Source organism: Streptomyces sp. HUAS MG56, assembly GCF_058673395.1.
Genome location: NZ_CM178722.1, coordinates 2319158 through 2376277, shown reverse-complemented (window position 1 = coordinate 2376277; position 57120 = coordinate 2319158). Strand labels below are relative to the sequence as shown.

Below are 57120 nucleotides of genomic sequence, written 5' to 3'. Positions count from 1 at the left end.
CTGAAGCGGGTCAAGCTGCTGATCGGGCGGATGTTCCACGTCGGGTACACGGTCCAGGGCGTGTGGAAGCTGTTGCGGCGGCACGGCTGGTCCGCGCAGGTGCCCCTGAGACGGGCGATCGAACGCGACGACGAGGCGATCGAGGTGTGGAAGGCTGAGGTGTGGCCGCAGGGCCATGCAGCGGGTCATCGCCGGGTTGGAATTTTGTGACCCACCTCAGCGGATGACAGGCAGTCACTCGCTGTGGGTGAGCGCGGGCTCGAGTGGAGATCACCGACGGCATCCGGTGTGTGATCCAGGTCCGTGTCCGTGACGGTGACCCGTTTGGGTTCGGCCGCAGGCGGGCTCGGCTGCTGGTTCCGGAGGTTGACGTCGACGACGTACCGGAAGCCGGGGGCTACAGCCGCCGCCATGGACAGAGGTGTTGGGGGTGCAAAGCGTGTGCGTCGTCTGCTATGACCCTGCGGGTCCGAGGACATCGCGAGGCGGCGCCTTTGTGCAGGGGCTGTGCGGTTCACCTGATGGGTGACGTCTCTGCGCTACGTGTCCGGGGGACGAATAAATGGTCATCGTGGCGCTGTAGCTGGTTTTTTCCGGCCTGGCCGTCCCCGGTGGGACCGGGCAGATCCCCACCGCCGTCGCTGCCGGGGACGGGTGGCTCGCACCGAACCGTGCATTGTTCGATGTCCTGCCTCTGGCGATTGACTTGCCGCTTCCAGGTAGCCCGCTGTTTGGTCCGTGACTGGTCCGGAAGGACGGCTCAGGAAGCCGGCGCCAACGTGATGAATCGGGCAATTACTACAAATGGGCCTCGCGTGATGAGGTGGAGGTAAATGGGCTCTGGTGGGAAATTCCCAGTTCAGCGCCCACTTCAAGCACCCTAGAAGAATCCAAGTTTCTTGGGCGAGTAGCTACAAAAGATGTTCTTGGTCTCCTTGTGGTACACGACTTACCCGCTTCTGACCTGCGGCAATGGGTGGAATCGCCCGATGCGAAGCCGAGTTGGTCCGCCCCTGGTCCGGATCTTGGTATGTGATGCCAGCGGAGGATCTTCCCGCGGTACTACATGGCACAGGTAGGCGAAGTCGTCTTCTGGCGTCCATGTGGTCCAGGTCGGTAGCCTTTGACCGAGTTGGGAACTCGCAGTCCAGGCCCGTCAACGCTATTGGTGACTCGGGCGTGACAGATGTTGACCCCCGTCGGCCGGTTTCGGCGGGGGTTCTGCCTACGGAGCCGATGACGTGGCAGGGGGCGGCCGCGGCTTGGGCGTAGGTGCTTCCCCTTGAGCGGGATGCGTCCAATGATTCGAACAGCTGTAGGCATTGTGCCGCGGGATGGTTACGATCGCAGTCGCTCGTCCGCGACCTGTTGTGGGTGCAGATTGTGCTGCGAGGGGGCGGCGGATGGCCGATGCGGAGCTATCCGGGGAGGCGGTCGGCGGTCGCACGAGTGTCCGTACTAGCCTTGCCGTTCGTTTGGATGCGTTCCCGTGTCGAGGGCTGGTTGAGGTGCGTTGGTTTTGTTGTTGAGGCTGCTTCCGGAGGCGCGGGGCAGGCGGTAAGGATGTGCGCGTACAGCCCTGTTGGGGAGAGCGTCGGTGCAGGACGAGAGCGGGTTGGTCGATGGCAATCGCGGCACGAGAGCCCTTGGGTGTGGTTGCGGGAGCGCTGGCTCCTGGCGATCTCGTGCCCCGCGAAGCGAGCCTGGCGGTTGTTGAAGCCTTTGGGGTGAAGGTCGTCGCGGCCTACCGCTTCGAGGCTCAAGAGCGGGAGCGACGGGCAGCGGCGGGGATGGCTCCGCTGACGCGACCGGATGCCCTGAACCTCCTGATGGCGTTGCCACTCGGCGAGCCTGTTCCCGCCGGATCACTGAGCGACAGGGAGCGCCGGGCATTGAAGTGCCTCCCGAAGGGGGCGGTGGTTCGACGCGATGGATTGATTACCCGTCTGGCGACCCAGCCGGTCTACGTCGACATGGTGTTTGTGCCCGGACGCGGCTGGGAGTCGGCGATGGAGCAGGCGGAGCGGTTTACACCGTTCACAGCTCGTTCCGTATTGATCGATGGTGTGTTGCGGCGCAAGGACGAGGCTGTGATGCGCGCTGACTTCTACGGCATTGGATTGCTGCACGTCCAGGGGGCTGCAGTCGAGGTCGTTGTGCCACCAAGTCCCTTCGTGCGCAGGCGCCATACGGTTGCTGGCTGGAAGTTCCTGGAAGACGTCCACCGCCAGCTGGCCTGAGGTCTCGCGTTAGGCTATGGCGTGACGGGCAGCGTCGCCCATGCCTTGAGCGGCGCGGGTACTTGGAATCCGGACCTGGGGGTAGCTCCCTGCCCGATGCGCTGGTTTTCCAGTGCGTAGCGGTCGACGGCCGCGGCGCATTTGTTGCGCCACCACGTCTTGCGCTCGGTGCCCGCCCGGTAGCTGGCCATGTCGCTGACCCATTCACTCCAGGTGAAAATGTTGTGGCTGTCAGCCTCACGCCGCGTTTCTCCGTCGGACAGGAAGAAGCGGTCGAGACCGCGCCCGTTGCACTCCTCGCAGGCGCAGGTTGCCGGATCTGCGTTGGCGTAGAGGGTGGACAGCGACTCGGCACCTTTGAAGCACATCAGCTGTGGCATCAGCACGTGCGGATACGTTGGCCCGCCACCTCGCTTGCCAATCTGGGCCTTCTCGTCGGGCGGTATCGCGTGGCGGAGTGAGCTTCGGACGCCGATTCCCGCGCAGAGGGCGCCATGCGCCATCACGTCGAGGGCTGCGAGGTCTGTGCGCAAGAGCGACATGTGCTCGACCTCGGTGAACAGCCGCCGCAGGTTGGCCGGAATATCCTTCGCTTGTTCCAGCGGGTCGAACTGGCGAAAGAGGATGATGGCCTTGGGGTGGTGGATCTTGGCGCAGACCGCGATCAGCTGCCCGATGTTCTCCCGGTTCAGCCAGGTGACATCGATCGGTAGGGAGACCAGGGTGTCCGCTCGCTCGATCCGGTTGGCTTCCCGTAGTACTGCCTTGAGGGCACGGGAGTTCGCCGGCGGTATGTAGCCGGTGGGTGTCAGTGCTGCGCTTGCTCCCCGAGCCTTCTGGAAGTTCAAGGAGTCGTCCACGGCGCCGAACAGTTCGTCGGGGGGAGCCATGAACGGCTCCTCCGCCGTTGCCGTGTAGGTGGCGTACACGGCGCTGTCGATCAGCAGAGTGCCCTGGTAGCCGACGTCGGCGCGGAGCTGGAACGCTCGAGTGTCGGCGTTGGCACCGGTCATGACCACGCCGCCCAGGTCATCATCCAGGGCAGGACGAGGACGGGGAACTGGCTGGGTATGTTCGTGCAGCAGTACACGTCCCTGCAGAAGCGGCACCGCTGCCACGGTGTGGTCGAGCGTTTTCACGGCGGGCGGTCGCCGCCTGGGATCGGGGGCGTTGCTCATGAATCACCTCGCAGAAGGGTCCGGTACGTCCTTGTGTCCGGACGGAGAAGAAGCGCACAAGTAGATCTCGTGGAACTCCTCACGACCCAGGCCCGCCAGGTGAGCGGTCTCGGTCGCACTGAGGTGGTGCTGTTCCTCAAGCCAGGTGACGGCCTGAGCGATATGGCGCGGGGTCTCGCGCCGGATGACGATTGGTTCGTTGGTGCGGTAGCCGAGTGCGGACAACTCGACCATGAGCGTGCGGTACTGCCATTCGCTGATCACGCCCAGGTCCACGGCCCGCCGGATGAGAGCGGCCATGGAGACCCCCCAACGGGCTTTGAGGTCCATGAGGCGGGCGACGTCGATGCCGGGCTTCAGCTCGCCCAGGATCACCTCGTGCGGCATGAGGAACTCGGCGGCGAACCGGTCGGCCTGGGCCTCCTGTGTACGTCCCTCGCCCGGCTCGCGGTGCATCATCAGATGGCCCAGCTCGTGAGCGAGACTGAAACGTGAACGATCCCCAGGGGCACTAGAGTTGAGGAGCACCAGCGGCGCCCTGTCATGCGGCCACTGGCTCACGGCGTCGAGGTCGGTGGTGCCCAGATCGCGGACCACGACCAGGGCGCCAGCGTCTTCGAGTAGCGCGACCAGGTCGTCGACGGGGCCAGCGGGAACGCTCCACTCCTCGCGCAGCGTCTCCGCAGCGTCCGCGGGAGTGTCGAAATCGTTGACCTCAATGGGCCTGAACCGGTGGGGACGACAGAGGGCCGCCGCCTGCGTCACCGCTTCGACCTGGAGGCGGGTGAGCGCCAGCGTCGCATGGATCCGGCGCAGCGCGGGGGCTCCCAGTGAGGCCCGCTTACGGTGGTGTATCAGCCCGATGCCTACCCCGGCCGTATCAATGGCCTGGCACAGCATCTCGGGTGTGAAGCGAAGCGCGGCGGCGAACAAGAGGACCCGCTCGGCCCGGACCGTGATGCGTCCGGCTTCGGCCCGGCTTACGTATCCCTGCGTGATGCGGTTGCCCTCCACGCGCGACATCTGTTCGGCAAGCTCGGACTGGGTCCACCCCCGAGAGTCGCGCGCCAGGGCGAGCATGGCGGGATCCGCCAGCAATCCTTGCTGATCACTCACAGTCCACCTCCAACCCTGGCAAGTCTCAACTCCACTGAGAATACACGGCTTTATCCCCCAAAATATTCCGCGCATGATCCGCAGGAGTGTGATGTCTCCATGGGTATCACGCACCACTGACAGCCCAACTGGGCGATCCATGAGTGGTGTTGGGCGAAGCCTCTGGACGCACACCCAACGGGGCAGCGCTGCTGCCGCGTTGGCTCGGTGCCGATTCGGTAGGGCAACCTGTCTCTCGGCCGCTGTCTGGGGATGATCCGTCGTGAGCCTGGCGATGTCCTCGATGGCAGACGTAGAGGCCGTCACGCGACCGGTTCGGCCGGGGGCGGCGGCGCCCAGCACTTGCGTCCACCCCTGGCCCGCAAATGGTCACCCGCTCTGCTGACGGTCTCTGACGCGGCTTGACCGCAAAGCTGCGGGGTGTGTCGTTTGGCTGCGGTGTCTGCGCACTCGGCTCAGCGGGTTCCCGAAAGCCGTCACCTCGATGATCGCGGTCCTGGTTCCTCGTGGATGGCGTGCTCGTCACCGGGTGGGCCTGGCGGGGGATGGAACGGGGGAGCAGTTCCCCCTTCGCGGATCCGTTCTTCACGAGGCAGCGCCTGGACGGCCACACGCAGGACGTCTCCGACGCGCTCGCCCTGCCGCAGGCCGAGTTGGCCGGCATCTGGCCCGGCGTTGGCATGGCGGATGACGCGTACAAGCGCTCCTACCGGGGGCGGTACCCCGATGCCGGGAAGATCAACGGATCGTCGGGTAGGTCGCCTTGGGGTGCGGTCGTAGTCAGAGGGGGTGGCTACTGTCCCGCGTATGCCGAAAAAGAGGAAGAAGAAGCCACCGTCGCGAGCCCGGCGCACCGGCGAGGTTGCCCCGCACGAGCAACTGCCCTCCGTGATCAAACTCGGTGGCCCGCGGGTGCCGTCGCGCGGGTGGACCTTTCAGGCGTTGATCGACGCGGGTCGGGAGTCCGGCCAGCCACTCTTGGAGTTCACGGCGCAGCCTCCCGCCGGATACTCATCCGATTTCGTCCCGCAGGTCGATTCCCCTCGGGCGCCGCTCCAAGCGGGGTGGTACCTGCGGTCCGACCTGGCCGTCCCGGTCTACCTGTGGGTGTTTTCCGAGAGCTAACTCGCCAATGATCCAGGCGCGTTGAATTCGCGGCGACGAGGGTTCGCCTTCTATGTGGCGCACTCGGTGTGTACGCGCGGAGGAAGTGACGGCGCCTATGCCAGCGCGGAGGACTTGGAGGCGTGGACTCCGGTTGTGGCGCCGGACCCGAGCATCGTGGACGCCGACAGGTATGGCCACGCGCCCGTTTATCGCACGCCTGCGGTACGGCGGCTGCCCCCAGGATCTCCCCGCACGGTGGGAGTGCTGGATGTGGACTATGCGCGGGTAGCGGGCCGGGGCCTGCCCGAGCGCTGGGATATCGACGTCGTCGGCTTCTTGGTGATGGAACGACAGGAGGCCGCCGACCTGCCGGGACAGGAATTCTGGCGGCAAACAGCCTTTCACACGTTCCGAGACCAGAATCTGTCGAACCTCCGTGCCGCGGCCGGAGACGTCGACCTGATCATCGGCCACAATCTCTTCGACGGTGACTACCGATGCCTGCGGACCTACGGCGACGTGGTGGACGTCGGCGTGCTGGCCGCGAAGACGGTGGACACGCTGTATGCCGCCCGTCATGTGGTCGGCGGCGGCGCATCTCGTGCGGCGCGTCTGGACCTCACCACGTTGGCGGGCGCCCAGGAACTGCGGGAACGGGCGAAGACAGCGTCGCGGACCGAGGCACACCGCGGCATCCGCACTATTCATGACGCGGAGGAGCGCTGGTTCTTCCAGCCCATTTCTGATGACTGCGAACTGATGCTGGATATGTGGCTCGAACTGGTCACCAGTCGGCGCCTGCGCAGCGTCCTCCCGTCGGGTGAAGCGGTGGAGTACCCGATCGGCGAGGACGGTCTGCGACTGCTGCTGGAGCCGCAACTCGCCCCGGACACCTTCACGAACCTGCTGACGACGAAAGGCACCGTCTACCCGCTGCAGGGCGCGGCGCGCAATGAGAGCGTGGCCCGGATCCACCGCGAGATCGAACAGCAGCGGGCCGACGGCACGCTGGCCAATCGCCACCCCGCCGCCGCGCACCGCCAGCGCTGTATGGCACCCAGCGACACGGGGGGACGGCAGTGCGACCAGCTCATCGAGGCGACGCAGACGTATTGCCGTGCCCATCGCACCAAGCGGCGCTGCCGAGGGAATCCGGCCCTCAACGACGCCTGCACCGCCATCGCCCACGGCGATCTGGCGCATTGCCGCTGGCACCGTATGACCGCGCTCTACGTCCCACAAGGGCAGCGAATCATCGAGGACTTCACCCTCGCCCTGCCGCTTCGCGGCTGGGAGCGGGGCAGCGACTGGGGATACGACACGGGGACGCGTTCGTTCTTCGCGAGGCTGTACCGCAACGAGGCCGACTCGTCCGGCTCACCGACCGTATGGCTTTCGGGCACTGATCCCGACCTCGGCAACGTGGTCGCGCTCACGGACGCCGTGCAGAAAGCGACCGGGGCGTCCCGGCAGGATGTCGTGGCAGCCCTGACAGCGGATCGGAAGTCACCCCGAGAACGCGCCGTGATCACCCAGGACTGGGAACCGGCCGGGTGCGACCGTCCCTGCCCGTGCGGCACCGCGGACTGTGGCCACGGCGCACCGTGCCCGAACGACGAGTGCAGCGGTCACGACGTCCATACGATGCGCAACCCTCGCACCGAAGCGGACGTGACAGCGTGGCAGGACCATTTCGACTGCTGCAAGGGCTGCTCCGGCAGCTTCCTGGACATCTCACTCCCGGAGCGCCCCTGGGGCGAGATGCACGACGACGGCACCGTGACCGTGTACGCCGGGGTGTGCCACTACGAGCTCGGTGTCTACCCGTAGCCGCGTGCAGTCGTGGGGGAACAGTGTAGCGAGCCGGGGCCGGCGGGTGTCCGCGACCGAGCTGAACGGCAGGCGGGCTGGGCCCGGACGCCGTTCGCTGAGTGCGGCAGGTCAGCGGTGGCGCCAGGTTTGGCGCAGGCGCAGGACTTCGGTGGCCCAGTGGGCGGGAAGGTCTGGCTCGGGTATGCGTTCGCGGAGCGGTTCACCGACCGGTGTCTCCTGGTCGACGGCGACCAGGAGTTCACCTTGGTCGTCCGGGTGCAGGTGCGGCAACCCGCCCGCCATCCGCAGCCGCAGGTCACCCCACGTCAGAAGTGAGCCACCGCTGCGCGCCGCGTCCTTGAGGACATCCCGGGCGATGGCGGCCAGCTTGTCGATGGTCTCGATCGGCAGATGGTCCGGGGGAGACGGTGCGGTGGCCTGGGGACCGGGGACGGAGTTGACTGCGAACGCCGCCTCGGACACCGTGCTGCCCCCGGACCCGATGCCGGCCCGCAGCTGCCGCAGGGACGCATCCAGATCGATGCTGCCCCAGACCCCGTCGATCTGGAACTCTTCCTTCAGGAACACGAACGTGCCGGGCATGCCATCCCCATCGATCACGCGACGTCCCCTGCTGGGGTCGTCGAACCGCCTCAACGCACCGGCGGGCCCGGGGGATGCCGCGTGATCTGCGCCTTCCGTCCATCGAGCGACGACCTTGCGATCCGGGCTGACGTCGTGGTTGACGGCTTCCTCAGGGCAGTGGCCTGGGACCGTTCGAGGTCAGCTGGGCTTGAGCGCGAGCCCCTCCGGGAGAGTACGACCTCTCCCGTACCGGGCTTCATGCAGACGCCACCCATGTAGCGGCGATGGACGGATTCCTGCACGAACGCCTGTGCATCTCCGTTGCCCAGGAGATGCGCGAGCGCCACATGCAGCACACGCTCCTCCACCTCCGCCTCGAACGTCTTCACGGCTTGGACGAACTGCTGGGCCGTCTCACGACGGGAGGCTTCGGCATTGATCCGGCGGCGCAGGATCTCATCGACGATCGCGTCCGCGGCGTCCTGGGGAGCGGTGAAACCGCCCGGCGTGCTGCTCATACGCTGCTCAACGAGCCCGGCCAGTCGGCGGATGCCCTGGAATCCGGGGCCGAGCTCGCGCCGTTGAGGGCAACGACGGTGGGCGACGCGCGGGCCCAGCACCGTCTCCGATCCGGCTGGTACGGTCCCGGGGCCGATGGGCATGTACGTGGCCGAGGGGATCTGCGCTGCCGTGGTCGGAGTGATGTCAGTGCGGCCCGCTATCGTCGAGGGATGGTAGGTGGCTACGGAGTTCCGCTGACACGCGACACCTTGCACGACTGCGAGGGATGCGGCGTCACCGTCAAATACTGGGGAGAAGGCCGACGCCCGGGGCACTGCCAGAGTTGTAGTCGGTTAGCCCGGCAAGGCCGCCGATACAATCTGACGGCAGGCGATCTGAGGGCCATCCTGGACCTTCAGGGCGGAGTATGCGCGTTGTGCGGGCAAGGGCCCGACCGCGACGGAAGCTCCGCGCATTGGAACATCGACCACGATCACGCATGCTGTAAGCCGTCGGACGCCGCCTGGTCCATATGCGGAGCGTGCGTTCGCGGCCTGCTGTGTCGCGAGTGCAATGCCCGAGGTCTTGCCTGGTACGAGTCGCTCCCCAGAGACCGTAGGGACTGGGGGCGGGCGAACGACTACCTGGCCAACCCGCCGGCGCGTCGTCTTCGCCTTGCTGGAACGTTGAAGTTCTGCTTCGGGTTCCTCGCGGATGCCGGTGCGGCTCGACACCGGTAAGCCCTCCACTCCAGACGGATCCTGCTAACTCGTGCGAATGTCAGTGGTGTTGGCTACTCTGTACGTGGTTGACGAGATCCTTGAAAGGCAAGGTGTATCGGTGCAGATGGCCGATCGCTACGGCGTGGCGGCAGAGTCCCTATAGGGGCGTCTGGCCGGCGCTCTCCTATGGCGACGCCCGTTGGGCGGCGACGTCGTGACTCAGATCCGGCGGCGGGTTGGCTCCTGCCCTGGCTTCGTGACGGCGCTCTGACCTTGCTTGGGAGGGCCTTCCTTGTCTGCAACTACTTCTGTCTGCGACCACCGCGTGTACCACGTCGTCGTTGTCGCCTTGATTGCCATGATTGTTGGGCTTACCGCCGGGGTCGGCTGTGCCGTTCTCGGGCAGCCCCCGCTCACCGCCGTTGCTTCCGGCGGGGCTGTCGTGGCGTTCGTCTACTCTGCCGGCATGACCGCAGTCGGGTACGTGAAGCGGCAGGCACAGTAGGCGACCGCGTGGAGTGGCTCCTTCAGGCCGCCAGGGCAAGACCCGGCGCCAACTCGGCCGTTGCCTCAAACGCTTCGCGGCCCGGGAGATCTACCATCTGGTCGGACAGATACCAGTCGGGAGCTGGCTCGTAGGGGCTGTGACACGGTGATAAGCAGAAGCCCCCGCCGGAGCATCCGGACGCTGTAGGGAAAACCGCCCCGCCGGAGCTCATCCGGCGGGGCGGAGTGCTGCGGAGGGTGGGTGCGGGCGAGGGGCTTGCCGGTGAGCCAGGCATCGATGCGGGCGAGATTGAGGATCGCGCCGGTGAAGTGGTCAGCCAGCCGCGCCGGAGATGCCGTCGGCCGCCCCTGCAACGCAGACAGCTGTGTGAAGGCGGCATCGGCGAGGACCGTCCCGAGCGCATCCCGCACCCACATCACCAGACAGCTCTTCGGGAACACCGCACGCGCCAACCCGCACGGTCTCCTCCGGGAACTCCGCCAGCTCCACCTCGCGCAACGACACGAACCCACCCCTGAATAAGACGACGGCCTGCACAACCCCAACCGGGTGGCCGTCCTCACGCAGACCCCGGATTAACCAACAGCGTCCGGATCATCCGGCGGGGACTTCTGCGCGCGGTGGGTCACACTGGCGCTTGGTGCGTGTCGTGGGTTCCGCTGTACTCGGGCTCGCCACTGTCGAGGACGCGGAGCAGGGAGGCGGTGACGACGCGGGTGGTGCGGCCGATGCGTAGTACCCGGCAGGGGAACTCGCCGCGGCGGACCAGGTCGTACCCCTTGGCCCGGGAGAACCCGAATGCCCTAGAGGCATCTTCTACGCTGCCTGTGCCGCCCCAGGTGGCGCGGATGTGGGCGGGGCTATGAGGGGCGCCCTGTGGCGGGTTGTCCTGTCGGTACATGTCTTGCGCGTTGGTCCCTTCTCGAATTGGCGGTGGTGGCGGAAATATCCCTGGACGGTGCGGCGTTCCCCTCTGGCATCGTGATCGAGAGTGGGGGAGTGGTCGGTCTGAAGCTGTTCAGCACGGCAGGCGGCGTTGCCGAGGTGATGCCGCGTCTCGCGGACGTCGAGGCGGATGTGCAGGATCTCGTCGAGGCGCGCATGGAGAAGATGCTGGGCGTCACGTTCCTGGCGAGCGAGTACGTCATCGACTGCGTCGACGGCGGGCGGATCGACTCGCTGGGTCTCGACGAGAACGGGGCGCCGGTGATCGTCGAGTACAAGCGCGGCACCGACGCAGGTGTGATCAACCAGGGCCTCTACTACATGGCGTGGCTCATGGCCCACAAGGATGCCTTCCGGAACCTGGTCCGCGACCGGCTCGGGGGCACGGCTGCGTCCCAGATCCTGTGGAGCGCACCTCGGCTGATCTGCATTGCTGGCGACTTCACTCGCTACGACGCGCACGCCGTACGCGAGCACCGGCGCTCGATCGACCTGGTCCGCTATCGATACTTCGGCAACGACCTCTTCGGCCTTGAGACGGTGGCCTCCGTAACGGGGAACTCGGCCACCACCAGGCGGCTGCGCCGGCGTGCGGCCGGGTCGTCGCCTGCCCGGACTGAGGGTGGGGGCCCGGTGGAGTTGTCCGAGGCGGTCGACGGGGTGCTGCTTGGCCTGGGTGATGGGGTCACCCGTGTCCAGCGCAAGCAGTACTGCGCCTACCAGCGGCTGCGGAACTTCGCCTGCGTCTGCCCGCCGCAGCAGACCAAACTCCTCGTCTACCTCAAGGTCGACCCGAAGTCGGTCGACCTGGTTCCCGGCTTCGCCCGGGATGTGACGGGGGTCGGTCACCACGGCACGGGTGACCTGGAGCTGCAACTGCGTACGGAGCGGGACCTGGAGCGCGCCCAGGACCTGTTCCGCCTCAGCTACGCAGCGGCGTAGCGGTGTGCGCGGCTCCTGGGCGTGGACGGTTGGGGCCCGGATGAAGTTGTGGTCTGCCGTCGTGGTGTCGCCCTTCGACGTGTCGGTCAGGGGATGGCGGTGGATCTCCAAGGATGCGGCGGATCCCCGGTTTCGGTAACCGGGGATCCGCCGCTATATTGCCGCGCGCACGGACCTGTTCAGGCGTACCGCTCCTGGGCACCAGCGCCGAGTGGGCGAAGGCCGAGGCGAGGGGGATGGCCATGGGCTGGCAGCGGACGCGGACCGTGATCCTGCACGAGGGTCCGTTTGTGTCCCTGTGCCGGGACGAGGTGATCCGCCCGGTTTTCTAGGGTTCTTCTCCCTGTGGTGGGACGCGGTGCCCACTCGTGTCTCAGCTCGTTCTGCAACAACTCCGTGTCTGTGTGGTTCACGTGGCGGTTGACGTACACGTAAACCAGGACATCTGGAGCCGAAAGCATGCAAGCCTTCCCGATCACCCTCCCCTCCGGAATGCGGTACTGGACGGTGCTGGACGCGAACTACGACGTCGTCGCCTTCGGAACCTGAGACTTGCCAGGGATCTCGCGGAGCTGACGACGAAGACGTACGCCCATGGCATCGCTCTGTACCTGCGGTGGTGCGAACGCACGGGCCGCGACTGGCGGACTGCCGCCGCAGATCTTGGCATGTTCATTCTGTGGCTGCGGCACACCCCGCGAGAGCTGGCCGCCTGCGATGCCGGACCCGGAAACGGGCTGGTCGTTCCCGGTGCAGGTGCCAAGCCGGTACGCGGCGGAGCGCGGATCAACCTCGTGCTGACCGCGGTCCGAGGCTTCCTTCGACATGCTTCACAGGTTCGGGCTGTCCCGTCGTGGGTGATGCCTGCGCTCTACGAGGGTGCGGCTCTCCCTGATGTCGAGCCGCAGGTGGGCGCCGATGGTGAAGCGCGCTATCACGTTCGCGCGACCCATCGGGTGCGGTCGGAGTCGAAGGCTGTCGACCGGGCCTCTGATGAGGAGGTCCTGGCCCTGTTCAGGGTTTGCCGCTCGCGCCGCGATCGTCTCATTTTGCTGCTGATGGCTCGTGCCGGTCTACCCCGAAGCCAGGTCGTCGGGCTACGGCGGGCCGATGTGCACTTCGCTGTTGACTCCTCGGTCCTGGGGTGCTAGTACCGAGGCCCTCACCTGCACGTGATCCGGCGGCAGAACGCTACTGACTTCGGCTCGTCAGGGTGACGCTGGATCGTCGAGGCACAGTCCGGTGCCTGCTATGAAGCCGTCGAGTGTCTCGAGGCGGTATTGGAGGCGTTAGCCTCGATCGTTCATGAGGGTGCGTCAGCTTGCTGCCGGAGCCTTTGTGGTGAGTGTTGGTGGGGGTTTTCGGAGTGTGGGCAGGCTGATGGCCCGGTTGTCGCGTCGGGTGTGCGCCGGGTTCCACGGCTCCGGTCGGAGTGGTGCTGCTCGCAGGGATGGGAAGGTACTGGTCAGCCGGGGTTCGGGAGGGCGTGGAGCCGGTCCAGGGCATCGGTGATCACGTCGGTCCAGGGCCAGTGCCTGGCCAGGCGGAGGATGCGGCGGCGGCCGGTGGTGATGAGCTGGGCGGCGGTGGAGAACAGCCGAAGCCGCAGGCGGCGGGGCTCCCACAGGCGGGCCTTGCCGGTCAGGGCGAGCAGGGGCATCCAGGCGAGCAGGTCCAGGGCGATCTGGATGATCTCCAGCCAGATCTGGTTCTGCGCGGCGTCGTGGAGGGGAAGGTTGAGCAGGCCGGTGGCGCGGGCGGCGCGGATGCGGTCCTCGGCACGGGCACGCTGGCGGTGGCGCAGTTCAAGGGTGGCGATCGCCTCGCCCGCCGTGTTGGTGGCAAAGCAGGTAAGGCGCATGCCGTCGGCGTCGGTGAAGCGCAACTGGGCACCGGGGTGCGGCCGTTCCTTCCGCACGATCAGCCGCAGCCCGTTGGGCCAGCCGGTCAGGCAGTCACCGGCGAGTTCGGCAACCCAGGCTCCGTCGCGGATCTCGCCGTCGGCTTCCACGGCCGGTGTCCAGGCCGAGGCAGGGACCTTCAGGACGGCCTGGTGGATGGCGTCGGTGATGGTCATGCCGACTGAGTACGACAGCCACCGTCCGCGCTGGGCGAGCCAGGCGACGAACTCGTGGGTGCCGCCACCGGAGTCGGTACGGATCAGCGTCTGCCGCCCGCGCCGCAACCGCTTCGGCAGCTGGGCCAGGGCCAGTCTGGTGGCCTCGATGTGGTCCGCGGCGGTGTTGGAGCCCGCGTTGCCGGGCCGCAACAGACCCACGACCGGCTCGCCGGACCCGCCCCGGCCATGGTCGACGAACCCCATCAGCGGGTGGTGCCCGAACGTCTTCTTCCAGGTCGCGGCTGCGTCCTGCTTCTCGGAGTGGGCCAGGACGAGGACCCCGTCGATGTCCACGATCACCTGCCCGTCCGCGTCCGGCGCCGCTTCCCCGGCCAACCGCCAGACGTGTTCGCGTACTTCGGCACGGGCGGTGCGCAGCGCGGCCAGGACCTGCTGTCCGCCCGACGCCAGCGTGCTGATCAGCCGGGAGACCGTGGGGTCAGAGGCCACCGGCCCGAACACGGCCGGCTCGGCCCGCAACGTGCCCACATCGGCCAGGCAGTCCCCGCCGAGTGCCACCGCGAGCGCCACATCCAGCAGGATCTTGCCCGGATCATGCACCGCCCGCGGCTTGCGCCACGGCGCCAATGCCGCCGATATCGCCTGATCCAGACCGGAGTTGCGGACCGTCTCGACCAGCAGCACGGCCCCGGCCTGCGAGACGACCCCGCGACCGCCGCCCTCGACGCGGACACGCGGGTAGGACCCGATACGCTTCTTCACCTGGAGAGTGCTTCTTTCACGCGACGACCTGGACCCTAGACAAGTCTCATCGGTGCACCCATGAGGGCGGGGGCTGTCAAGGCGCACGATGCCACGGCCCGGTGCGAGCTGCGGGGGCCCGTGCCGGGTTGGCCACGGCTGTGGACTGGGGTGTTGGGCCGTGGTCCCCCGAGTGCTGGTCGTGCGGAGGGGACTCGCACGCACCTATTCGATCCCGGCCGGCCGGGCCGGATAACGACCTTGCTTCGGGGGCCGGGCTGCTCATTCAGGTCAACGAGCGCGGCGTGGCCGGCTCATGCAGCGATGCGAGCTCGCCCGGGGCTTGTCGTCCCGTCCTTCAGGGGTGGTCGTCATGCCGTGATGCACGGCTCCTTCGGCTGCTGCGCGGCGTCGAGGTCGCGCAGCACGTAGTAGGCGTGGGTGAGGAGCTTGCGGGCGACCGCGACGGTGGCGATCTTCAGGTGCGCGGTCGGCGATCTGCTCGAAACACGCGGCGTAGGGCGGGACGCGCTTGGCGGTCTGCGCGCCCTGGTTCATGATCGAGCGCAGCCACGATCGCCCTGCTTGGAGATGTGCCCGTAGCGCGCGGTGCGGTCCGAGCTGCGGAGCGTGGGCGTGCGCCCAGCCCACGAGGCGAGCTTGCAGGCCGAGGGGAACCGGCGGATGTCGCCGATCTCCGCCACGATGACCATGGCGGTGAGCGGGCCGATGCCGGGCAGCGCGGTCAGCGACTTGACCCGCGGATCCGCCTTCGCGGCCTGGGCGAGCGCGGCATCCAGCCGGTCGATGACCACCTGCAGCGCGTCGATGACCTCCAGCCGGCCGGCGACCGCGCCGCGGGCGGTGTCCGCCAGCGGCAGCTGTGCCAGCCAGGCGCGGCCCGTGCCACTCCAGCAGTTCCAGGCGCTGCCCATGCGGTCACAGCCGTAGTCGGCGAGGACCGCGTGGACAAGGTCCGCAGCCGCACGAGCTGGGCGCGGTGGCGCAACACGGCCCGCTGCTCGCGTATTGCTGCGGGAGCGATCCATGCCTCGGGCAGCAGATCCGTGCGCAGCAGATGGGCCGGGGCGGCCGCGTCGACCTTGTCGTTCTTCAGCCGGGCCAAGGCGATCGCCTTGCACTGCAACGGGCCATGTGTGGCTCGAAGCCGTAGTCCTGGAGCAGCTCGATCAGCCAGCCCCAGCCGAGCGCCGCCTCGAACGCCACCGGCGTGCCCACCGGCAGATCGCCGATCACGCCCAGCACCGTCTTGCGTCCGTTGACGACGTTGCGGTTCACCGCCGTCCGGCCGCCCTCGTCCAGCACGGCGATCTGCGACCGGCGGCGATGCACATCGATCCCTACGTAAGCCTGCGTCGTGGGCCACCCGACCCCGATTCGGCTCCCCCACCAACAGGGTGCTCCGAACGCACCCGGCGGTGAAGCCCCCGCCCTCATAGGGTCAGGTCAGGAGCACTCTCCGCGTTTCTGATCAACCACTGGACGCCCTGCCGCGTGAAAGCGCGAGGCTAGCGTCAAGGGTCACCAAGTGCCGCTCGCGGGTGCGGATCCAGAAGGCGAGGAGGGCGATGAGGGTGAGGGTCCCTGTCCAGGTGAGGCTTGCGGCTACGGCCCGGAGTGGGGTCGTGGTGGCGAGTCCAGCGGCGAGGCAGGTCTGTGTGGAGCCGTACATGGGCAGGAGGGGGCCCAGGAACCCATGCGGGTCGGGGTTGACCAGGGGGCTTTGTGGCAGCAGGTCGAGGTTGCTGGTGACGAAGATGACGACCATGCCCTCGAGTTCGCCGGGAAGGAAGAGCGCGAGGACGAGTCCGAGTGTTCCGTAGACCAGGCTCGCGGTGAACAGTCCGAGCCACAGGAACCCCAGGTGGCGGGGCGACCATACGGCCAGCGTCCATACGGTGGTGTACAGGGCGACGAGTGCGGCGGCTGAGAGCAGCGAGGTCGCCTTGGCTAGTAGGAGCGGGGTGCGCGGGTAGCCGGCGGCGGTGAGCCGGCGGTCGAAGGGGCCGGACTGACGGGCGGCGCTGAAGGTGAGGAAGGCCATCAGGAGCATGACGATGCCGAGGCAACCATGGATCATACCCACCTGGTCCGTTGAGGCCGTGAGTGTCCGACCGGTGGCGCGGAGCCGGAAGGTCAGCGAGGCGGGCGCGAAGATTTGCGGCGCGGCGAGGATCCACAGCGGGAGGAGGACGGCTAGCAGGAGGGCGGCGAGTGTGTTCTTGGCGAGTTCGGCCAGGTTGTAGCGGGCCGCGATGCGGTAGGCCCTCACCGGCTGGCTCCCTTGGTCCTGACGGCCGCTTTGTGACTGAGTTGGATGACGGCGTCCAGACGGTCGATGTCGTAGGCGAGGTGGGAGATGACGACGGTGGTGCGCCCGGCCGCACGGCGGGCGGCGGCGAGGTCCCAGAAGGCCAGGTAGGTCTGCCAGTCGAAGCCTTGATAGGGCTCGTCCAGCAGCACCACGTCGGGTTCGTGCATGAGGGCGAGGACGAGGCTGAGCTTCTGCCGTGTGCCGCCGCTGAGGACTCTGACGGGACGGTGGAGATGGCCGGCGAAGGCGAGCTGGTCGATCAGCGCGTGGGCAGGTTCGAGGTTGGGGAGGCGGAAGGCTTCCTGGAACAGGCGAAGGTGCTGGAACGGTGTGAGGGCGTTGTTGAGAACGGGGTGTTGGGGGCAATGGCTGAGCGTGCCGTCGACCGTGACGGTGCCCTTGTCCGGGCGTAGGTCACCGCACAGGATGCGCAGGAGGGTGGTCTTGCCGGCGCCGTTCTCCCCGACGACGCCGACGGTCTCACCGGAACGGATGGTGAGGTCGACGTCGGCCAGTACGACGTGTTTGCCGAATGCCTTGTGAATGCCCCGCGCGCTGAGTGCGGTGCGGGTGGCCGTGGGTGGGGAGACGGTCACGAGTTCCCTTCTTCGCTGTACGTCCGCGCGTCCGCGCCGCCGGGTGAGCGGGTCTGTGCGGGCCTGTTCACCTGCTTGCTGCGGGAGGTACGTGGCTGCGGCGTCATGACCAGGGGCGGTGCCTCCAGCAGCGTGTTGACGCGAGGGACCGCGGGGCGCGAGGAGGCGGTTTGCCCGTGCAGGGTCCAGCTCTGGAGGACCCGGGCGAGGACGACGACGATCTCGGTGAGTGCGAAGGCTTCTCCGAGGCACTTGCGGGATCCGTTGCCGAACGGGATGTACGCCTCGCGGGGGCCGGGGTCTTCGGTTGCCCACCGGTCGGGGTCGAACCGCTCGGGGTCGGGGAAGAGACGTGGTTGGCGGTGTAGCTGGTACGGGCTGACGAGCAAGTTGGTGCCGGGCGGCAGGATCTGCCCGGCCAGTTCGACGGGAGTGGAGACGCTGCGAGGGATGAGCCAGCCGTGCGGATACAGCCGCAGTGTCTCCAGGACGACCTGCCGGGTGAGTTCCAGGCGTTGTAGCGCCGCAATGTCCGGTGGTTCGTCTCCCAGGACGGAGTCGATCTCGTGCCGGACACGACGGGCGATGTCCGGGTGGCGGTCGAGCAGGTGCAGGGCCCACACCATGGCGCTGGCGCGACCCGCTGCTGTCGCTGCGGTGAACATGGTGATGACGTTGTCGCGCACCTCGCGGTCGCTCATCGGCTCCCCGGCGTCGTCGCGTGCCGTCATAAGCATGGAGAGGATGTCCGGGTGGTCCTCGCCGGAGCGGCGGTAGGCGAGGATCACTGCGTCGATGATCTGCTCGTACCTGGCCAGCGTCCGGTGGAAGCGGCGGGTGCGGTGGGGGAACAGCCACCGCACTCCGAGCGCGGAGGTGAGCACCTCGTGGTGGATCCCGCCGATGATCTCCCCGATGCAGGCCTGGGTTTCGTCGCGGTAGTGCTCCGTGATCTCCGCGGCAAACATCGTGCGCACGCCGATCATCGCGGCCACGGCTGTCATCTCGCGCATCACGTCGCACGGAACGCCGGATCGCCAGGCCCCGGTCACCGCGTCCGCCGTCTCGACCATGGCGGGGATGTAATCGGCGACGCGGGTGCGCTGGAACGGTGGCTGGAGCAGCCGTCGTGTCCGCTTGTGCTCGGCGTTCGGGCACGTGAAGAGGCCGTCGCCGAGAAGCGTGCGTGTCTGGATGTATCCCAGGCCCCCTTTGGGGAACGTGTGGGAGTCCCGCAGCACCTGGTCGGCCAGCTCCGGATGGCAGACCACATAGACGGGCTGCCGTCCGAGTCGGAGGCGTACGAGATCTCCCTGGGACGGCAGGGAGCAGAGGAAGGACAGCGGTGTTCTCCAGATGCGCAGTGCATGCCCCAGTCCCGGCAACGCGCCCGGAGCGTGCGCGAATCGGAAGTCGGATCGTGTGCTGCTCATGGGGGAATGGGCTCCTTGCGCACAGGCTGGGGGCGGCAGCGGCCGCTGTCCGGGAACGTGTCTAACCAATGCGGAGCCGGACCGGCTCTGTTTGGTGGGCTTCTCCGCCGTCCGAGTGGGTCTTTGAGCCGTTCGACTGAAGTGCGCCCGGCACTGTTGACGGGGGAAGAACCCGACGGAGTGAACCGGGAGCAGCCCGCATTGCGCTGAGCCTCGACAGCACACCACGATCATGGCGCGGGCACCGACCGTATCGGCCTGGGCCCTGACCAAGGCGCCGGCCCGCGGACGCTGCAAGGAGAGCATCTTGACCGACGCCACCGTGGTGGAGCAACGCCCGCTCGCGGCCAGCGAGACGGCCTTCGCCTCGTTCGGTACGCCGATCCACTTCAGCCAGCGGCTGCACGGCCGGCTCGACCTCGACGCTCTGGCCTCCGCAGTGGAGGACCTGCTCGTCCTGCACCCCGTACTGTCCGCACGGATCGTGGCCGCGGACCCGGGCCACCTGCTGCGGCTGGACCCGTCGGCGCCGGGCCCGCGTCTGCAGGTGACCGACGGCATCGACCAGGTCGGAGCGCCCTACGCGCCGGACACACCACTGTTCAGGGCCGTGGTGACCGAGGAGACGGAGGACCGCTATCGGTTGGCCCTGTCGGTTCACCATGCCATCAGTGACGGTGTCAGCGCGCTGATGCTGCTGCACACCCTGTGGCGCAGCTACAGCGCCCGCGTCACCGGCCGTACGCCTGTGCTGCCGCCTCCTACCGTCGGGTTGCCCCGCCCCGTCGAGGAACACTTCCGCGCCCGGTTTTCCGCTGAGGAGCTGAGCGTCTTCCTGAGGGACCGCTCGGCGAAGATGCGGGATCTCGTCCCCGCGTGCATCCCCGCCCTCGCGGCCGGAGCCGGCACGGGAGCACAAGACGGCGTCCACCGGCGGCAGGTGCGGCTGTCTGCCGAGTCCGTCGATCAACTGACGCGCGTGGCCAAGGCGGCACGCACGAGTTGGCATGCGCTGGCCTGCGGCATCGCCCTGCGGGCGGTCCACTCGCAGACACCTTGCCCGGACGAAACCGCCCCCATGACATGCTTGTCCACTCTGGATCTCCGGCGGCGGCTCAGGCCCCCCATGTCTCCACACGAGATGGTGCTGGCCGCCACCGCCGCGCACGCCGTGGTCGAGGTGGGGCCCGAATGCCATCCGGCCGACATCGGACGCCGCGTGCTGGAGCAACTGCGCGAAGCGGTCCTGGACAACACGGTGCAGAAGGCCATCGCCGCGACCGGCGAGCTGATGGACGAAGTGGCGCACGCTCCGATCAGTGTCCTGGTCAGCAACCTGATGACGAAGACCCCGCCACTCCAGCTTCCCCCGGGCTTGAGGTCCGGCCCCATCGACGGGTGTGCCCTTCCCCCTGGCCCCCTGCCCTCGGTCTTTCTCACCGGCAGTCAGGACGACACGGCAGGTCTCGACATCACCCTGGTCATGTCCGCGGACTGGTTCACCGCGCGGCAGGCCGCCGACCTGGCCGACGCCATCGAGGAGGCTGTCCACCGCGCGCTGTGCGAGTAGGCGCGGTGGACAGCGGCGCAATCCCTGCTAGGAAACCTGTCGGCGGTGCAGCCGCAGGTCGAGGTTGCGGGGTTCGATGATGCTGCGCCCGATGAGGGTGACCGGGCGGGACGTGGCGGGGGTGAGCTTCCAGTCGGCCAGGACGGACGCCAGGGACAGCATGACGTTCATGACGGTGAAGTCGTGTCCGATGCACTTACGGGACCCGGTCCCGAAAGGCACCAGCGCCATCGCCCGCTCGGCGTTGGCCCAGTTGCGTCCGTCGCTACTCCAGCGCCCGGGGTCGAACCGGTCGGGCTCGGGGAAGAGATCGGGCCGATGGTGAATGATGTACGGGCTGATCAGGATGTCGGCACCGTCCGGCACGCGGTAGCGGCCCAAGGACGTGTCGGTGACGGCGGTCCTGCTGAACAGCCAGGCGGAGGGCCTGATCCGGAAGGCCTCGGTCACCACGGCCATCAGGGTCGGTAGCTGTGGAAGATGCTCGTGCCGGGCGGCCCCGCCGCCGCAGACCTTGTGTGCCTCGGCCGCGACGGCCGCGTCGAGGCCGTCGTCCAACGAGAGGTAGTGCAAGGTCCAGGCGAGCATGGCGGCGGTCGTACTGATTCCGGCGATGAACATGGTCATCACCTGCTCGCGTACTTCCGTGTCCGACAGCGCGGTTCCGTCGCCGTCCTCGGCCAGGAACATGGACAGTAGGTCGCCCTGGTCGCTACCGGCGCGGCGGTAGGCGGCGACGGTGGCGTCGATGTGTGCGTACAAGGAGTCCCGGGCCTGTGCGTAGCGCCGGTTGGCCGGCAACGGCAGGCGGGCGATGCCGGGCGCGACCATGCGCAGGAACGCACCGCTGACCAGGACGTCCACGTCACCCAGCGTGCGGTGGACCGTGTCGGCGTCCGCACCGGCGTCGGCGAACCACGACGCCAGCATCGTCGAGACGGTGATCCTCATGGCGAGTTCCTGCATCAGCCGGCGCACGTCCAGGACCTGCCCCTCGCGCCACTCCCGGGTGACAGCCGTGATCTCGCGGCCTGCGAGCTCTGCGTACCCCGGGAGCTTGCTCGGGTGGAAGGCGGGCTGGGTAAATCGGCGCAGCCGAGTGTGCTTGGCATTGGGACAGGTCGCCAGGCCGTCTCCGAAGAACACGGAAATGTTGTCGAAGAAGGGGCCGCCCTTGTCGAAGTCGCGGTGGCGGCTCACGAGGATCTCGCGGACCAGTTCGGGGCTGCAGACCACGTAGGTGGGGCGGGGGCCGAGCCGGATCTCCACCAGATCGCCATAGGACGGCAGACGGGTCAGAAACCGGGTCGGGTCGGCGAGCAACTGCCGCAAGTGGCCCACGCCGGGCAGGGCACCGGGTGCGCGCGGGGCGGAAACGTGGGAGGCCGGGAGGCTTGTCGTCGTCATCGCTCAGCTCCCCGCGCTCACGAGCAGACCGGCCGCCCAGCCGGGCATGACACGGTGCTCGTCATGACGTGTGGTGATCCGCTCCCATTCGTAGTCACCACAGATCCAGTCATGAATGATGTCCGCATATCCCCGCAGCGCCGCACGCTGACTCTCGTCGACGGCCCGTACCAGTCGTGACAAAGCCCTCTCCTCCAACTCCACGAGCTCGTCGACCTTTTCCTGAGCGTGCCGGGACGCCTCGGCCAGCGCCTCCTGCCGCGTGCCGCCGCGGCTGCGCTGAATGAGGTGGATCGCGTTGTGCCCCCCGGTGATGTCCTCGTGCCGGAGCGACATGGAGTCGTTCCGCAACGCGACCACGTCGGCGCCCAGTTGCCTCATGCGTTGCAGCACAGGGTGATGCCACAGCTCCGGCGGCACCTCAGTACCACCCCACTTCTCGCCCAGGTCGTTCTGACCGAAGGCGCACGTCGTGGAGGCCCGCAGTAGGAAGTAGTCCGCCAGGTCGCGGTGGGCGAATCCCGTCCTGCGGTCGATCGCCTCGGTCACCTGGGAGGAGAAGTACGCCGTCCAGTTGAACGCCACACGGGCGCGTAGCGGCAGGGACATCCCCCGCACCATCCGGCTCCACAGATCGGCGAAGGCACGCACCGTCGGCGTATCGTGCGACTCCGGTCCGGACACTCCGTGCACGATGCCGATCAGGGCACTGCAGACAGTGGCCACCCTGCCGGGATCACGGCCGATCTCACCGTCCAGCTGGTCGTCGAACGGCAGGAAGTACCAGCCCATCATCTGCGCTGCCGTACAGCACTCCTCGGCACTGGCATAGGGGTAGAAGAAGGCGGCCACTTCGGCCAGTCGCCAGTCAACGAAGTCCTCCTCAGCCTGCTCGCCGTCCAGCAGGCCGAATCTCCGCATCCAGGCAAGCGCGCTCTCGCGTGCCTGATCCACATGCGGGTTGATCCGCAAGGGCCACGGGGTGGTGAACACCGCTCCGGTTCGCGTCACGCTCGGTTGCTCCTTCGATGGGACTCTCGAGGATGGTGCGTGAGCAAGGTTGAGCACAGCAATGCTGCCCCGGAGGGTCCACTCCCATGGGCGAGCGCGTACGTGAGGCGCCATGCGCCCCACAGTGATCTTACGTCCGAATTCCCCCAACTTCCCTTCCGTGACCAGGCAGTTCGCTACCAATCCGGACTTGCGGCAATGTGTGGGGCGTGGCCTTCGGCCCGGCCCCGCAACCCGGGTGCGGGATCTCGCAGCCATTACTTCTGCGAAGATCACGCCAGTTCGAGGGAAGAGGAGAACACGCCATGACACAGGCAGCGGAACCGGATGCGGAGCGGGCACTGCCCGAGCGGCTCGTCGCCCTGCTGACGGGTCATCTTGATGTCGAGGTGGTGCCGGAGCAGTTGACCGCCGCGACGACGTTCGAAAGCCTCGGGATGGACTCGCTGTCGTTGATGGAACTGATCGTGGCGGCGGAGCAGGAGTACGGGATCGTCCTTGTCGAGGGCGAGCTGGACCTGTTCCCGGCCTCCACGCTCGCAGACGCCGCCCAGGCGTTCGAGCATGCCGCCTGAGATCGCGGTCACCGGGCTGGGCCTGGTGACCCCGGCCGGACATACGGCGGACGCGAATTGGGAGGCCCTGTGCCAGGGCCGCTCACTGGCCGCCCCCGACCCCGAACTCGCCGGACTTCCCGTCGACTTCTCCTGTCAGGTGACCGGATTCGACGCCGCGGCCGAACTCGGCCGGTCACTCGCCCGGCGCGTGGACCCGTTCATCCAGTTCGCCCTGGCCGCCGCACGGCGCGCCGTCGCCGACGCCGCGCTGGACACCGGCACGTGGCCGGCGCAGCGGGTCGGAGTCGTGGTGGGAGTCGGGTCCAACAGCCTTGGCACGTACGTCACCGAGTTCTGCCACCTCGGTGCGGACCAGCCCCAGCGGGTCTCGCCGCTCGCGCTGCCGCGCAGTGTGCCGAGCATGGCCGCGGGCGAGGTCGCCATCGACCTGGGCGCCCGGGGGCCGAACTTCACCACGTCCAGCGCCTGTGCCTCGGGCGCGACCGCGATCGGGGTCGCACGGGACCTGCTGCGGTCCGGGACATGTGACATCGTGCTGGCCGGCGGCAGCGAGTCCGCGCGCTCCCGTATGACGGCCACCTGCTTCACACGGATGCGGGCACTGTCACGGCGACGCGAACACCCGCAGCTGGCCAGCCGGCCGTTCGACGCGGCACGGGACGGCTTCGTCCTCGGGGAGGGCGCCGCCGTCCTCGTCCTGGAACGCCTCTCCCACGCCACCTCCCGCGGGGCACCGGTCCAGGCCGTGCTGCGCGGTTACGGCGCCGGAGCGGACGCCCACCATCCGGTGGCCCCGCACCCGGAGGGGAACGGAGCGGAACGAGCCATCCGCGCGGCACTGCAGGACGCGGCATGCGCTCCGGCAGACGTGGGTCTCGTCCACGCGCACGGCACCTCCACGCCGCTGAACGACGCGGCCGAAGCCGCAGCTCTCACCCGGGTCTTCGGAGCGGACACACCCCCCGTGACAGCCGCCAAGAGCGTGATCGGCCACGCCCTCGGGGCAGCGGGTGCGATCCAGGCGGCATACACGGTCCTCTCACTGCACCGGCGGACAGTGCCGCCGGTGGCGAACTTCGAGGGCCAGGACGGAGACCACAAGCTGGACATCGTCGCCGACCAACCACGCCCGATGGCCGGGAACACGGGCCTCAGCTGCTCGTTCGGCTTCGGCGGCCAGAACGCCGTCCTGTTGTTCACGACCGACTGACGAGAATGGCTGCTTGGAGGTCGCGTCGACAGTATTCGTTCTCCGGCTCGATCACCCGCAGCTTCACACACCGCGCCAGCAGCACTGGGTCCCGGAAGGCGCTGAACAGAACTGGACCCTCCACGGAGTAGCCGTATCCTCGAGCGCTCGCGGGTGCTGGCAGCACGCCTGTCATCGGCGCCATCGCCGACCCCCTCTCCAAGGGCATCCACTCAACACACGCGACCTCGTGTCGCACCTTCACCTGGAAAGTGCCTCCGGCGGTGGCGGGAACAAGGACCTCAACAATCCTCATTCTCGCTGTTCAGAGGCACTTTCTGCTTTCTTGATCACCAGCCGGACAGGTCGCCTCGTGAAAGCGCGAGGCTAGCCACCACGCACGCTCACGGGCGCGTGCCGTGTCATCCACTCCAGGTGACGGGCCGCTCCGGTGGTCAGGTCCACACGGGGTTCCCAGTCCAGGAGCTCGTCGGCCTTCGGTGGATCGACCAGCGTCGCCCGTATGTCTGCGGCCTGAGCGGGCGATGTCCTGGTCGGCACCGCGGCTCCGGCGGCCTGCCTGAGGCTGTGAAGGAGTTCGGTGACGGAGACACTGCGGCCTGCTCCCACGTTGACCACCTCTGCCCTGGCCGGGGCCGCCGCTGCGGCCAGAGTTGCCGAGACCACCGAGTCGATGTAGATGAAGTCGCGGCGCGCGCTCCCGTCACTGTAAATCCGCAACGGAACTCCGCTCAGTGCGGCACGTAGCGCCCTGCCGATCAGCATGTCGTCGAGCTGGGGCGGCCCGTACACCGTGAAGCAGCGCAGGGCCACCACGCTGGTGGCTGCGTCCGGACGTTGGGCGAAGGCCAGACACAGCTGTTCGGCGGCCAGCTTGGTCACACCGTACGGCGAAACGGGCCGTGCCGGAGCGTCCTCGCGGCAGCGGTCGCCGTCGGCGACCTGTCCGTAGACGCTGGAGGACGAGGCCAGTACCCGTCTCGGCACCCGCTGCCGCTCGCATTTCATGATCATCTGCTGGGTCGCCAGCACGTTGCAGGCGAGGTAGTCGGGGAACGTCTCGCCCCAGGACGGCCGTACTCCGGGCCGCCCGGCGAGATGGAACACCACGTCCGCTCCCGCGACGGCCGGTCCCAGGCCGTCGTGGCGCAGATCCGCGCAGACTTAGTCGAATGCGGGATGGCGCATGCTGGTACGGAGGTTGACGGCGGGGCTCCCCCTGCCGTGCGGCCGTCGGTCGAGCCCGGTGACCTTGGTGCCCTGGCGCAGCAGGGCATCGGAGAGATGGGAGCCGATGAAGCCGGCGACGCCGGTGACCAGGGCGCGGCGTGGCACTGCATACCGAGATGCGGAACCCATGGGGCCTCCGGTAACAACGCGACGGGCTCGGTACAGACGTGGTTGACAACGCCACGGACTCGGCTGGTCACCCTCTCTCTGCAGGGAACGGCCGGGCCGGGATGGCGGCGCCCAGGAACGGCGCGAGCCGCTCCCAGCCCTCGCCCCCGACGATGTCCAGAGCGAGGAGGTCGCCGGGCCGGCCGTCGAAATGGCCGCGGACGGAGCGGACGTGGTCGTCGTACACGCGGGAGAGGCGGCCGGCGTCGAACGTCCGGCAGCCGTAGACGGCCTCTCGCACCAGGCGGCGGGTCTTCCGGGCGGCGGCGCGGGCGTCGTCGCCCCGGCCGCAGGGCGAGCCCGGCACGTCATCCGCCGGCCAGTGCTTCTCCAGGGACGCGAGCCAGCTCTCCTTGTCCCGTACGGTCAGGATGAACTTCGCGCCGGGGTGCCGCGCGCCGAGTTCCCGGAAGCACGGCACCGCGGCCACGTCGGCCAGGCCGTCATAGTGCTCCAGCAGCGGAAACCGTCCGTCTCCGCGGGTGAGGGCGTCGAGCGAGGCCCGGTCGACGGGGTAGTGGGCGACGTCGTAGCCGACCAGATGGAGCGCGGCCCGCAAGCTGCGGGTGCCGGTGCGCGGCAGCCCAAGGCCGAAGACCTTGGGACGCTCCGCACCGTGTCCGGCGGTGGCCCGGACGCGTTCTCCGGTGCGGAGAACCTCACGCAGCGTGAGTCCGGGCAGGTCCGGCAGGTTCATCGCCTGGACCTCGCGACGGGCCAGTTCGGGAAGGCGCTCGATATAGCCCTGCACGTCTGGCGTGGGGGCGCCCTCGGGGACATGTGCCCGGGCGTGGGCGACGGCGGCACGGGCGACGTCGTGGTCCCGTCCCCGGCCCCACCGGGCGATCGCGGCGGCGAGGACGGGCCTGCTGGCCGTCGTACGGCTCCGGAGCTCCCGCAGGGCGAGCTTCGCGAAGATGTGCTCGTAGTGCTGGAAGTGATCGTGGAGGATGTGTGCACCCCGGTACTGCATCGAGTCCTGGACACCCCGCAGCGCCAGCTCCAGGCGGGTGCTCTCCGGACGCAGCGTCCACCCTACGTTGTCCCGGGGAGGCTGGATGCGCCGCATGCGTTCCACCACATCGGTCCGGACGATGTGCACACCGCACGGGACCCGGCCCCGGAAAGGATCGTGTACGTAACACTCCACGAAACCGAGCTGGTTGGTGTTGAGGAACGGACGCAGGTCCTCCAGGATGAGACAGTCGGCGTCGAGAAAGACCACGTGGGAGGCGCCCTCGAAGCCGATGTCCAGTATCAGGTCGACGGCGCGCCAGAGGGGCCTGACGTTGTCGACGAGGTGCACCCGGTGGGGCCGCAAGTGCTGGACGGCCAGGTCGAGGGCCAGGTCGGTGGTGCGCTCCCCGACCGTGCGCAGCACGAGGTCGACACGCCGCCCGCCGGGAGGCGGGTGCACGCCCGCCAGCTCCCGGATGGTACCCGTCCCCGCTGCTCCCTGCCGGTGCGCACCCATGAGAAAACCGGTCCTTCCCGCTCGTTGGGGAACTTCACAGCAGTGCCAGGATTTCCCGCAGCTCCCCGGCGCCGGGAACCCACTCTCCCGCCGCCGCGTTGGCCTTCACCTGTTCCGGTTTCGTGGCCCCCGCGATCACCGAGCCGCATCCGGGGAGCGCGGCGAGGCCGCCGATCGCGATCTCCAGGAGGCTGCGGCCGTGGTCCGCGCCCCAGGTGATCAACGCCTCGATGGTGTCGAGCCGCGCCTGGGTCACCCGATGCGGGCTGGCCGCGATTCGGGTCCCGTCCGGGAGTGGCCGTCCGCGCCTTACCTTGCCCGTCAGCATGCCGTGCTCCAGCGGGAAATAGGGGAGTACGCCGAGACCGAAACGGCGGGCGGCCGGAACGACTTCGGCCTCGATGCCGCGCTCCAGCAATGACCAGTGGTTCTGCGCGGAGATGAACGGCTCGAAGCCTCCGGAACGGGCGGCGCAGGCGGCTTCGGCGATCTGCCAGCCTGCGAAATTCGAGTGCCCGAGGTAGCGGACCTTGCCTTCCCGGACCAGCTCGGTGAGCGCGGCGAGCGTCTCCTCGACGGGGGTGTGCGGATCGGGAGTGTGGATCTGGTAGAGGTCGATGTAGTCGGTGCGCAGGCGCCGCAGGGACGAGTCGACAGCGCGGCGGATGTAGGCCCGGCCGCCTTTGGCGCCGGCCGCGGGGCCGTAGTCCCGCTCCAGTTTCTGATGGCCGAACTTCGTGGCCAGGACGACGTTCTCACGCAGCCCCTTCAGGCACGCGCCGAGCAGGTCCTCGGATTCCCCGTAGACGTCCGCGGTGTCGAAGAGGGTGATGCCGGCGTCCAGTGCGGCTTTCACCACCTGCCGCGCTTGGTCGAGTCCAACCGAACGGCCCAGTTCGTTGCATCCCAGGCCGACTGCGGAGACGTGTAATCCCGAAGTGCCCATCGAGATGTAGCGCATGGTCGGCCAGTGTAAGGACATCTGACGGTCTCTCAAGAGGGCCGGTCAGAGGCCACTGGCCGGAAGTGAATGCTCAGGCGGTTGTGGAGCAACGCGCCCTGTACAGAAAGGAGTTGAGGCCGGACAGTGAGCTGTCATGAGCATCGTTCGACGATCACGGGCGGGCCGGTTGGGGGAGGATCTGGGGTTGCCGGAGGCGTTGTCGGAAGAAGCATCCGGAGTGGCATCGGCGTTGCTCGATGCGGGGTTGGCGGTGCGCCGGGTACCGCGGGTGTCCGGGACCGGGACCGGGGCGTTGCGTCGCGCCGTCGCACGACGCTCCGGGCCGCTGCTGTGTTCCGGTCTCCTCGATTCCTGGCCAGCCCGGACGGACTGGAATCCGGCCGCCTTGGTGGAACGGCACGGCGAGCGGCGGGTCACCGCCCTGTTGGATCTGCCGGGCACCGGTGTCCTCTTCCCGCACGATCAGCGAAATTACGAGAAGGAGCTGAGCTTCGGGGAGTTCGTCGAGCGGATGGAATCCACCGGGCCCTCCGCGCCCTGTTACCTCGCGTATCAGCGGGCTCACGAGATTTTCGACCCGGCCGATTGCGACTTCGCCTCCCTGCTGCCGCCCGACGGACACCCCACCGACACCAGGGTGTGGATCGGCTCCGCCGGAACGCGCTCGATGCTGCACTCGGACCTCAAGGACAACTTCTTCTGCCAGCTCTGGGGAGAGAAAAGTGTGACGCTGCTGGCCTGGCGGGACAGCAGGGCCGCGTACCCGTTTCCGGGCAACCTGGTGAACAGCCAGGTGGACCTGGCCGCTCCGGACCTGCGCCGCTTTCCCAGGCTGCGGCACGCGGTGCTGTACTCGGTACGGATGCGCCCCGGCGAGCTGCTCTACATCCCGCGCGGCTGGTGGCACGACATCCGGGCGCACTCCCCGTCCGTCTCGGTCAACCACTGGTTCGGCCGGCCGCTGGGTGCCGCCCAGTACCTGACCCTGCTCGGCCTTCTCGGGCCTCGGTACTGGATGGCCACCGTCCGGGACTTCGTCGGGCACGGTGTGCTGCGCCGGGCGGAGTCAACGCGTTTCTTCTTCAGTCCCCCGTCGACCGGGAAGCGGTTGTACGACGCGCTGCGGTTCGGCAATTTCTCCCGGGAGAACGATCCAAGCGCGTCCTAGGCGAATTAGACCGCAGTCCGGTTCGGCAATCCCCCTCGACGGGACGACTTCACCGACACAGGAGACCAGGCTTGTCAGAACAGGCTGGGCAGCGATCGCAGCGTGTGCTGATCACCGGCGGGGCCTCGGGCATCGGCGCGGCCATCGCGCGGCGGTTCGCACGGGACGGGGCCCGGGTGGCCGTTGTCGACCGTGACCGGGACTCCCTCGGGCGCTTCGCGCGCGACACCCCCGCAGGTATCCTGCCGCTGCACGCGGACGTCGCGGACGAGGACGCGCTGCGGGCGGCGTTCACCGAGGTGGACGCGGCCTGGGGCGGGCTGGACGTGGTGTGCAACAACGCCGGGATCAGCATCCGCCGGCCGTTTCTTGAGACCTCGCTCGCGGAGTGGGAACAGACGCTCCGCGTCAACCTCACCGGCGCCTTCCTCGTGGCCCGCGAGGCGGGGCGCCGGATGACCGCGGCCGGCGGGGTCATCGTCAACACCGCGTCGGTCAGCGGCATGGTGGGCATGCCCGACTATGCGGCGTACAACGTGAGCAAGGCCGGGCTGATCGAACTCACCCGGACCCTGGCCCTGGAACTGGCGCCGGAGATCCGGGTCAACGCCGTCTGCCCGGGCTATGTGCTCACGCCCATGCAGCGGGCCGAGTACACCGATGAGCAGCTCACCGAGCAGGCCGGGACGCTGCCGCTGCGGCGGCTCGGCTCGCCGGAGGAGATCGCCGGCCTGGTGGCCTACCTGGCATCCGCGGACGCCATGTTCGTCACCGGCCAGGCATTCGTGATCGACGGGGGCGAGACGGCCGGTGGACTGGCCAGTGCTCCCCGTCGCCATGCCAGACCTGATGCACACATGGAATCGACAGCAGCAGAACCGCGCCGAAGTGGGGGAGCATGACGAACGACACGCGGCCGGAGGAGTCCGGGCAGGCACGGACGCCGGCGGTCAACTCGTACACCGAATGGGATCCGCTGCGGGAGGTGGTGGTGGGGAACCTGCTGGGCGGGGTCTTCCCCGACTGGCAGGAGTCCATGGCCGACGTCGTACCGGACGCGGCCCGGCCGGTGTTCCAGGAACTGGGCGGCACCCCGCTGCCGGCCGGCCTGGTCAAGGCCGCCCAGGAGGAGTTGGAGGGACTGGCCGAGGTACTGGAGGCGCACGGGGTCGCGGTGGTCCGACCGGACGCCGTCGAGCACCAGGTGCCGTTCCGCACGCCGCACTGGAGCTCCGCGGGCGGGCTCTACGCGGGGATGCCCAGGGACCTGCTGATGGTCGTCGGCGACGCCATCATCGAAGCCCCGATGTCCTGGCGCTGCCGCTACCACGAGGTGGACGCCTTCCGGTCACTGATCAAGTCGTACTTCCGGCGCGGCGCCCGCTGGTTACCGGCTCCGCGCCCGCAGCTGACCGATGCGCTGTACCGCGCGGACGGCGAAGCCGGTGACTGGGCGGTGACCGAGTTCGAACCGGTCTTCGACGCCGCCGACTTCCTTCGCTTCGGCCGCCATCTCATCGTCCAGCGCAGTCACGTCACCAACGAGTTCGGCATCGAGTGGGTGCGGCGCGCGCTCGGCCCGGAATTCGGCGTGACGGTCATCGACACCGACGACCCGCACGCCATGCACATCGACGCCACCATCGCGCCGCTGGCGCCGGGCAAGCTCCTCGTCCACCCGGAGCGCTACGTCCACCACGAGATCTTCGACGGCTGGGACATCCTGCCCGCCCCGGCGCCGACGCTGCCGGACGACTGGCCGATGTACTTCTGCAGCCCGTGGGTGAGCATGAACGTGCTGTCCCTGGACCCGGAGACGGTGGTGGTCGAGCGTCAGGAGCAGCCACTCATCGACGCGTTGACCGACTGGGGGTTCCGCTGTGTGCCGGTGGACTTCCGGCACGTCTACATCTTCGGCGGGTCCTTCCACTGCGTCACGCTGGACACCGTGCGAGAAGGCGGCCCCGGCGAGTACCTCGGCCTGCCGAGCACATGAAACCGGGGATCCTCCAGAGGGTGCTGAACCACCCACGCCCGCATCAGAGCATCAGAACAGCAGTCGTGTGTAATCGGGGCGCAGGACCACGTTGTTGGCGTAGAGGCAGTACTGCACCGCCAGTCGCGGTATCGCGTCACCAGAGTCTTCCATGGCCGCGTCGACGGCGTTCAGCACCTGTTCGGTCGACGCATAACGCTGGGCGAGTCGGCCGGTCACCTTGTAGGCAGTCCACCTCGACCGGTCCTCCCAGTAGCCGGTCAGACCGATCGCGTCGAAAGCGGCGGCGACTTGCGGACCGCGCAGACCCACGATCGCCTCTACGAGTTGTCGGGGCGGCAGGCGACGGGGGTCCTCGGCACGGTCACCCGGGCCGAGGGCCGTTCCAACGCCGGGGCCACCAGCGGTGCCACGCAGCTCGTCGCACCAGGCGTCCAGTGCCTCCGCGTCGGCGGCCCCGGCCAGAAAACCGGCCCAGTCCTGGCGGGAGCGATGAGCGTGGGAAAGGAAGGTGTCTTCGACATGGGCGAAGAACACATCCACCGCCTCGGCGCTGCCGAGCTCCTTGACCAGTTCCTGTGGATAGCTGAACGTCGGGTAGAGCAGGTCGATTTCGTCGAGACGGCCACGCGGGCTGAAGGTGTACGCGGTGTCGGCGGACTCGCCCATCAGCCCGTCGCCGAGATCGAACACCCGGGTGGCCCGGGTGATCAGCGCATCGTCGAAGCGGTCCGCGAAACGCAGCTCGTCGGCGGTGCGCAGCGTGGTCGACACGGTCTCTGCCGTGGCGTAGGAGTTCCCCAGGAACATGTCCAGCCGGAGCGGCTCGGCAGGCAGGCCCCTCTTCCGGCGGAAGTCCTCTTCCTCCTCCAGCCAGTAGAGCTGGGACTTGACCGCGTGCCTGGCCCGGTAGGGCACCCGGGTGCGCTTCAGGTTCTCGTCGTGGTACGAGGTGAACTGGTTCCAACTGGGTTCGAACGCCGAGTTCAGCAGCATCCGGATCTCGTGCCGCTCCAGTTCGGGATTGGGAAGCACGTAGGAGGACCAGGCCACCTGCTTGGACCGTCCCCGATTCAGCTCACGCATGCGTTCGGCCATCTCGAAGAGCAGCCTGTTGCTGCCGATGTTTATCTCGGAGCAGACCAGCCAGACACGGGAGACGTCGTAGTCCGCCAGAAATCGGATGTCGGCCATCACCACATCGAGATCACGGGTCCGGTGCTTGCGTCCCTTGACCGTCGGTTCTGTGCAAAAGTAGCAGCGACACGGGCAACCGCGCTGGATTTCCACCGGCACGTGGTAGGCGTCAGGACCGGTCAGAGGTTCCGGCCCATAGAAGTCGAAGATGTCCCGGAATATGGCTTCGTTGTACTCGGTGTGGTTCGCCGGCGGAAAGAAGACCCGCGAATTCACGGCGTAGCCATCGCCCGCGGGGTAGCTGAGGTTGGCGATCCGGTCGAGCCGGCGCCCGGCGAGAACGTCCTCGAAATGAGCGAACATGTCGTCCGGTTCGCCGAGCACGCCGAAATCCGGCCGCAGGCGTCGCATCAGTGCCGCACTCTGAGTGGAGAATCCGAAGCCGCCCATCATGATCGGCAGATCGGTCATCGAGCGGAGCAGGGTCAGCAGGTGCTCGGTGTCGTCCACCGGCCAGTACGTGTTGCGGTTGGCCGACGGTGCCCCGGGGAGGTCCGACTCGGCGTAGTTCCAGATGAAGATCGAGTCGACCTGGCGCAGGTGGATGCCGATCAGCCGGGGGGTGGTGCTTAACAATGTTTTCCGGAGGACATCCGGCCATTGGTCCTTGGGAATTTTGAGCAGGTCGAGACGGGCAACGGAGATTCCGTGGCGCTCAGCGATGGCGGAAACCTGCACGAACGCATACGGATAGATCGGGCGGAAGGGGTAATTGGAGGCGCTGAGCATGAGTAGGTCGGCTGTGCCCTTTATTCCTTCGGTCGACACGAGCATCGTCCTTCCGTTCGGTATGCCGAAGTGTATCCCGGAATATCGGCGGCAAAGGTCGGGATGTCAGTGGCTCCGGAAATCAGTCCCAAAATGAACGGGAGGCTGTGAGGGCGCTCTTGACGCGTTGTGCCGCCACTTCTAGCATTGACGCGCACGTGATTCGCATTCTCTGCGGAGATCATTTATGTGCTGGCCAGGAAGAATCGGAGTCATTCTTCGTGAGTGCACCCATCATTTCAGCGGACTCCCATGTGATCGAGCCGGTGCGACTGTGGACCGAGAGACTCGCCGCCGAGTACCGGGACCGGGCACCCCACGTCTTCTGGGACGCCGGCCGTCGGGGCCTGTTCTTCGCCTGTGACGGGCTCAGACCCGCACTGATCAACACGTTCTACGCAACCGACCAGTCTCCGGAGGAGTTCGCCCGGCTGGAGACCGGCCTCGAAGCGGCCCGCCCCGGTGGCAACGATCCGGTCGCCCGGTTGAAGGACATGACACAGGACGGAATCGCTGCCGAGGTGCTGTACCCGAGCCTGGCCATGTCGCTGTACTGGCTGACCGACGCCCGCTTCCAATGTGCCTGTTTCCGGGCGTACAACGACTGGCTCGCGGAGTTCGTCAGCCAGGCACCGGACCGCTTCGCCGGTCTGGCGCTGATCTCCCTGTGGGACGCGGACGAGGCCCGCCGGGAACTGCGCCGCTGCCGGGAGAAGGGGCTGAAAGGGGCGTCCATCTGGGCCTCGCCGGCTCTGGAGCGCGACTTCACCGGCGACACCAACGACCCGTTCTGGCAGGAGGCGCAGGAACTGGACATGCCTGTCTCCATGCACTGCCTGACCGGGTACCGGGACAGCCCGAAGGTATTCGACTACAGCACCCCGCTCGGCCGGGTGCAGCGCAACATGGCGTACCCGGAGGAGATGCAGCACTCTCTCACCGATCTCATCTTCTCCGGAGTGCTGGAGCGCTTCCCCCGGCTGCGCCTCGTGCTGGCCGAGAACGACATCGGATGGATCGGCTACCACCTGCTGCACGCGGACCGGATCCACGAGAATCTTGGGCCGGCCGTCGGCACCTCACTCTCCATGCGCCCGAGCGAGTACTTCGCCCGACAGGTGTACGCCACATTCACTGAAGACCACGTGGGCGTGCTGCTCATGCGCCAGCTCGGCCCGGACAACTTCCTCTGGGGCAGTGACTACCCGCACTACGAGGGGAGTTGGCCCAACTCCCGGGACGTCATCGCCGAAGTGTTCCGCGACACCCCCGAGGAGGACCGGGAGAAGATCGTGTCGCACACCACCGCCCGGCTGTACGGATTCGACCTCGACAATCTGGCCAACTGACCTGCGGGAGCGCCCATGCCCGAGCAGAACACCACGAGCCGCTGGCACCGATTCCTCGATGACGACATCGAACGCCGGACCAGGGCGTCGGTCGGCTTCACCAACCTGATCGGCACTCGCCCCTATCAGATGGACGACGCGGCACTGGCGGGCTTCACCGGCCGGCACAGCCTGATCCGGCGGTTCCACGAGATCACCCGCGACGTGTTCCTGGCGAGCCTGCGTGGCGACGCCGACCCGGCCATCGCCGACACGATCGTGGCTGGACAACCGCCTGAACGCGACGCCCAGTTCCACAGTCGCCTCACTGAGCATCAGTTGGCGCTGCCACTCTTCTTCCGGACCGACGAGGCGGTTCCGGGTGCTATCGCGGAGATCCAGTGCCCAGGTACCCTCTGGGAGGTCGCCGAGCAACTCCACGACCTGTACCAGGAGTTCCCTGACGACTTCGGCAAGCCGGCCCACCCGTTTGGCTCACTCGCCGAGCAGTTGGCCGGATCACTGCGGGCCCACCTCGGCCGTGAGCCCGTCATCCATCACCTGGTCAACAACGCCTCCCGGCCACACGGAGTCGTCTACATCGTCCAGCGGCTGCGCGAACACGGCGTCCGGCACTTCGGCTGGGACCGGGTCCCCTGGAAAGAGTGCAACGTCGTCCGCGGTCACGAGTTCTACGACCTGCGCTACAACGGCTTCTTCGACCAGTGGATGGAGTCCTGCGAGAACGGCGATCTGGTCTTCGACCACCCGCCCACGCCGCTGTACGACGCCAAGGTGATCACGGCGTGGCCGTTCTGGAGCAAGGCGCGTCAGTACTACCCCGACGAGATTCGAGGGCTCTTCCCGCACACGGACCTCATCACCCCGGAAGGCTTCCACCTCGCGGACGGAAACTGGACCAGTCTGGAAGGCTACTGCGAGCTGGGGGCGGCGAAGCGCGCCTACTACCTCAAGTTCGCCGGACACCACCCGACGCTGAACTGGGGAAGCCGCGGTGTGCATTACTCCGGCGGCCTGTCCGGCGCGGCATCCCGCCGGCTGTTCGACCGTATCCTCGACGACCACGCCAAGGGGCACCCCTGGATCATCCAACAGGCGCGGATGCTCCCGGAGCCGGCCACCGGCGTGCGCCGGGCCGGCGACGAGACGACGGTCGACGCCTACACCAAGCTCAGCGGTTTCTACACGCCGGAGGGGCTGGCCGGGATCCTTGCCATGCAGAAGCGGGCCCGTAAGGTCCACGGGTCGGACGAGACCGTGGTGAGCATCGTCCACTGAAGTGTCATCGCACCCACCACAGCGCGGAGCCGGCCCGTGGGATCCGGCCGACACCGACCTCCGGAACGGGAGACGGACATGACGTTGCAGAGTCACAGGTTCACCCGCATCGAGGTGAGGCAGGTCGCGGGGCGCATCGGGGCCGACATAGAGGGGGTGGACCTGTCCAAGCCCCTGGACGAGGAGACGGTCGCCGAGATCCGTGCCGCACTGCTCGCCCACAAAGTGATCTTCTTCCGTGACCAGCACCTGGACCACGCCGAACACATCTCCCTGGGACGGCGGTTCGGCGAACTAACCCGGCGGCCGGGCAGCCGGCACGGCCTGCACCCCGAGGGCTTCCCGGAGATCCTGCTGATCGATCCCGACGTCGAGGACAGCCGGTACGGCCGCGGCTTCGAGGACCGCTTCCGCAGCAAGTGGCAGCGTCACGACTCCGGTTGGCACACCGACCTTGTCCAGGCCGTGAATCCGCCGGCCATCTGCATCCTCCGGGCGGACGTGGCACCGCCGTTCGGCGGCGATACCCAATGGACCAACCTGGTGGCTGCCTATGAGGGCCTGTCCGAGCCGCTGCGGACCCTCGCGGACACGCTCCGCGCCGAGCACGTCTTCTACGCCGGCTGGCAGCTGTTGCGCACGAACCCCGAGGACGCCGAGCTGCTGCGCAGGGACGCCGAGGAAACGCTGATCTCGGTGCACCCGGTCGTACGTGTCCATCCGGAGACCGGCGAGCGGGCGCTGTTCGTGCAACCCGCCTCGGCCCACCGGCTGCTCGGACTGCTGCCGAACGAGAGCCGCCACCTGCTGGAGCTGTTCTTCGAGCAGATCACCCGCCCTGAGTACACCGTGCGGCACCGCTGGGAGCCGGGACACGTCGTCTTCTGGGACAACCGCGCCACCGCCCATCTGCCGGCCTGCGACCTCGGTCACGTCGAATACCAGCGCACCCTGAACCGCGTGACGATCCTTGGCGACCGCCCCGTCGGGCCAGACGGCTTCGTCTCCGAGTCCGTCATCGGCGACGCGTTCGTGCCGTACGCCCGCCCTTGATCGCGCTGTTGTAGTGGCACGGCATGCCCCGTCCCTTCTCGCTCCCGGCCCCACTCGTTCGCCCCCTGAGGCCGCTGATGATTGGAAAACGGGGAATCCGCTCCCCCGGTCCGACACCGGGCCGGCCAGGGGCGGTGCACCCGCACCCGAGCGGCCGGCACACCCCGCCTACCAGCAGATCACGACCATCTTCATCGACTGGGCCAGGCCGGGGCGTGCCCGCGACCTGCCTCAAGACCAACCCAGTAGCGGACATCCAGCCGCATAACGCCCTCGTGCGCATCCAAGGACCTGGTCGGCGTCCTGGCGGTGCAGGAGCACGCCCGCAAAGTGCACGGCTCACCGCAGACCAAGGTGAGCGTCGGCTACTGAACCGTTCCGACGCGAGGAGAACCGCAGCCATGACCGAATCCGGCTCCAACAGCTCGACAGCGGAACGCCGGGGGAAACGGGGCACTTCCGCTTCCTGTAGAGCGACGGCGTCGACTGGGGCGCATGGTGGGATGTGCCGTGCCCGGCCGACCTGGACCAGACCGACTACCGCCGCACCCTGTACCGGGTGACCGTCCTGGGCGGACCTCCCGTCGGCCCGGACGGCTTCACCTCCGAGGCTGTCCGCGGCGAGCCGCTCACCGCACACACCTGCTCCTGACCCAACTCTGCTACCTGTGAAGGAGGCGAGACATCATGCCGGGCACACGTGGCGTGTACTTCGTGGCGAACGACCGTGTGGTGGAACTGGTCACCGCATTCCTCAACAGCTTCCGCCGTACCAATCCCGACATCCCGCTGCGGCTTATCCCCTTCGACGGGGAATACGCGCGGATCGCCGCCCTGGGGGACCGCTACGGATTCACCGTATGGGAGGACGAGGAAGCGCTGGCCCGCTGCGACGAGATCAGCCTCTCGTTCCACGAGCACCCTAAAGGGCACTTCAGGAAACTCGCCGCCTGGGAAGGAGAATTTGACGAGTTCCTCTACATCGACAGCGACACCGCCGTTCTTCGGAACCTCGATTTTGTCTTCGACTACCTCGCGGACTACGATTTCGTGACCGCCACGTCGAACCTGCCGGGACGCGCCTGGAAGGAAACCATCAAGCAGGCCGGAAAATTGTCGCGGGAGCAGTACGAATACGCGGCCAACACCGGTTTTGTGGTCTCACGGAAAGGCGCGCTCACACGGGCCAGAATCATCGCGGCGCTCCCCGGGGCCCGCGAGGTCGCACCCCATATGAAACTCGGGTACGAACAACCCTTCCTGAACTACCTCATGGTGACATCCGGCCTACGCTACACCAGCCTGCACCACCTGCGCACGACGACCGGCGACCAGACCATCCCGGGCGAGGTCTTCGCCTGGACTCCGGGTGTCCAGGCGAAGAACGGCGAGGTCGTGCACCCGGCCTCCCCGCCGCCTCTGATGGTCCACTGGACGGAACCGGTCAAACCAACCCAGACGGATCCGGCAGAGATCCCGCTCTACGATCTCTGGTGCCACTATCGCGACTTGCACACCCGCACGTAAAGCGACTGCTCGTCGTCATGCCGCGGTGGGAACTCGCGGTGCGCGGCGAGCAGGTCGGCTTCCTCGATCCGTTCGACGGAGCGGAAGCCGGCCCGGCCGAGGGCCCAGGTCAGCAGTTCGAGGTCGAAGAGGTTGCGGTGCCGGCCACGGGCCTGGAAGAGGTCGTTGAGGAACTGCTGGACGGGCGCTCCGCCGAGGGAGTACTCCGGCCAGCGGCAGCAGCGGTCCTCCTTCAGCGCCTGCCCGCGGTCGGCGGCGTAGGCGGCGCAGACCTTGGCCAGGTCCGGGCAGGAGAGCCAGAGCACGGCGTCCTCCCCGCAGACCCGGTGCAGTTCCCGGAACAGCGGGATGAGCTGCCCGTGCAGTTCCAGGTGTTCGACGACGTGCTGCATCACCACGGCCGTGACGGACCCGTCCGGGAACGGCAGTCGGCCGGCCGCCAGGTCGATATCCCGCTCCGAGCCGGACACATCGCAGTTGAGCCACCCGGGAACACGCCGGTCCCCGCACCCCAAATGGAGCCTGAAAGGCTTCGGGGCATTGTTGGGAACACGTTTCCCGCGTTGGTTTCTGAGGCGTGCCCGGAGGCGGGCGACATCGTGCTCGATGAAGGCGATGGTGCGGGGATCGAAATCCAGTCGGCGCAGCACCCAAGGAATCATGCGCAGTACCGTGCCCCAAGAATGAGGCGCGGTCAACCAGGCGTAGTGACCGTGCAATCGGGGACCTTTCCGTGCACCCGTTCCGCACTCCGGATACCCCGCCGGAACTCTGAACCGTACCGCGGAACACACCGCACCATGATCGGTGCCATCGCATTCCCAGGAGGCGTGCATGCGACAGGTGGTCCTACCCGGCCCCGGCCGGTGCGAGATCGTCGAGCAGAACGAGCCACCGGGCGACGACGGAGACGTCGTGGTCGATATCAGCCTGAGCGTGCTCTCACCCGGCACCGAGCGGGCGATCCTGCTGGACCGCCCGACCGCCGGTTCCCGCTTCCCCGAACGCCCCGGCTACATGGCCGCCGGTACCGTGCGCAGCGGCCCGGGCCTCCCCGCGGGCACCCGGGTGGCCGTGCGCCGGGCCCGCCACGCCGACGTCGCCGCCGTACCCGCCCGCTGTGTGCGCGCCGTTCACGAAGGCGTGCCGCCGACCGACGCCGCGGTCTGGCAACTGGCGCTCACCGCGCTGCACGGCCTAGAAACCGGAGGCCAGCGCGCGGACGAGCCGGTGACCGTGGTCGGCCAGGGCCTGCTCGGGATCATCGCCCGGCGCCTGGCCGCGGCCCGCGGCGCCTCGCGGGTGCGGGCGGTCGCCGCGTCCACGGCAAAGGCGTGGACCACCCGCACCGAACCCTCCACCATGTTCGAGGAAGCCGGACACCTCGACGGCGGCACCCCACTCGTCATCGACGCCACCGACAGCGGCCCCGGCCTGACCGTCGCCCTCGCCGCCGCCGAGCCCGGCGGGCGGGTGGTCCTGCTCGGCTCGCCGCGCACCGACGAGGCCGACGTCCCCTTGCAGGGGCTGTACGACCACCGGCTCGACCTGCGTGGTGCCCATGTCTCCCAGCTGACCGAGGCAGACGAGGAACGGCTCAGCGACCAGTTCTTCGCCCTGCTGGAGCAGCGCCGCTTCACCATCCGGGACGTGCTGTCCGACTACCCCGCGCACAAGGCCCCGGAGGTCTACCGGCGCCTGGCCGGCGACCGCGCCTTCGTCAGTGCCGCACTGCACTGGACCGCCCCGCGCCCGGCTTCCGGCCGGCCCGCCCGCACCGCACGACCGATGCGCTTCGGCCTGCTCGGTTGCGGCGACATCGGCATCGAGGACGCCCGGGCGCTCGCCGCCGCGGACGAGGCCGAGCTGACCGCTTGCCACGACCCGGTCGCGGAGGTCGCCCAGGAGACCGCCGCCCGGTTCGGCGGCCGCCCGGAACCCTCCACCGCGGCCCTGCTGGCGCGCCCAGACGTCGACGCGGTCATCATCGCCACCCCGCACGACACCCACGAACATCTGCTCACGGAGGCCCTGGCCGCGGGCAAGCACGTACTCCTGGAGAAGCCCGTCGCCCAGGACCTGCCCTCAGCGCTCCGCATGGCCGCACGCGCACAGGACGCCCCGCTGCGCACCGGCATCCTCTTCCCGACCCGCACCGACCCGAGGTTCTGCCGGGCCCGCGAGGCCATCGCGGCCGGTGAGATCGGCGCCCCGCTCGGCGTCTCCACCACCTACTTCACGGACAAGCCCGCCGCCTATTTCCTCGGCGGCCTCAGCGGCCGCGTCCCCACCACTTGGCGCCTGTCGAAGCAACGCGCGGGCGGCGGCTTCCTGATCATGAATCTCATCCACCAGATCGACGCCGTCCGTGCACTCCTCGGCCGGGAACCCGACCGCGTCTACGCGGAGACCGCCCTCTCGGAAACGGCGGCAGCCCCCGACATCGAAGACGTGGTCAGCGTCGTCCTGCGGTTCGGCACCGTCGTCGCCACCCTCATCGGCAGCGCCAGCGTGGCCGGCGGCCTCGGTATGCAAACCCGCATCTGGGGCGAGAAAGGCGAAGTACAGCTCACCCCCGCCTTCTCCCTCATCCGCCGCGCCACCCCCACCCCCCTGGACACCTCAGAAACCGAGACGCCACCCACCGCGATCGACCTGCGCACACGCGCCTTCACCCGCTTCGCGCGAGCCGTCCACAACGGCACACCCGTGGACGTCAGTCTGGCCGATGGTCTCCGCACCCAGGCGGTCGTCGAAGCCGCCTACGCCTCCGCCCGCTTCGGCCGCGTCGTCTCCCCGGCCCACCTCCTCGAAGGCGGCACACCGTGACCGACTGGCGCCCCCTCACAGTGACTTCTGACGTCCCATCGGCACCTGCGGACTTGGTCTGGTTCGCCGACGACCCGACAGCCGCCGAGAGCTGGGCCTATGGGTACCGGGCTCCGGACGCCACCGAATGTGCCGCCCGCGCCTGGGCCGCCACCGCCCACGCCGCTACGGAAGCCGCCGGCCCGACCGACGTCCAGGTGGTGGGCGAAGGCACTCTCGCCCACCTGGTGCGCCTCGCTCTTGCGGCCGATACGGGTGCTGGCTCCGGTCGTCGGCCGCATGTGGTCGTGGAGACGACCGGCACCGCTACCGGCATCAGGAGTGCCCTGTCCGCACTTCACCCCCGTGGGCTCTTCCTCCTCGCCGCCCGCCCGCTCAGCACAACAACGCCTCTCTCCACCTACCACGGCATCCACGTGCCCGGCATCCGCGTGCTGGCCATCCCCTGGCGTGACGACGCCGACGACGTGCCCGAACACCTCTTGCGGGCCTCCTTGCCCCGGAGGACGTCGGGTGGGTCAGGCCGGGTGATCAGTTAACGAGGAGGGCTTGCGAAGACCTTCAACTCCATCGTGAAGTAGGCGCGTTGTCAGTGGCTCCGTCTAGTGCAGCGATTGGAGGCGGTGGGGCGCTGACCTGGGGTCTCTCGGTGAAGTGCGCGTTGACCTGCGGAAACTCGCCCCGGTAGTTCTCACGGGTCAACGTCGTTTCCCGGGCTCATGTGCCCTGGATGAACCGCTCCGGGTCTGATGGAGCCTCCACCGATCCCGGAGGGGTTCATCCCGTGGCCAGCACCACTGTTCCGAGCAGCGCCAGGCTCGCGCCCACCGCCTGCAGCCCTTGCAGTCGTTCGCGCAGGAAGCCGCGTGCGGCAAGGGCAGTGACCACCGGGTACGGCGATGCCGTCACGGCGGCGATGGTGACGGGGCCGTGCTGGGCAGCGAACGAATAGTGCCGTTGGCCGCGACGTCGGCCAGCCCCACGAAAGCGAGGGCTGGCAGGGACGTCCACGGGAAACCGGTGTCCGGCAGCGCGGGGGCGCCGCGCCGCACCGAGACCCAGAGTGCGGCGCCGCCCGCGACCATGTTGGTGACGCGCACCGCCCTCGGCGCCCTTGAGGACGTCCGCGGGCAGGGCTCCGCCCGCCAGCACCACGCCCGTGACGGCGATCAGGATGCCTGCGACCGCCACCAGACCCGGGCGCTCGCCCAGGACCAGGCCGACACCGACGGCCACGCCCAGTGTGCCCAGCGGTGAGACGACGCTCATGGGACCCAGGGCCAGCGCCTGACAGAACGCGATCATGGCGACCGGTCCCGCCAGTCCGGCCGCGACGGCGAACCACAGCTGCGGCCCCGCCTCACTCCACGCCCCGGTGGTGACGATGATCAGGCCGAGCACGACCGCGGAGACCAGGTGCGAGACCACGACCACCGTGAGCGCCGGTAGGCGACGCGTCAGCAGCCCGCCACCGAAGTCGGCCAGCCCGTACAGGACGCTGGTGGCCAGGGCGAACAACGCCGTCATAACTCGCCCCGCAGGTCAGTAGAATCAACGATCAGACCAGCCCCATGGGTGCATTAGAGTAGCCGCATCGTTCAAAACAGTAGACTATCGCTGGGTGGAACGTGGCTGACCTTGATCAGTTGATCCAGTCCCTGGCGGGCAACGTCAGGCACTGGCGAACCGAGCGCAAGCTCACCCTGGACGCGCTCGCCGCGCGGTCCGGTGTCAGCCGCGGCATGATCCTCCAGATCGAGCAGGCCCGCACCAACCCCAGCATCGGTACGGTCGTCAAGATCGGCGACGCCCTCGGGGTCAGCATCACCACCCTGCTCGACTACGTACAGGGACCCGCGGTCCGCATCGTCCCCGCCGAGCAGGCCGTACGGCTATGGCACACCGCCGCAGGCAGCTACAACCGCCTTCTCGCAGGCACCGAGGCCCCCGGCCCCCTGGAAATGTGGGACTGGCAGCTGATGCCCGGCGACAGCAGCTCCCCCGACTCACACCCCCCCGGCACGGACGAGCTCATCCACGTCACGGCCGGCGAACTGACCCTCACCGTCGAAGGCACCAAGTTCCACGTCCCGGCCGGCTCCAGCGCCTCTTTTGAAGCCAGCACTCCCCACACCTACAGCAACGACGGCGACACCCCGACGACCATGGTGATGGCCATCTCCGTCCCGCCCTCACGCTGAGTACCGATCACTGGGCGACTCCCTTGGGCTGCCGGTGACAGAAAGGCTGCCGTTCATTGTGTGCGGCGATCACCAGGGCGCGCCCCAGGTGGTGACCGTCGACCTCGACCCCGAAGGGCTCGACCCCTCCGGAACGGGACACCCACGGTCGAACTGACCGGGTGATCCCTGCGCGTCCCTGGAGCGGCCCCGGCACCCGCGCCTTGGGGTGCCGGGGCCGCTCGGCGACTCCCCGTCCGCGATCCCGCTGGGGAGGATGATTCAGATGCCTTCCGTCGCCACGTGTGTGATGACGCGCCTGATGTATTCCTCGCGGTGCCGAAGAAGTTCAGTGCTGACGAGGATGCGATATCTGCTGATTGGGAGGAACAGGGTGCCGGTGACGGGCAACGCGGTCACCTTAAGCCGGAATCCGCCGAGGCGGGTACCGGTGGTCCTCTCGTACTCGCGCACGGCATCCCTCATGCGCGGAGCACCACGCCCAGGGCGGCTCACGTTCGCGACTTCGCGTTTGCGCTCGGCGCTCCACAGGCGGACGACATCGCGGTTGCCCTCGACAACGCGGCCGAGCAGGCCGACCGGCGACAAAGGAACCGCCGACTCGTCCTGCTCCGAGGCCGCCAGAGCGCGGTCCCACCACTGTCGCCACTCGGCGTCAACTTCCTTGGAACCGTCCACAGTCGAGTCGATGGCCAGGCTCGGCGGCGCTATGACTGCCTGTATGCCCAGCGGATCGCAGATGCCGAGCGCGTCGCGGACTGCCAGCGCAGCGGCCAAGTGGTAGGAGTACCCCAGGGCTACTTCCCACGGCGCGCTCGACATCGATCCCATGAGTCTTCCTTTGTCTCAGACGATCTCTGCGCTGTCGGTGGGACCGCCGCTTGAACAGATGTCGCCGTCCCACAAGAGCGCGTCGCTGGAGGGGGATACTCCCGCGGTCTCCCAGCCGGGTCCGCCGGCGTTCGCGTCCCACTCGCCCTCCCAGGACGAGTCGAATGCCAGCCCGCCGCCCCATGAGTAGGTGTCCGAACCGTAGTCGTCGGACCTGCTGGCCTGCCAGTGGTAGGCGACCGCGTCCTCGTCGAGATCGAACCCCGTCTGGATCTCCATGTTGTAGCCGCCGACGGGATGTATCCAGATGTACGAGTCGCCGCAGTCCCCTTCGACGACGTCGTCGGGGTGGACCTTCGCGCGGTACGGACTTCCGTCGGGGTTGATCGCCTTGGGCGTCGGTACCGCGTGCTGGCTGCCGTCGGGTGCGGTGACGACCTTGAAGCCGTGGGCTTTTGCGAGCTTCGCGTTCACTCCGGTCACCCGCATCTTGACGACCTTCGCGCCCTTGGGCGGCGAGTGCTTCGGCGTGTGACCCGCGTGAACTCGCAGCCCTGCAGGGCCGACGTGGTTGGCGGACGGGACTGCTTCGGCGGTGCCGATACCGGCACCGGTGAGCGCGGACGCCGCAAGCACTGCGACGAATGCACGCGTGAACATGGCACGCTTCATGACTGGTTTTCCCCCTACTGCTGCGAGTTCTCTTCCTGGGCCACTTACCCGGTGTCCCTCAGCAGACGGGTTGACACTATGGCCAATAGCGGCGCATGTTCCTCAGCTCCCTCATGGTTGACCGATTCAGGCCAGAGGTGGGGCTTATTCCGGGTTGGTGCCACAGCGGACATACGGGCCAGCTCCGTACGCCGCCGCGGCGGCAACGCAGCTCGTCTGCCCGGCCGCCGCTGATCGGGTGTAGGACCCGCTGCCAGGGCGTGCCGGCCGTCCCTCACGCCACGTCCGTCGCCTGCGTGAGTCCGCGTCTGTTGTGTCCGGTCTCAGCAGAGATGGGCCCGAGGTGTCTGCGGTGGTTCAGGTTGAGTGAGACGAAGCCCCCGTAGCTATCTGATCCTGGTTGCCCGCTCGCTGGCCGGGGGCCGTGCGGCGGTCCAGGTGGAGGGTCAGGGCGAGCAGGCCGAGCGGGGTGGCCACGGCCAGGGCGCCCACCGCCTGGTGCTCCCGGGCGCCGACGGCTGCATCGCATCCGGACGTGCCGAGCTCGCGTAGCGGGTGATACGGCGCAGCCCCTCCCGGAACCATCCTGACGGAGACATCTTCGCGGAGCCGCGCGACGACCAAGCCGCACCGGAGCGTTCCGGTGCGGCTTCGTCGTGAGATGGCCCGCGCTGGCGCGGGGAGGCGGTCGGCGCCTCATGCGGACCGGGTTCCTGTGACGCTTTGGGGGTGCGCGCGCCTGATGTGCGAACGCACCGGCTCGCTCATTGGCAGCGATCCGCGCCGCTCACGGCGCGCCCCGGCCACGGATGGGGGGAGCACGAGGGGCCGGATCATCCAGAGGGCGTTCCGCATGGGATGTGAGTGAACGCGTTCGACACCTGCTTGCACCCGGCAGTGGGTGGCATTCTCGGCTTCCGTTGCGGACTGAGGTGGGTCCGGACCCGTCGTCTGCGGTGCGGGATGAGCAGGCCGGTGCCCCGGTATCCGCCGTCGGCGATGGTAGGGGCCCGGCTGCAGGCCCGTCCGTTCGCAAACCGACTTTCAGTGAAAGAGGGCAGGCGGCGTAAGAATCGGGAGCCCGGCGTCGACAGGACACTCGGGCCGGTCCTCATCCCTGTTCCCGGCGCGGGGACGGATCCGGCGGGAAGGCCAGGCCGGTGACGGTGCCGGCCTGGACGATCGGGCCGTGCTGGGTGCCGCCGGAGACGGTGTTGTGCACCGTTGCCGGGCGGGCCGCTGCGGCGGCCGCCAGGCGGCGCAGCGACGCTCCGAGAGCACTCAGGTCCTCGCCGGTGAGTGCCCCGGTTTCCACCAGCCCGCAGAGACGGGACTGCCACTCGGCCGCAATGCCGGACGCGGCGCGCTCGTCCGCCGTGGTGCTGGTGAGGAGCAGCCGCGCACGCGCGTCCTCCAGGCTGGTGATCGCGACGGTGTCCGCGCCCGCACGTGCCAGGAACCGGCCCATCAGTGCGCGGGCGTGAGTCCAGGAATCAGTGACCATGAGGGAGACCAGGGTGGTGGCTCCCGATGCCGCCATCGCGGCCAGTTCGGCGTCCATCGCGTCCTCCTGGATGCGCAGGGATGAAATGTCCCGGTCGGCGGTCAGGCCGTCTCGGCCGGCGGGCCGGGGTCGGGGGCCGGTTCCGCTCCGGTCTCGGGGGCGGGAGGCCTCGGCGGATCGAATCGGCGTAGGAGGTCCTCCGCTGTCTCGTGGCGGTTGTGCTGCTTTATGAGCTGCGAGAACTGTCGGGCCAGCATCGCCCGCCGGTCGTCGTCCTCCGTGAAGCCCATGGCCTCGAAGAACCCGGATAGGTGGTCCGCAGCCGAGGGCTCACAGGTCGGGAGATCGGCAGACTCCGTGCCGATGTCCGGCGTCCCGGGTCCTCCCGGCCGGTTCGGCAGCATCTCGAGCAGGCGCTCGGGGATGTCGGTGTCGTTGGCAGCGGAGGTCAGCTGCGCCAGCAAGGGGAGGTCGGATACGGTCTTCGCCACGTGCTCGTCGTTCTTGGTGAGCCACCACACGACGGCGCTGCCGGTGTCCTTGAGGACGTCCTCGCCCAGATACCTGCGCTTGCTCTGCTCGTACTTGCGCTGGTGCTCCCAGACCGCCTCGTCCTTGCGCACGCCGGCGAGCCGGTCCAGACGCTCCTGGTCCTCGTCGGGCAACGTGAGGCTGATGTCCTCCGCCATCGCCCGGAGGTGGCCCGTGGAATCCGGGCACATGCGGCTGAGGGCGCCGCCGAGTTCGTGCTGAAGGAGCGAGGCGTGGCCCGGTTCCCGCTTCTCGGCGATCGCGCGGGCCCGGCTGAGGACCGCATCGACGGCGAGGCCGGCCGGGTTGACGACCGTGCCGCGCCCCGGATCGTCGGCGAAGCACCACCGCACGGTCGCCGAGAAGACGAAGTGGTAGTCGTCCCAGAGGCTCGGGAGCGCGACTCGGTTGACGCGGTACTCGGACCGCTCCACCGGGGCAGCCGTGAGCTGCTCCTCGAAGCTGACCGGCACCGGGCCGCGGCGCCGCGAGGCCACCCGGAAGGCTATCGCGGGCAGCACGAGAAGAACCGCGGCCAGCGCCGGCCAGGTCCAGCCGGGCCATCGCTGCACCAGGCCGACGATGGTCAGCAGCAGGCCGCACAGAACGGTGAGGAACCCGGTCGTCGTCTTGCGTGCCGTCGTCATGACCGACCCCCTCTGGCCGATGCCGACGGGGCGGCAGGACCGAGGTTGTGTGCCGCGCCGATCTTGTGGAGCAACAGGTCGGTGGTCTCGGCGCAGTGGGCGGCGGCGCCCGGAGAAGCGCACTCCGCCTGGCGCGCGGACGCGTACAACGCGGCAAACGCCGCGCCCCGGTCCTCCCCGCAGCGGTCGGCGGCGGCGACCAGCAGGTCGAGGAGGACCTCCCCGCGGTCACCGGCGCCCTCGGCCGCCCAGTGCAGCCAGCTCTGTATCTTTGCCCGTGGTGCCACGCGCTCTCCTTCCGGCCGCGACACCCCGTGGGTCAGCACGGCGCGCCAGCACGTGATCAGCGAGCGCCGTACCCCGTCCTCGTCGACCAGGGCGCGGGTGGTGACGGAGCGGTCCGTGAGCGGCTCCGGATCGCTGACGCGCAGAAAGACGGCCAGGTCGGTCGGTACGAGGTCGCCGCGTGCCAGCCGCTCGAGCAGCCTTCGGCGCAGCCGTCGGCTGCCGGCCACCAGGGCGCACAGGGCCTGCAGCGCATGGGCCGTGCCGCGCTCACGCCGGGCGAGATGGTGCAGCCGGATCAGAGCGTGGTCCGGATGGTCCAGCGCGAGGACGTCGGCGCAGACCTGGACCAGCACCTGGACGAACTCACCGGTCAGCCGGCGGTACGCGCACCACTGGTAGATCCGTTCGCGGAAGTCCCTGCCATGGGCGGGGTCCGCGAGACCGCAGGTGAGCGCCTGGACCGCGGCCTCCGACCGGGCTCTGCCCGCTCCCTGCGCGCTCCACCGTTCGGCGAGCGCGGCGAGCTCGTCGGCCCGCCCGGTTCGCAGGTACTCACCCGCCAGCCGGGCCACCAGTCCGTCGCGGACGTCCGGCACGAGATGCGGGTCGCTCGACTCGACGACCCGCGCGGCCCACGCGCCGAGGTGCGGCCGCAGGTCGGGCATGTGGTCCCAGAAGTGGGCGCGGACGGCGGAGTCGTAGTCCAGCTCGGTGAACCGCACGCGACCGTCCGGCCCGGAGCGGGCCGAGATCTCCGACAGCCGCTGGGCGAGATCCTTGCGCTGGAGGAGCGGAGTGTCCTCCTCGGGCGCCCCCACCGTGCTCAGGAGAAGCGCGGTCGCCCGGTGGACGACGTCGGCGTGCGCGCCGTGGACCATGGACACGGCGATCATCAGGGCGCGTTGGGAGGCGTCGGGCAAACCGGCGACGCGGTCGGCGACTTCGGCGCGGCGCCCGGCGCGCGCACGTTTCGCGGCCGCGCACCACTCGGGGAACTCCTCGCCGGCCCGTGCCGTTTCGCGGGCCCGGCGTATGCGGTCGGCGAAGTCGGCGATCTCCCGCATGGGTTTGCGTTCGCTCAGGAACTCGTCGACGGTGACGTCGTTCCGGAGAAACTGCTCGCACGGCACGCCGTGGGCGCGCAGGTGCCGTCTGAGAACCTCCATGGGGAAGGCCGGCGGCCCGATCTCGACACGGTAGTGCTGGAGGTCGGGGTCGAGGGCCCCGTCGTGCGGCATGACGACGACGAGATGGGCCCGGCGCTCGCGCACCGTCTGGCGCAGGGCGGGCAGGTCGCCTCGCGCCGCATGCCACAGACCGGCCTCCGCGGTGGACAGGTCGAGCAGCAGCCGGTCGCCCGGGTCGACGAAAGCCGGATCGTGCAGCTGCAGCTCGTCCCGCTCGTCGGGCAGGAGTTCACGGAAGGACCCGCCGGGACGGTGGTGTTCGCGCAACAGTACGCGTGCCGTGGCCGAGCGGCCGCTGCCGGGAGCACCGTCGAGGATGACGGTGCCCGTCCCTTCGAGCGTGGTGCGGGCCCTTCCCATGTTGACCGGAGCGACCAACACCCGTCGGGCCCAGCGCAGTTGGTCATCGGGAAGCTGCCGGAAGACGGGCTTTCGGGGTTCGTGGGCAGCGGCGCCGAGGTTGACGTAGATGTGGCCGTCGCCCGTGTGCGTGACGCCCCGCGTGCTCTCGACCCGGATGGTGTGTTCTGTGCTCACCGTCGGTCGTCCTGCTCCGGCTCCCCGAACCGCTGGTGGACTTCCCCGTGGTGGTCGCCTTCGGTGTACGTCGTCCCGGTGCCCGAGATGTAGCGGTCGCCCGACACATGGCGTGAGTTGTTGTAGATGCTGCCGCTGCCCGTGTGGACTGTGCCGTGGGAGTTCTTCACGATCGTGCCGCCGACGTCACCGCTGAAGTCGCCCGCCTGGACGGACGTTCCGCTCACGTCCCTGATCGAGTTGTGCACGGTGGTCGACGCCGGCGACGGCTCGCCGGGCTCGATCAGGTCCCGCAGCTCGGGCACCAGCTCGGCGACCAGATCACCGATACGCCGGACGCCGGCCTCGGTGTCGTGGGTGCTGTCGAACGGAACGGACTGCAGATCGGCGAGCCGCGCCAGCTCCGGGGGCAGGGCCGCTTTGCTCAGCCGGTCGGTCTTGCGGCCGTCCAGCACGGGAACGACGATGAGCCCGCACTCGAATGCGGACTCGATCTCCTTGCGCACCCAGTCGTCGGGATCCTGCAGCCGACTGCGGAAGTTCGTCCAGTCCGGTCCTACGACGGCCAGCAGCACGGAACTGTGGCGTAACGCGGTCAGGAGAACCTCGGGGTAGGCGTCCCCTGGGGTGATGGACCTGGACGCGCGGAAGACGCGGTCCTGGCCGAAGCGACGTGACAGCTCCTGGTCGAGGAGAGCCGCGGTCCGCTCGCCGTCGCCGGTGCGGTAGTTGATGAACACGTGGGGCATGCCAGTGACTCCTTCAGATGGTGGACGGGCGCGACAACGTGCCGAGTCGCGGTCCCAGCCGGCGTACGGAGGAATGGTTCGCGTAGCGCGCCAGAGCGCGGGCGAGCCGCCTCAGGTCGGTCGTGACCGTGGCGGAACCCACGGCCTCCACCGCGTCGAGCAGGTGCGCCGTCAGGTCGCAGGCGTGGTCGATCTCGCCAGCCGACGCGTAGGCGAGTGCGCGGCGGACGCCGTACCTGACCTGAGTGCGGACCGCGTCCCCGCCGACCAGGGCGAGTTGTCGGTCCAGTTCCTCGCTCGCCTCGCGCGGCCGCCCGAGATCGACCAGGCACCAGCCGGTGACCATGCCGACCGGATCGGGAAGGTGCATGGTGCCGATCACCGGCTCGTCGGTCCTTTCGTCCTGGAGGGCAAGAAGCGCACGCGCGCGGTCCAGCGCGTCCAGACAGGCCCGGTGGTCACCCGCCAGGGCATGGCCCTGGGCTTCGCGCTGTGCGGCGAGCCCGCGGATCCGCGGGGACAGGGCCTTGCTCTGCGCGCGACGGGCCAGAGCGACCGTCTGCTCGGCGTCGTCCCGGTACAGCGTGATCAGGGCCCGGCGGACCAGCGCGTAACTCGCCAGTGCGCGGTCGCCGCCGGCGGCCGCCAGATCGACGGCGCGCTGCGTCCACCACAGAGCCGCCCGCTCGTCCCCGGTCTCCTGCACTAGCCAGCCGACGTATTCGGCGTACCGGGAGCCGAGGGCCAGCAGGTGGCGACGGGTGCCGCTGTCACAGTGGGCGGACAGTTGCCGCAGGGTGTGAGTCTGTGCGATCAGAACGGGTAGGAGCAGACCGGGCGCCACCGTCTGGCCGAGTCTGCGGTAGTGGGTGAACAGCGAGCGGGAGGCTTCCAGTATTTCCGCGCCCGCGGCTGGCGAGGCCGGGCCCACGCTGTCGGACCGCCACGCCATCAGCGAGGCGGCACCGGCGCCCATGACTTCCCGTCGGCTCAAGGGCTGGAAGGTGTTCGGTCCGTCCGGCGACAACTGCATGATCCAGTCCTCCTCGTGGACATGGCCCGGCGCCGGATCGACGGGCGGGTCGGTGGACTCTGGTGCGAGCAGGGCCAGCAGGGCCCCGCCGGCTCCGAGGGCGGCATCGCACAGGCGGGCGAGGTCACGGCTGGGGGCCTTCAGGCCCCGCTCCACCTTGCTCAACTGCGCCTTGCTGTAGTGCACGGAGCCGGACAGGGCGGTGAGGCTGAGCCCTGCCTCCAGACGCCGCTTTCTCAACTCCTCGCCGAATCCGGTGGACGGCTGCGGCACGGAAACCTCCAATCCCTCCCGCCCTTGGCCGAGTCGGCGCTGCACGAAAGCGTGCAGCAGTCGGTCCGGGGCGGACAAGGCGATCGATGCTGTTTCCCGTTTCCTTCTCCGGCATGGGAACGCGGCATGCGCGGCAGGGAGGACCGGAGAACCGGACTACCTGGAAGCCGTGCCGAAAAGGGAAGCTCCGCGGCGCAGTGACTGGGAGGGCACGCGAGCCAGGAGGGCGAGGCCCGCCGGGTTCCCCCGGCCGTGTGAGATCTCGTGACACGTGAGGAGGTCTGCGGAGTGAGTGAGACACCGTCGGACACCCTGCAATACCGCTTTGACGGGCCAGAAGACGCTCCGGTCCTGCTCTTGGGTCCTTCACTGGGCACCACATGGCACAGGTAGGCGGAACCGTCTTCTGGCGTCTACGTGGTCCAGGTCGCTGCTGTTCACGCAGGTAGGGCCTGCGTGGTCCAGGTGTGTCGACGGTTGTTGGGGACAGCAAAGTGACGTCTGGTCTGGCGGGGCTGTCGGCTCGCCGCTCTCGAGGAGGCGGAGGGGTGAGGCGGCGACGACACGGGCTGTGCGGCCGATCGGCAGCACACCGCAGGGGAATTCCCTGCGACGCACAAGGTCGTAGCCCTTTGATCTCGACATGGCGAACACCTGGGCAACGTCCTGGATGCTCGCGGTACTGCTCCAGGTGGCACGGATGCGCTCGGGACTGAACGCCTCGTGCTGCAATTCGCTGTTCTGGTTCGGCGTTCCTGTCGGCAGTGTCTTTCGGGTTTGGTTGTTTCTGGGGCGGAGAGGAGCGGGGGAGGCGTGGTGAACTGCCATTGATTCGAGGGATCACTGGTTTAGGTAGCCGGTGATTGGCGCGTACCCTGCTTTGCTCAGCGTTGTCTCCATGTGTTCCCGATGACGCATCACGTGGAGTGTGTCGCGATCCTTGAATCGGCCGCCAAGGGCTCTTGACCTGCGATTTTACGTGCGTGCATGATGTGCGGTGTGGGCGTTACGGGCGATATCTTGACGCTCATTTGACGCTCGTCCTGATGAGGTGTCAGGTGGCCTGAAGTGCAGGCCACGGACGCCGCCTCGTTCGGCGAGAAGTGGATGAGCAGGAGCGTTTCATCGCCCAGTGGCTACAGCTGTCGGTTGGTCCGGGTGGTTCCGCAGGGGCTTTGGGAGAAGATCTTCTCCCGGATTCAGCTCCCTCAGCACCTACCGTCGACTGTGCGGGTTGCTCCGTTCGGCTCTGACCGTCTGGCCGAGGTCGGTGCGCCGAGCGATTCTGTCGACAAGCCTCTTCCTACGTGGGGTGCGTCCGACTGTGTGTCACCGCGCGCCTGTGTGTCTAGGAGCTGTGGTGAGCAGGGTTGCTGTGAGCAAGTTGCCGATGGTCGGTGTGCTCTTCTGGACGATCAAGATTGTGGCAACCACGTTGGGTGAGTCGGCATCGAACTTCGTGTCGATGGCGCCCCTGAACCTGGGCTACGCCACCGGCGCCGTCATCTTCCTGGTCGTCTTCGCGCTCACCCTGACGGTGCAGTTGAAGATCGACCGGTTCCAGCCGGTGGTGTTCTGGTCGGTGATCCTGACGACCAGCATCGTGGGCACGGCCATGTCGGACTTCATGAATCGCACCGCCGGGTTGGGCTACGCCGGCGGCGCGGCCGTGCTGACCACCCTTCTGGTGATCGTGCTGATCGGGTGGCGGGCGACCGGGCAGACCATGGACGTGGAGCGCATCGTCACCACCAAGGGCGAGATCCTGTACTGGACCGCGACCCTCGTGTCCAACACGCTGGGTACCTCCAGCGGTGACTTCCTCTCGGACGGTGTGGGTATCGGGTTCCGGGACAGCGCTCTCGTCCTGTCCGGGGCGATGCTGCTGATCCTCGCGGCGCACTACTTCACCCCGATCTCGGGCACGGTGCTGTTCTGGGCGGCTTACGTGCTGACGCGTCCCCTTGGTGCGGTCGCGGAGAACGCTGTGGAAAAGCCCGTCGCACTGGGCGGACTCGGGGTGGGAACCACCATCACCTCCGGCGCCCTGCTGGCTGTGCTGGTGGTCCTGGTGGGCTACCAGCAACTCATCCATCAGCAGAAGACGCGCATGCCGGAGGCCATCCCGCCAACCGGTGGTCGACGCGATCACCGGCCTGGGACGCGCGCCCCGAGCCGCAGGTGACGACCGATGCGCACCCCAGGAAGCGCGCGTATCGAAACGTCGCAATATCGGGTGGGTTCGCGACGGTCACCGCGAAACGGGTGCGGTACGGCATCGCGGGCATGACCGTCAGGCGGCGGCCTGGCGCCGCCTGGGCACGGTGGCCAGGGGGTGGCCGATCCGGTCGTGGTAGTCGAGCAGGGTGCGGGGGGAGTCGGCGAGCTGGTGCGGGCCGGTGCAGGACCACTGCATCTTTGCGTCCACCTTGCTCAGCGCGTCGTGCTGGTCCTGGGTCGTGACGATGCCGGGGCCGGCGGTGTCCAGGGCCAGCAGGGAGCCGGGGAAGCGGTCGGCGAGCAGGCTGACGACATGCCGTACGTCGGCCTCGTCCAGGAACGGCAGGACGGCTTCGGCGGCGAGGAAGCAGGGGCCGGCGGCTTGGGAGGCGACGGTGTCGGTCCAGGCCGGGTCGGTCACCGAGGTGGCGATGGCTGTGCGGCGAGGGGTGTCGGTGAAGAGGGTCCGGCGCAGGTCGATCACGTCGGGCAGGTCGAGGTCGAACCAGCGCGTGCGGCCGTTGTCGAGGCGTTCGTACCGCGTGTTGAGCCCGGCACCGATCTCGACGACAGTGCCGGTGGGGTGGGCAGCGAGGAAGTCCGCGACCCACCGGTCGAACAAGCTGGTACGCAGCACCGCGCCGGTCAGGCTCGGCAGGTTGTCGAAGCGGGCGAAGTCGTAGTCGATCGAGGCGACGATCTCCTCGGCCTGTGCGTCGCGCAGGATCGCGTCCGGCCTCCGGTTGTCCACCGCGCGCCCGTACAGCGGTATCACCAGGGTCTCCTGGACCGTGCCCAGCCGTACACCGTGCTCCGTCATGACTGCCTCCCGATTCGGTGTCCGCATGTGGAGGTACGGGATGTGCCGGGCCGGGCGGTGCCGTGGCTGCGTCCACCGCCCGGCCCGGAGTCTTCGGACTCAGGTCCGCGTGACGAGTTCGGCGTGTTCGTGATCGCAGGTGTCGTCGATGCCGTAGGTGTCCCAGGCGGGGAACGGATCGTCCGCTGGCAGGCTCTCGCCGTCCGCCAGCAGGCAGTCGGTGAGCGCGGCGTGGAGCGCCTCGGCATGCAGATGCGTGCCGATGAAGACCAGCTCCTGGCCTTCCGGGCTGTCGGTGTCCCGGGCGGCGGAGGGCTCGAAGCGGGCGACGGAGCCGGCCTGCGACCACAGTCCCGTCACGTGCGGGCGGCTGGCCAGGGTGAAGAAACCCTTGGAGCGCAGGACTTGCCCGTAGGCGCCACTGTCCATCTCCTCGGTGACGAACGGCCACAACCGTCCGGGATGGAAGGGCAGTTCGGAGCGGAAGACGGTCGAGGAGATCCCGTACTCCTCCGTCTCCGGGACGTGGTCGCCGTTGAGCTCCATGACCCAGCCGGGGGCCCGCCGGGCGCGCTCCAGGTCGAACAGCCGGGTGCCGAGTACGGCCTTGAGATCCACGCGTCCGTGGACGGCGGGAACGATCCGGGCCACCGGGTTCAGGCGGATGAGCGTCGCCCGCAGCCGCTCGGCGGCGGTGTCGTCGACCAGGTCGAGCTTGTTCAGGACGATGACGTCGGCGAACTCGATCTGGTCCATCAGCAGGTCGCTGACGGTGCGTTCGTCGTCCTCGTACTGGTCCAAGCCGCGCTCGGCGAGTTCGTAGCCGTTTGCCAGTTCGGGCAGGAAGTTCGCGGCGTCGACGACCGTGACCATGGTGTCCAGGCGGGCGAGGTCACCGAGGGTGGCGCCGTCGTCGCGGGCGAAGGCGAAGGTCGCGGCGACCGGCATGGGTTCGGAGATGCCGGACGACTCGATGAGCAGGTAGTCGAAGCGGCCTTCGCGGGCCAGCCGGTCGACCTCAACCAGCAGGTCGTCGCGCAGGGTGCAGCAGATACAGCCGTTGGTCATCTCGACCAGGCGTTCCTCGGTGCGCGACAGAGCTGCCTCGCCGCCGCGCACCAGGGCGGCGTCGATGTTGACCTCACTCATGTCGTTGACGATGACCGCGACGCGCAGTCCTTCGCGGTTGCCGAGGACGTGGTTGAGGAGGGTGGTCTTACCCGCGCCGAGGAAGCCGGACACGACGGTGACGGGCAGTCGGCCGCAGGGGCCGGACGGCATCAACGCTCAGCCCTCGGGGCGCAGCAGGCCGAGCTCGTACGCCTTCACCAGCCGCTGCGGTACCAGGTATGACACTCCGTCGACGGTGACCGGCACGAGCGCGGGCGTGGTTGCCTTCCACTGGGCGCGGCGGTGACGGGTGTTGCTGCGGGACATCTTCCGCTTGGGAACGGCCATGGGAATCCTCCTGGTTGGGATGGCGAGTAAAGGCTACATGAAAATGAACACCATTACGAAATGTAGGGTTCATGTTTCTGTGAATTCAGGAATGCGTGTACCGTTGTCGGTGTGCTGACTGTTGCCTCCGACATCGAGGTCCTGGTGCGGTTCGGCCGGGCGCTCGCCGATCCGATCCGCTGCCGCATCCTGCTCGCCCTGCGGGAAGCACCCGCCTATCCCGCCGACCTCGCCGACGCGCTGGACGTCTCCCGCACCAGGCTGTCGAACCACCTGGCGTGCCTGCGTGACTGCGGACTGGTCGTCACCGTCCCCGACGGCCGTCGCACCCGCTACGAACTCGCCGACGAACGCCTTGGCCACGCGCTCGACGACCTGCGCACCGCCGTGGTCGCCGTCGAGGGCGACCGAACGTGCGCCGACGCCGACGACAAAGGGTGCTGCTGACCGTGAGCGCAGAGACATCCGTCTCCCTCGGCCCCGGCCCGGCCAGGCGCGGCGCGCTCGCCAGGGGGATACGGCTGCTGGTCGCCGCGACCATCACCTACAAC

At 68.3% G+C, this 57120-nt stretch carries 49 protein-coding genes and 5 pseudogenes (2 of these 54 only partly in view); 24 read left to right on the top strand and 30 right to left on the bottom strand.

Annotated features, from left to right (window positions below):
- Together AC4OXY_RS11395 and AC4OXY_RS11390 are read left to right on the top strand one after the other, a co-directional pair.
- A pseudogene (locus tag AC4OXY_RS11395) lies at positions 1 to 171 on the top strand (winged helix-turn-helix domain-containing protein) (its annotated part extends 309 nt beyond the left edge of the window); the annotation flags it as partial.
- 1451 nt (positions 172 to 1622) lie between these two features.
- On the top strand, positions 1623 to 2240 hold the full coding sequence (locus tag AC4OXY_RS11390; protein ID WP_491993848.1) for a hypothetical protein: 618 nt from the start codon (positions 1623 to 1625) through the stop codon (positions 2238 to 2240).
- A 14-nt stretch (positions 2241 to 2254) separates the two neighbouring features.
- Here the strand turns inward: AC4OXY_RS11390 and AC4OXY_RS11385 are convergent, their stop codons facing one another.
- Positions 2255 to 3418 (bottom strand): hypothetical protein, encoded by a 1164-nt coding sequence (locus AC4OXY_RS11385; RefSeq protein ID WP_491993847.1) that lies wholly within the window; start codon positions 3416 to 3418, stop codon positions 2255 to 2257.
- Between the two features lie 3 nt (positions 3419 to 3421).
- Positions 3422 to 4534 carry an ImmA/IrrE family metallo-endopeptidase gene (locus AC4OXY_RS11380; RefSeq protein WP_491993846.1) on the bottom strand — a complete coding sequence of 371 codons (1113 nt, stop codon included), beginning with the start codon at positions 4532 to 4534 and terminating at the stop codon, positions 3422 to 3424.
- A 1362-nt stretch (positions 4535 to 5896) separates the two neighbouring features.
- On the opposite strand from AC4OXY_RS11380, the gene AC4OXY_RS11375 reads away from it, so the two are divergent.
- Entirely contained in the window at positions 5897 to 7471 is a 1575-nt protein-coding gene (locus AC4OXY_RS11375; protein WP_491993845.1) for a hypothetical protein, read from the top strand.
- A gap of 111 nt (positions 7472 to 7582) precedes the next feature.
- On the opposite strand, the gene AC4OXY_RS11370 is transcribed toward AC4OXY_RS11375, so the two are convergent.
- Together AC4OXY_RS11370 and AC4OXY_RS11365 are read right to left on the bottom strand one after the other, a co-directional pair.
- The gene (locus tag AC4OXY_RS11370; protein ID WP_491993844.1) at positions 7583 to 8056 is read right to left on the bottom strand and encodes a hypothetical protein; all 474 of its coding nucleotides are present in this window, start codon (positions 8054 to 8056) and stop codon (positions 7583 to 7585) included.
- A gap of 50 nt (positions 8057 to 8106) precedes the next feature.
- Positions 8107 to 8556, bottom strand: a complete 450-nt coding sequence (locus AC4OXY_RS11365) for a hypothetical protein (RefSeq protein ID WP_491994836.1) — start codon at positions 8554 to 8556, stop codon at positions 8107 to 8109.
- A gap of 213 nt (positions 8557 to 8769) precedes the next feature.
- Here AC4OXY_RS11365 and AC4OXY_RS11360 point away from each other — a divergent pair, with 213 nt between their 5' ends.
- The 3 genes from AC4OXY_RS11360 (at position 8770) to AC4OXY_RS11350 (ending at position 12807) form a co-directional block, all read left to right on the top strand.
- The gene (locus tag AC4OXY_RS11360) at positions 8770 to 9279 is read left to right on the top strand and encodes an endonuclease domain-containing protein (RefSeq protein ID WP_491994815.1); all 510 of its coding nucleotides are present in this window, start codon (positions 8770 to 8772) and stop codon (positions 9277 to 9279) included.
- 1489 nt (positions 9280 to 10768) lie between these two features.
- Positions 10769 to 11656, top strand: coding sequence for a DUF5655 domain-containing protein (locus AC4OXY_RS11355; protein ID WP_491994814.1), 888 nt, complete (start codon positions 10769 to 10771; stop codon positions 11654 to 11656).
- A gap of 668 nt (positions 11657 to 12324) precedes the next feature.
- Positions 12325 to 12807: a hypothetical protein gene (locus AC4OXY_RS11350; protein WP_491993843.1), complete on the top strand. Its 483-nt coding sequence runs from the start codon at positions 12325 to 12327 to the stop codon at positions 12805 to 12807.
- A gap of 57 nt (positions 12808 to 12864) precedes the next feature.
- Here AC4OXY_RS11350 and AC4OXY_RS11345 read toward each other — a convergent pair.
- The 7 genes and pseudogenes from AC4OXY_RS11345 to AC4OXY_RS11315 all read right to left on the bottom strand — a co-directional run.
- A pseudogene (locus AC4OXY_RS11345) lies at positions 12865 to 12945 on the bottom strand (transposase); the annotation flags it as partial.
- A gap of 176 nt (positions 12946 to 13121) precedes the next feature.
- Complete coding sequence (locus AC4OXY_RS11340) at positions 13122 to 14498, bottom strand: IS1380 family transposase (RefSeq protein ID WP_491993842.1); 1377 nt, start codon at positions 14496 to 14498, stop codon at positions 13122 to 13124.
- Between the two features lie 533 nt (positions 14499 to 15031).
- A complete protein-coding gene (locus AC4OXY_RS11335; protein WP_491993841.1) occupies positions 15032 to 15412 on the bottom strand; it encodes a transposase in 381 nt (126 codons plus the stop codon).
- 178 nt (positions 15413 to 15590) lie between these two features.
- Entirely contained in the window at positions 15591 to 15830 is a 240-nt protein-coding gene (locus AC4OXY_RS11330; protein WP_491993840.1) for a hypothetical protein, read from the bottom strand.
- 139 nt (positions 15831 to 15969) lie between these two features.
- The gene (locus tag AC4OXY_RS11325) at positions 15970 to 16770 is read right to left on the bottom strand and encodes a hypothetical protein (RefSeq protein ID WP_071384599.1); all 801 of its coding nucleotides are present in this window, start codon (positions 16768 to 16770) and stop codon (positions 15970 to 15972) included.
- Positions 16767 to 17408 (bottom strand): ATP-binding cassette domain-containing protein, encoded by a 642-nt coding sequence (locus AC4OXY_RS11320; RefSeq protein WP_491993839.1) that lies wholly within the window; start codon positions 17406 to 17408, stop codon positions 16767 to 16769. Before AC4OXY_RS11320 ends, AC4OXY_RS11325 begins: the two co-directional genes overlap by 4 nt.
- Positions 17405 to 18841, bottom strand: coding sequence for a cytochrome P450 (locus tag AC4OXY_RS11315; protein ID WP_491993838.1), 1437 nt, complete (start codon positions 18839 to 18841; stop codon positions 17405 to 17407). Before AC4OXY_RS11315 ends, AC4OXY_RS11320 begins: the two co-directional genes overlap by 4 nt.
- A gap of 307 nt (positions 18842 to 19148) precedes the next feature.
- Here AC4OXY_RS11315 and AC4OXY_RS11310 point away from each other — a divergent pair, with 307 nt between their 5' ends.
- Positions 19149 to 20411, top strand: coding sequence for a phthiocerol/phthiodiolone dimycocerosyl transferase family protein (locus tag AC4OXY_RS11310; protein ID WP_491993837.1), 1263 nt, complete (start codon positions 19149 to 19151; stop codon positions 20409 to 20411).
- 27 nt (positions 20412 to 20438) lie between these two features.
- Here AC4OXY_RS11310 and AC4OXY_RS11305 read toward each other — a convergent pair whose 3' ends face one another.
- Positions 20439 to 21818 (bottom strand): cytochrome P450, encoded by a 1380-nt coding sequence (locus tag AC4OXY_RS11305; RefSeq protein ID WP_491993836.1) that lies wholly within the window; start codon positions 21816 to 21818, stop codon positions 20439 to 20441.
- Between the two features lie 3 nt (positions 21819 to 21821).
- Positions 21822 to 22829, bottom strand: coding sequence for a terpene synthase family protein (locus tag AC4OXY_RS11300; RefSeq protein ID WP_491993835.1), 1008 nt, complete (start codon positions 22827 to 22829; stop codon positions 21822 to 21824).
- 305 nt (positions 22830 to 23134) lie between these two features.
- Between AC4OXY_RS11300 and AC4OXY_RS11295 the strand changes: the two genes are divergently transcribed.
- Together AC4OXY_RS11295 and AC4OXY_RS11290 are read left to right on the top strand one after the other, a co-directional pair.
- Positions 23135 to 23404 carry an acyl carrier protein gene (locus tag AC4OXY_RS11295; RefSeq protein WP_491993834.1) on the top strand — a complete coding sequence of 90 codons (270 nt, stop codon included), beginning with the start codon at positions 23135 to 23137 and terminating at the stop codon, positions 23402 to 23404.
- A complete protein-coding gene (locus tag AC4OXY_RS11290) occupies positions 23394 to 24617 on the top strand; it encodes a beta-ketoacyl-[acyl-carrier-protein] synthase family protein (protein ID WP_491993833.1) in 1224 nt (407 codons plus the stop codon). Before AC4OXY_RS11295 ends, AC4OXY_RS11290 begins: the two co-directional genes overlap by 11 nt.
- Before the next feature lie 366 nt (positions 24618 to 24983).
- Here AC4OXY_RS11290 and AC4OXY_RS11285 read toward each other — a convergent pair.
- The 3 genes and pseudogenes from AC4OXY_RS11285 to AC4OXY_RS11275 form a co-directional block, all read right to left on the bottom strand.
- A pseudogene (locus AC4OXY_RS11285) lies at positions 24984 to 25976 on the bottom strand (NAD-dependent epimerase/dehydratase family protein).
- 67 nt (positions 25977 to 26043) lie between these two features.
- The gene (locus tag AC4OXY_RS11280; protein WP_491993832.1) at positions 26044 to 27489 is read right to left on the bottom strand and encodes a sulfotransferase family protein; all 1446 of its coding nucleotides are present in this window, start codon (positions 27487 to 27489) and stop codon (positions 26044 to 26046) included.
- 34 nt (positions 27490 to 27523) lie between these two features.
- Positions 27524 to 28435: an aldo/keto reductase gene (locus AC4OXY_RS11275; protein ID WP_491994813.1), complete on the bottom strand. Its 912-nt coding sequence runs from the start codon at positions 28433 to 28435 to the stop codon at positions 27524 to 27526.
- Positions 28436 to 28670: 235 nt separating this feature from the next.
- Here AC4OXY_RS11275 and AC4OXY_RS11270 point away from each other — a divergent pair, with 235 nt between their 5' ends.
- The 3 genes from AC4OXY_RS11270 (at position 28671) to AC4OXY_RS11260 (ending at position 31617) form a co-directional block, all read left to right on the top strand.
- Positions 28671 to 29621, top strand: a complete 951-nt coding sequence (locus tag AC4OXY_RS11270; RefSeq protein ID WP_491993831.1) for a cupin-like domain-containing protein — start codon at positions 28671 to 28673, stop codon at positions 29619 to 29621.
- Between the two features lie 71 nt (positions 29622 to 29692).
- Complete coding sequence (locus AC4OXY_RS11265; protein ID WP_491993830.1) at positions 29693 to 30523, top strand: SDR family NAD(P)-dependent oxidoreductase; 831 nt, start codon at positions 29693 to 29695, stop codon at positions 30521 to 30523.
- Positions 30520 to 31617, top strand: a complete 1098-nt coding sequence (locus AC4OXY_RS11260; protein WP_491993829.1) for an amidinotransferase — start codon at positions 30520 to 30522, stop codon at positions 31615 to 31617. Before AC4OXY_RS11265 ends, AC4OXY_RS11260 begins: the two co-directional genes overlap by 4 nt.
- A gap of 51 nt (positions 31618 to 31668) precedes the next feature.
- On the opposite strand, the gene AC4OXY_RS11255 is transcribed toward AC4OXY_RS11260, so the two are convergent.
- Positions 31669 to 33588, bottom strand: coding sequence for a B12-binding domain-containing radical SAM protein (locus AC4OXY_RS11255; protein WP_491993828.1), 1920 nt, complete (start codon positions 33586 to 33588; stop codon positions 31669 to 31671).
- 215 nt (positions 33589 to 33803) lie between these two features.
- Between AC4OXY_RS11255 and AC4OXY_RS11250 the strand changes: the two genes are divergently transcribed.
- From AC4OXY_RS11250 to AC4OXY_RS11230, 5 genes are all read left to right on the top strand, one after another.
- The gene (locus tag AC4OXY_RS11250) at positions 33804 to 34931 is read left to right on the top strand and encodes an amidohydrolase family protein (protein WP_491993827.1); all 1128 of its coding nucleotides are present in this window, start codon (positions 33804 to 33806) and stop codon (positions 34929 to 34931) included.
- A gap of 15 nt (positions 34932 to 34946) precedes the next feature.
- Positions 34947 to 36209, top strand: a complete 1263-nt coding sequence (locus tag AC4OXY_RS11245) for a hypothetical protein (RefSeq protein ID WP_491993826.1) — start codon at positions 34947 to 34949, stop codon at positions 36207 to 36209.
- Positions 36210 to 36287: 78 nt separating this feature from the next.
- Complete coding sequence (locus AC4OXY_RS11240; RefSeq protein WP_491993825.1) at positions 36288 to 37262, top strand: TauD/TfdA dioxygenase family protein; 975 nt, start codon at positions 36288 to 36290, stop codon at positions 37260 to 37262.
- Between the two features lie 505 nt (positions 37263 to 37767).
- Positions 37768 to 37914, top strand: a complete 147-nt coding sequence (locus tag AC4OXY_RS11235) for a hypothetical protein (RefSeq protein WP_491993824.1) — start codon at positions 37768 to 37770, stop codon at positions 37912 to 37914.
- A 35-nt stretch (positions 37915 to 37949) separates the two neighbouring features.
- Positions 37950 to 38789 carry a glycosyltransferase family protein gene (locus tag AC4OXY_RS11230; protein WP_491993823.1) on the top strand — a complete coding sequence of 280 codons (840 nt, stop codon included), beginning with the start codon at positions 37950 to 37952 and terminating at the stop codon, positions 38787 to 38789.
- Here AC4OXY_RS11230 and AC4OXY_RS11225 read toward each other — a convergent pair.
- Positions 38762 to 39259, bottom strand: coding sequence for a methyltransferase domain-containing protein (locus AC4OXY_RS11225; RefSeq protein ID WP_491993822.1), 498 nt, complete (start codon positions 39257 to 39259; stop codon positions 38762 to 38764). The two genes, AC4OXY_RS11230 and AC4OXY_RS11225, sit on opposite strands and share 28 nt — an antisense overlap.
- 364 nt (positions 39260 to 39623) lie before the next feature.
- Here AC4OXY_RS11225 and AC4OXY_RS11220 point away from each other — a divergent pair, with 364 nt between their 5' ends.
- Together AC4OXY_RS11220 and AC4OXY_RS11215 are read left to right on the top strand one after the other, a co-directional pair.
- Positions 39624 to 41618 carry a Gfo/Idh/MocA family protein gene (locus AC4OXY_RS11220; protein WP_491993821.1) on the top strand — a complete coding sequence of 665 codons (1995 nt, stop codon included), beginning with the start codon at positions 39624 to 39626 and terminating at the stop codon, positions 41616 to 41618.
- Between the two features lie 53 nt (positions 41619 to 41671).
- On the top strand, positions 41672 to 42157 hold the full coding sequence (locus AC4OXY_RS11215) for a hypothetical protein (RefSeq protein ID WP_491993820.1): 486 nt from the start codon (positions 41672 to 41674) through the stop codon (positions 42155 to 42157).
- A 238-nt stretch (positions 42158 to 42395) separates the two neighbouring features.
- Here AC4OXY_RS11215 and AC4OXY_RS11210 read toward each other — a convergent pair.
- Positions 42396 to 43145: pseudogene (locus AC4OXY_RS11210) on the bottom strand (EamA family transporter).
- Positions 43146 to 43246: 101 nt separating this feature from the next.
- Between AC4OXY_RS11210 and AC4OXY_RS11205 the strand changes: the two are divergent.
- Positions 43247 to 43819: a helix-turn-helix domain-containing protein gene (locus tag AC4OXY_RS11205; protein ID WP_491993819.1), complete on the top strand. Its 573-nt coding sequence runs from the start codon at positions 43247 to 43249 to the stop codon at positions 43817 to 43819.
- A gap of 261 nt (positions 43820 to 44080) precedes the next feature.
- On the opposite strand, the gene AC4OXY_RS11200 is transcribed toward AC4OXY_RS11205, so the two are convergent.
- Together AC4OXY_RS11200 and AC4OXY_RS11195 are read right to left on the bottom strand one after the other, a co-directional pair.
- Complete coding sequence (locus tag AC4OXY_RS11200; protein ID WP_491993818.1) at positions 44081 to 44650, bottom strand: hypothetical protein; 570 nt, start codon at positions 44648 to 44650, stop codon at positions 44081 to 44083.
- A 15-nt stretch (positions 44651 to 44665) separates the two neighbouring features.
- The gene (locus AC4OXY_RS11195; RefSeq protein WP_356037904.1) at positions 44666 to 45310 is read right to left on the bottom strand and encodes a hypothetical protein; all 645 of its coding nucleotides are present in this window, start codon (positions 45308 to 45310) and stop codon (positions 44666 to 44668) included.
- A 378-nt stretch (positions 45311 to 45688) separates the two neighbouring features.
- On the opposite strand from AC4OXY_RS11195, the gene AC4OXY_RS11190 reads away from it, so the two are divergent.
- Complete coding sequence (locus tag AC4OXY_RS11190; protein WP_491993817.1) at positions 45689 to 45874, top strand: hypothetical protein; 186 nt, start codon at positions 45689 to 45691, stop codon at positions 45872 to 45874.
- Positions 45875 to 46183: 309 nt separating this feature from the next.
- Here AC4OXY_RS11190 and AC4OXY_RS11185 read toward each other — a convergent pair.
- The 6 genes and pseudogenes from AC4OXY_RS11185 to AC4OXY_RS11160 form a co-directional block, all read right to left on the bottom strand.
- Positions 46184 to 46416 (bottom strand): annotated as a pseudogene (locus tag AC4OXY_RS11185) (IS5/IS1182 family transposase); the annotation flags it as partial.
- Between the two features lie 17 nt (positions 46417 to 46433).
- Positions 46434 to 46883 (bottom strand): hypothetical protein, encoded by a 450-nt coding sequence (locus AC4OXY_RS11180; RefSeq protein WP_491993816.1) that lies wholly within the window; start codon positions 46881 to 46883, stop codon positions 46434 to 46436.
- A gap of 44 nt (positions 46884 to 46927) precedes the next feature.
- On the bottom strand, positions 46928 to 48004 hold the full coding sequence (locus AC4OXY_RS11175) for a hypothetical protein (protein ID WP_491993815.1): 1077 nt from the start codon (positions 48002 to 48004) through the stop codon (positions 46928 to 46930).
- The gene (locus AC4OXY_RS11170; protein ID WP_491993814.1) at positions 48001 to 50016 is read right to left on the bottom strand and encodes a hypothetical protein; all 2016 of its coding nucleotides are present in this window, start codon (positions 50014 to 50016) and stop codon (positions 48001 to 48003) included. The genes AC4OXY_RS11175 and AC4OXY_RS11170 overlap by 4 nt, the downstream gene beginning before the upstream one ends.
- Positions 50013 to 50765 carry a toll/interleukin-1 receptor domain-containing protein gene (locus AC4OXY_RS11165; protein ID WP_491993813.1) on the bottom strand — a complete coding sequence of 251 codons (753 nt, stop codon included), beginning with the start codon at positions 50763 to 50765 and terminating at the stop codon, positions 50013 to 50015. Before AC4OXY_RS11165 ends, AC4OXY_RS11170 begins: the two co-directional genes overlap by 4 nt.
- A 13-nt stretch (positions 50766 to 50778) precedes the next feature.
- Entirely contained in the window at positions 50779 to 52071 is a 1293-nt protein-coding gene (locus tag AC4OXY_RS11160; RefSeq protein ID WP_491993812.1) for a helix-turn-helix domain-containing protein, read from the bottom strand.
- Between the two features lie 1375 nt (positions 52072 to 53446).
- Between AC4OXY_RS11160 and AC4OXY_RS11155 the strand changes: the two genes are divergently transcribed.
- Positions 53447 to 54256 carry a COG4705 family protein gene (locus tag AC4OXY_RS11155; protein ID WP_491993811.1) on the top strand — a complete coding sequence of 270 codons (810 nt, stop codon included), beginning with the start codon at positions 53447 to 53449 and terminating at the stop codon, positions 54254 to 54256.
- A 108-nt stretch (positions 54257 to 54364) separates the two neighbouring features.
- Here AC4OXY_RS11155 and AC4OXY_RS11150 read toward each other — a convergent pair whose 3' ends face one another.
- The 3 genes from AC4OXY_RS11150 to rpmF all read right to left on the bottom strand — a co-directional run bounded on the left by AC4OXY_RS11150 (position 54365) and on the right by rpmF (position 56569).
- Positions 54365 to 55111, bottom strand: coding sequence for a class I SAM-dependent methyltransferase (locus AC4OXY_RS11150; protein ID WP_491993810.1), 747 nt, complete (start codon positions 55109 to 55111; stop codon positions 54365 to 54367).
- A 99-nt stretch (positions 55112 to 55210) separates the two neighbouring features.
- Positions 55211 to 56392, bottom strand: coding sequence for a GTP-binding protein (locus tag AC4OXY_RS11145; protein ID WP_491993809.1), 1182 nt, complete (start codon positions 56390 to 56392; stop codon positions 55211 to 55213).
- 6 nt (positions 56393 to 56398) lie between these two features.
- Positions 56399 to 56569: a 50S ribosomal protein L32 gene (rpmF, locus tag AC4OXY_RS11140; protein WP_491993808.1), complete on the bottom strand. Its 171-nt coding sequence runs from the start codon at positions 56567 to 56569 to the stop codon at positions 56399 to 56401.
- A gap of 111 nt (positions 56570 to 56680) precedes the next feature.
- Between rpmF and AC4OXY_RS11135 the strand changes: the two genes are divergently transcribed.
- Together AC4OXY_RS11135 and AC4OXY_RS11130 are read left to right on the top strand one after the other, a co-directional pair.
- Positions 56681 to 57016: an ArsR/SmtB family transcription factor gene (locus AC4OXY_RS11135; RefSeq protein ID WP_266952505.1), complete on the top strand. Its 336-nt coding sequence runs from the start codon at positions 56681 to 56683 to the stop codon at positions 57014 to 57016.
- Between the two features lie 2 nt (positions 57017 to 57018).
- Positions 57019 to 57120, top strand: the beginning of a protein-coding gene (locus AC4OXY_RS11130) for a cation efflux transmembrane domain-containing protein (RefSeq protein WP_491993807.1). The gene runs 630 nt beyond the window's last position; the window shows 102 of its 732 coding nt (coding positions 1-102); it begins with the start codon at positions 57019 to 57021; its stop codon lies off the right edge, out of view.

Bases quoted from the DNA above. Each gene is read 5' to 3' on its own strand.
- AC4OXY_RS11280 (WP_491993832.1), bottom strand. From the start codon at position 27,489: ATGGGTGCGCACCGGCAGGGAGCAGCGGGGACGGGTACCATCCGGGAG.
- AC4OXY_RS11180 (WP_491993816.1), bottom strand. From the start codon at position 46,883: ATGGACGCCGAACTGGCCGCGATGGCGGCATCGGGAGCCACCACCCTG.
- AC4OXY_RS11390 (WP_491993848.1), top strand. From the start codon at position 1,623: ATGGCAATCGCGGCACGAGAGCCCTTGGGTGTGGTTGCGGGAGCGCTG.
- AC4OXY_RS11315 (WP_491993838.1), bottom strand. From the start codon at position 18,841: ATGAGCAGCACACGATCCGACTTCCGATTCGCGCACGCTCCGGGCGCG.
- AC4OXY_RS11365 (WP_491994836.1), bottom strand. From the start codon at position 8,556: ATGAGCAGCACGCCGGGCGGTTTCACCGCTCCCCAGGACGCCGCGGAC.
- AC4OXY_RS11360 (WP_491994815.1), top strand. From the start codon at position 8,770: ATGGTAGGTGGCTACGGAGTTCCGCTGACACGCGACACCTTGCACGAC.
- AC4OXY_RS11275 (WP_491994813.1), bottom strand. From the start codon at position 28,435: ATGGGCACTTCGGGATTACACGTCTCCGCAGTCGGCCTGGGATGCAAC.
- rpmF (WP_491993808.1), bottom strand. From the start codon at position 56,569: ATGGCCGTTCCCAAGCGGAAGATGTCCCGCAGCAACACCCGTCACCGC.
- AC4OXY_RS11350 (WP_491993843.1), top strand. From the start codon at position 12,325: ATGTTCATTCTGTGGCTGCGGCACACCCCGCGAGAGCTGGCCGCCTGC.
- AC4OXY_RS11200 (WP_491993818.1), bottom strand. From the start codon at position 44,650: ATGGGATCGATGTCGAGCGCGCCGTGGGAAGTAGCCCTGGGGTACTCC.
- AC4OXY_RS11150 (WP_491993810.1), bottom strand. From the start codon at position 55,111: ATGACGGAGCACGGTGTACGGCTGGGCACGGTCCAGGAGACCCTGGTG.
- AC4OXY_RS11195 (WP_356037904.1), bottom strand. From the start codon at position 45,310: ATGTTCACGCGTGCATTCGTCGCAGTGCTTGCGGCGTCCGCGCTCACC.
- AC4OXY_RS11145 (WP_491993809.1), bottom strand. From the start codon at position 56,392: ATGCCGTCCGGCCCCTGCGGCCGACTGCCCGTCACCGTCGTGTCCGGC.
- AC4OXY_RS11240 (WP_491993825.1), top strand. From the start codon at position 36,288: ATGACGTTGCAGAGTCACAGGTTCACCCGCATCGAGGTGAGGCAGGTC.
- AC4OXY_RS11260 (WP_491993829.1), top strand. From the start codon at position 30,520: ATGACGAACGACACGCGGCCGGAGGAGTCCGGGCAGGCACGGACGCCG.
- AC4OXY_RS11245 (WP_491993826.1), top strand. From the start codon at position 34,947: ATGCCCGAGCAGAACACCACGAGCCGCTGGCACCGATTCCTCGATGAC.
- AC4OXY_RS11385 (WP_491993847.1), bottom strand. From the start codon at position 3,418: ATGAGCAACGCCCCCGATCCCAGGCGGCGACCGCCCGCCGTGAAAACG.
- AC4OXY_RS11290 (WP_491993833.1), top strand. From the start codon at position 23,394: ATGCCGCCTGAGATCGCGGTCACCGGGCTGGGCCTGGTGACCCCGGCC.
- AC4OXY_RS11370 (WP_491993844.1), bottom strand. From the start codon at position 8,056: ATGCCCGGCACGTTCGTGTTCCTGAAGGAAGAGTTCCAGATCGACGGG.
- AC4OXY_RS11295 (WP_491993834.1), top strand. From the start codon at position 23,135: ATGACACAGGCAGCGGAACCGGATGCGGAGCGGGCACTGCCCGAGCGG.
- AC4OXY_RS11175 (WP_491993815.1), bottom strand. From the start codon at position 48,004: ATGACGACGGCACGCAAGACGACGACCGGGTTCCTCACCGTTCTGTGC.
- AC4OXY_RS11305 (WP_491993836.1), bottom strand. From the start codon at position 21,818: ATGACGACGACAAGCCTCCCGGCCTCCCACGTTTCCGCCCCGCGCGCA.
- AC4OXY_RS11335 (WP_491993841.1), bottom strand. From the start codon at position 15,412: ATGGGCAGCGCCTGGAACTGCTGGAGTGGCACGGGCCGCGCCTGGCTG.
- AC4OXY_RS11165 (WP_491993813.1), bottom strand. From the start codon at position 50,765: ATGCCCCACGTGTTCATCAACTACCGCACCGGCGACGGCGAGCGGACC.
- AC4OXY_RS11220 (WP_491993821.1), top strand. From the start codon at position 39,624: ATGCGACAGGTGGTCCTACCCGGCCCCGGCCGGTGCGAGATCGTCGAG.
- AC4OXY_RS11230 (WP_491993823.1), top strand. From the start codon at position 37,950: ATGCCGGGCACACGTGGCGTGTACTTCGTGGCGAACGACCGTGTGGTG.
- AC4OXY_RS11255 (WP_491993828.1), bottom strand. From the start codon at position 33,588: ATGCTCGTGTCGACCGAAGGAATAAAGGGCACAGCCGACCTACTCATG.